The following is a 57,195-nucleotide window of genomic DNA, read 5'->3' as shown; positions in this document are numbered from 1 at the left end:
ACACGTCGAAGTTGGACTTCGGGACTTGGCCCGCACGCCGTGAGCTCCTGACTTCGGTCATCCTCGGTGCATCCAAACCCATCCACGGCGCTGACCTGCGACGATGCTGTCCGAGCAGGCGAGCTGAGGCCACTCAGAAGGTCGGGCGCGGGCCCGGATCTGCACCACCGTCCAAGTGCGTTCCTGACCCGTCCGGTACGGCGCGCTGAGCGTGAATCGCGCGAGGCGCGCAGAGTTAGACGGTGCTGGCGGTCGGCCAGGCCATCACCAGTGGTTCGTTCGGCCGGTTGCCCGCCTGCGCCGCGAGGTGCCGGCCGGTTGTGATGGCCCGGGCGTCCGGAACACCGCGGTGTACCGACGGACGGGTAGTGGTTCGTTCAGCGACGTATCGACCCGCGTGCCAAGACAGTCGCCGACGGATAACTGAGGACCACTACCCGTTGGCCGGTACACCGGGACCTACGCCACCGACCAAACCCGGCTCCGGACATTCGGCCACCCTCGGCTCAAGCGAGCCGGACAACGACTTGGTCAGTGCTGGCGGACCGCCGTCGGGCCAGAACCAGACCATGGCGTGCTGCTCGCCCCACCTTGGCCAAAGTGTCCGGCGGGACGACCTTCACGAGGAGTCGTCCGGAGGTGTTTGAATTGCAGCCTTCGGCTGCTCGACTCAGGGACCAACCCAAATGACCGGAGTCAGGTTGGACTTCGGGGCTTGGCCCGCACGCGGTGAGCTCGCGCAGGACGCCGGCCTCCACGAGCGGGTGTGGAAGTTCTGGCAGCGCGGTGAGGACGTGACCGGGGCCTGTAGGAACCACCGGTACGAAGATCACCGCCGTACAGGGCGAGCTCGACAACGGTCAGGTCGTCGATGGCGTCGGTCTGCCGGATTCAGTCGGCTAGCCGTTCCAGGAGCGGCTAGGCGAAGAGGTCGATGACCTCCCGTCCGCTCGGCAGGGCGAAGGACGCCACGCGTGGCGGCGTCGTGCTGAAGCGGATCGTGGCGAAGTGCGGCACCGCGACTTTCGTGGCACCGGTGCGGGCGTTGACGACGAGGAGGTCCAGCACGCCCGTCTGGCGGTGTTCGGCCGCGATGGTGCAGGTCTCGTCGTCGGTCCACTGGCCGAAGTAGAACTTGGAGTAGGTCTGGTCCGGCAGGGCGATGCGGCGACCGGATGCGGTGTCCGCGAGGTGCAGCTTGGCCCACGCCGGCTCGACGTCCAGCCGCGCGTCGTCCGGCTGGGTCACCAGATACGCCGCCGTGGGGGACGGGAACGCCTGTTGGCCGACGAAGCGGACCGACGGCTTCTCGGTCACGGTCTTCGCGATCGTCAGGTTCACCGCGGGCGGGCGCTGCTCGAGTGGCTGCTGGAACACGATCTGCCCGGCCGCTACCGCGCGGACACCGTTCGCCCCCACGCCCGCGAGCGGCTCGCCCCGGTTCGCCTGGATGTCCCAGCGGTACGGGCCGTGGGCCGTGTCGAAGTACGCTGTGCCGCCGTCGATCGCGATCATCCGGGGGCCGTAGGCGAGGTCGACGAGCGGCCCGATCTTGTTGCCGATCGCGGTCCGTACGAGCTCCCGGCCCGCGGCGACGTCATACACCACTGACTCGTTGGGGAGCTTCGTTGGGTCGGTCCAGCCGACCAGGTTGCCCCGGAAGTCCGCGATGAGCTCCCAACTGGCCGTGCCCAGTTTCCGGGTGCCTGAGCGGTCGGCGACGTAGATGTTGTTGCTGTCGTCGAGGAAGACAAAGCCGGCGTCGGTCTGGACGAAGGCGGCGATCGTGTGGGGAGCCACGGAGAGGAGCTCGTCGCCGTAGTGGATGGTGCTGCCGACGGCGTAGGTGACGCGGCGCTCGGCGAACGAGACCGGCTTGGCCGGTTGGGGCTGGGACTCGCGCGGGCGGACGACGGTTGCGGTGCCGATCACGCCGGCGGCGGCCGCGACCGCGCCGCCGAGGACGCCGAGAGTGCGCCGGCGGGAGATCTGGCGGTTGCCGGCCGCAACGATGGCGTCGAGGTCGAGCGGCGGCGGCTCGGCGCCGGCGGCGCGTTCGGCCAGGGTGTCCTTGAGGAGGTTGTTCATTCGCTCATTCCTGCCTTCAGCACGACGTCGGCCCCCAACCGGGCACGAAGCTTCTTGAGCGCGTCGGAGACCTGGCTCTTCACGGTCCCGACGCTGCAATCGAGGATCTCGGCTGTCTGCGGCTCGGTGAGGTCCTCGTAGTACCGCAGGACGACCGCGGCCCGTTGCCGGGGCGCCAGCTGCTGCAGTTCGTGCCACAGCCAGACCCGCGCGGTCGAATCGTCGGCGGCCGTCGAGTCGGCCGGCCGATCGGGTACGTCGTCGTGCGGCCGTTCGGCGCGCCACGACTTCCGGCGCCACCAGCCGATCGCTGTGGTGGTGATGACCCGGCGCGTGTACGCCTCGGCGTTGTCCGGATCGCGGAGCCGGTGCCATCTGACGTACGTCGTCACCAATGCTTCCTGGACGAGGTCCTCGGCCAGACCGCGGTCCCCGGCCAGCAGGTAGGCGTACCGGAAGAGCGCGCCATGCCTACTGGTCGCGAACTCGGCGAACGCAGTCGAGTCGGCCATATCTCGTCCCCCTCGGATGTCTGTCTACCCTCCCTGATGGGAGGACGGCTGCAAAGGGTTGGGTGTTACGGCCAGAATTTCCGGCGAAACCGCTACTTGGCGCCTCTGGCTTGCTGGCTGGCGAAGTAGGCCACCTTGCGGGCGCGCATGACCTCGCCGAGTGGGCGGTGGTCGACCAGCGCGTTCCATGGGTCGAAGCGGGAGTCCTCGACGGTCTTGGCGAACTCTTCGTCGGGCTCCTGCTGCGGGATGGTCAGCCGGGCCACGGTCAGGTACGGCGTCGACCAGCTCGCGGAGGCGTCTTCGATCGGCGTGGTGGCCTCGTCCTGGAAGAACTGGACCTGGAGCTCGTGGACGAGCGGTGCCACGGCCAGCCGGCGGTAGAGGTCGGCACTCCAGTCTTCCGACGCGGTGCTGTCGACTTGATCGGAAGCAGCCCGGAGCCGGACGCGAACGGCGTACGGGCCGAAGGCAACAGGTGCCGCACTGAAGAAGTCGTGCGTGGCGAACCCGCTGAACGGTTCGCGGATCCCGACCACAACCTCACGGACCTTCGGGATCAGTGAAGGTGCGCTGATGAGCCGTCGGATCGCACCACCCGGCGTACTGCCTGTCGCGAGGACGACGCCGCTGAAGTCCTTGCTGGTCGCGGAACTGAAGTGCTCGTGGTTGATCAGCGCGAAGTCCTGGCTCTTGGCCGCTCCGCCCAGCGCTCCCTGCCCGGTCACGCCCCGCACCTTGATCGAGAACCCGCGGACGTCGGGCGCCTTGTCAGCTGCCACGTTGAAGCCGCCGTTCGAGATCCGCAGCCACGCCTCATACGTTGCCGGTACGGCGAACAGACCCTGCCGTGCGTACTCCGGCAACCCGTCGACGACCCCCAGCTGAGCCCGGAGAGCCGCCAGTTGCCGTCGGTGCAGCGCGCGCCCGACGCCGAACTTGCCTGACTTCCGCTGCTGCATGGCCACGAATCCAGCCGCCTGCTCCTGGTGCCGATCCTCCTCGTCAGCTCCGACGACCTCGTGCCACTCAGTGCTCGGCTCAACCTCTGTCATGCTTCCTACCTTCCATGGTGGTGACCCCATCATGGCGTGCGTGCGTGGAGGCGAAGTTACAGGAGCTGATCGAGCGAGCGCCGGATGTAGTCCATGGTCTTGTCCAGATCGGCAGCAAAGGCCGGGTTCACCTGTGCCATGCCGGCGAACCAGAGTCCGAACGCCACATCGCGGGTGGCGATGAAGTCGTCGAGGTGGGTGAGGTCGGGCAGTTCGCGGACTTCGCCGTACCCCTTGAGGAGCGCTGCGCGGAGGTCGGGATAGTTGTCGCGGTAGCGGTTGTCCCACAGCGGTACGGCGAGGTCGTAGAGCCAGTAGCCGAGACCGCAGTCGTCGAAGTCGATGACGTGAACGGCTTCGGCGGCGAAGAGAGCGTTCTCCAGGTGGAGATCGGCGTGGATCAGGCCGAACGCGTCTGAGGTTGTACCGAGGTCCGCCATGACGGTTCGCATCCGGCGGGCGATCTCGTCGAACTGGGCGCGGACCGGGGCGGGGAGCAGGTCCCAGCAGTCGGCCGCGGAGACACCGCCGTACTCCATGGTGTTGCCGAAGAACGTCTCCCAGTCCCAACGCATGCGGACGAGTTTGGTGGGTGGGGTCCAGGTGGCGGTGTGGTTGTGGAGTTGAGCGAGTACGGCGCCTAGGCGGTGGAAGTGGACGGGGCGCGGGTGGTTCGCCTGCATGCGACCGTCTTGCCAACCGAGAACCGAGCAGACGAGGTCGTCGGCGGTCGTAGTCCAGTCGCCGGTCCGGGTGCGGATCGGTGCGGGGACCTGCAGGTCGGTGTCTGTTTGCAGGGCGGCCAACCAGTCGAACTCCGAACCGACTGCCTGTCGGGAGTCGACGCCTGGGCCGTGGCGGTTCGGCCGGTGCACGCGGAGCAGGTAGCGGCCGTCGGGGGAGTCCACTCGGAAGGTCGTGTTCTCCCCATGCGCGATGAACGTCAGCCGCGGCTCGTCGATCACATACTCCGCCAGCGCACACACCGCCGTACGACGGATGCGCGCCACTTGCGCACGCTTCGACTCGAGCTCAGCCACCCAAGGAGCGTAGCTCCGCGAATTCACCCGCCACGACCGAATTTGCCCCTTGAGGCACTACCAGGTGCTGCGTTCGGCGTACCGCTCGAACCGAACCGGTACGCCGACCTTCGCGCTCAGGCAGTACGGCGGTTAGTCGGGGGCGGGGACTGGGTGGGTGGTGGGGGATTTGGTCCAGGTGATTTGGGTGGTGCAGGCGGTGACCAGGTAGGCGGAGAGGGCTACGGCGGCCATGCCGTAGAGGAGGGTGGTGGCGTTGGTGAGGGCGCCGATGGCGGGTGGGCCGGCTAGCAGGCCGAGGGTGCCCATGGTGGCTACGAGGGTTAGGGCGTTGGGGCCTTGTTTGGCGGCGGCTGCGTAGAGGCAGGGGGTGACAGCGGCCATGCCTAGGCCTACGCAGGCGAAGCCGATGAGGGTGGGGACGAGGCCGCCGATGAGGAGTGCGAGCGCCAGGCCGGTACCGGCGATGGTGGCGCCGGCGAGGACTACCTGGCGGTCGCCCCAGGCGGCTCGGCGGGCGTCGGCGAAGAGGCGGGTGATGAGCATGGTGGCGGAGACGACGGCGATGCCGAGGGGGAGGACTGCGGCCGGGGCGCCGATGATGTCGCGGAGGTAGAGGGCGGACCAGTCGTTCATGGCGCCTTCGACGACGGTGCCGAAGACCATGGCGACCGCGAGCCAGGCGATGGTGCCCGTCGGGATGGTGAGTTTGCCCTTGGCCTGTTTCTCGGTGGCCTGCTTTTCGGTGGTGGGCAGGTCGGTCGGCAGCAGGCCGCCGGAGGCGAAGACGATGAGTGCGACCAGGACGGCTGCGCCGATGACGAAGTGGGTCAGCAGGTTCGTCGTGACAGCAGTGACGCCGGAGGCGAGCAGTGCGGCGACGAAGATGCCTCCGCTGAAGGTGGCGTGCAGCTTCGCCATCGTGTTCCGCTCGTACTTCACCTCCAGCGCCGTGCCCTGCGCGTTCATCGCGACGTTGAGGCACGCGACCAGGACGCCGTCGATCAGCATCACCGCCAGCGCGATCGGCTGATTCGGTACGACGGCCAGGGACAGCAGCACGAGCGTGAGCCCCAGACAGGCAAGCAGTGCGAGCCGCCGCGAACCCAGCCGGGTCATCAGGAACGTGACGATCGGGAACGCGATCGCGGCCCCGATACCCGTGGCGAGCAACAGGAACCCGACCTCGGCGGCCGAGAGGTCGAGGGAGCTTTTGAGCATCGGGATCCGGGCGGCCCAGGTCGAGTACTGGAAACCGAGGAAGCCGAAGAGTGCAGCGATGGACAGCTGTGAGCGGCGGAACTCGTCACGCATGCGGAGAGCCCTTTCTAGAGGACCTTGGTCAGGTAGCGCGCGTTGGCGCCGTAACCAGTGGGGGCGGGGACGGCCGGATCGGGGCGGAAGCCGTTGGACGACCAGAACGGGAACGTGCCGGAGAGCGCTATCAGCGAGATCCGGTGGTAGCTGAGCGATCTCGCGACCGAGGTCAGATGCTCGACGAGGTGTCGCCCCAAGCCGGTACGGCGGAAGGCCGGGGCGACCGAAAGATCGTGCAGATGCAGGTTGGGCGAACCCGTCCAGACCCCGGTCGACGTCCCGAGCTCGGGATAGCCGCCGTACCGGAAGGGCATTGAGAGAACGTACGCACGCACCTCACCCGGCGCTCCGAGAACGAAGCAGGTCCGCGGAGAGAGCGCTCCCCAGGTTTCCAGCGCGTTCTGACCTTCGGAGAGACCGAGCGGTCCGTACGACGTGTGCTCCAGCGCGGCCAGGTGCGGCCAATCGGCATCGCCGATCGGCCGCACGAAGACTGTCTCAAGCATGAATCTCGACAGCATGGATCTCTGCAGCATGGGTTTCTTCCGGCAGCACGGTCACCGGCAGCGGCTCGAACCCGTTGAATTGCTGGGTTGTGTAGCTCGTGGAGTACGCCCCACACGACAGGATCCAGACCGGATCACCAGAGACGATCGCCTCCGGTACCCGGGCCGGCGTCGGCTCCTGACCGAACACGTCGTCGCTGTCGCACGTCGGCCCGGCGACGACCGCAGGGACCCGAAGACCCTCCGGATGCGTCGGGAACACCATCCGGTAGCGCACCTGGTCGACCTCGTACAGCCCGTTGAACTTCCCGCAGCTGAGGTACAACCACTGCTCCCGCTCACCGTCCGGCTGCTCTCGCGAAGTCAGCCGTACGACGTGCGCCCGGATCGCAGCGTGGTCCGCGACGAGATGCCGCCCCGGCTCCATGATGAACTCGACCGTGCTCCCGGCGATCTCCTGCAACCGCTTCATCCCGGTCCGGATGGTGTCGAAGAGCTCGGCCATCGACGGCTCCAGCGACGTACCGGCGCGGTCGAGGTAGCCCAGTGCTGGCAGCCCGCCGCCGAGGTTGATCCGGTTGATCTGGATCCCCACGTCGGCCAGCTCGGTCATCGCGAACGCCAACTGGTCGAAGGCGTCCTGCCAAGCCGCACTCGTCATCTGTTGCGACCCGACATGAACCGACAGCCCCGAAGGAACGAGCCCCTGAGCCCGGGCGATCGACATCACGATCAACGCGTCCCGCACCGAACAGCCGGCCTTGCGGTTGAGGCCCCACAACGCGCCCTCACCAGTGGTTCCCAACCGGCAGAACACCCGCGATCCCGGCGCGCTCGCGGCGATCCCGACGACGTCGGGAACGCTGTCGGTCGCGAAGTCCCGGATCCCGAGCCGGTAGGCCTCGGCGATGTTCCGGTCCGACTTCACCGTGTTCCCGTAATGGATCTCGTCCGGCGCGACGCCGGTCGCCAGTGCCTGCACGATCTCGTTGGGGCTCGCGGCATCGAATCCGGAACCACGCCGCGCCAGCGTCGCCAGGACGTCGTCGACCGGACACGCCTTGATCGCGAACCGGATCGCGAGCTCCGGCAGCTCCGAGGTCAGCAGGCTGTACGCCGCTTCGATCCCGCCCAGATCGAAGATGATCTGATCGTCGGCTGCGAGCTCCAAGGCGGTCCGCAGCCGATCACTCAACATCGTGGTCATGGGCGGAGACCAGCTCCCGCCGACTTGCTTGCCGTGATCAACGACTGCCAGACATCGATCAGTACGGCGAAGTCGTCCATGTCCTGACGCGCTTCGCTGAGCAACTGGTCGCGACGCTCGACGAGCGTCCCGGCGAAAGCGGCGTGCCGCCCGCCCAGCTGCTCGTAGGCAGCGCCGAGCCGATCGAGCCGATCCACGTTCTCGTCGATCGGCAGGTCGATGCTCCGCCGGACGATCTCGGCCACAGCCGCGGCGTCGACATCGCCCTTGTCGTCGCGCAGCGAACTACCGGCCTTGCCCAGGCCCGCATAGACATCCCAGAGATAGAGCATCGACAGGAAGAACTTCGTCAGTGCGAGCTGGTACGACGCGAAACCGGCGTCGGTCTTTCGTTCGCCGGTGTGCAGGTTCACGATGTGCCGGTTGTGCAGTACGCCGGGCAGTCCGGCGTCCTGCACGAGATGCATCAGGAAGTAGTCGCTGCCGATCGTGTCGGTTGCCGGCGGCAACGGCACCTGTTCCTGGATCCGGTGGAAGGCGATGTTCGACATGTCGACACGGAACGGGTCGACGACCGTCAAAGCCGACTGGTCGGCGACGAACGGCGCCGTTCCCGCGCCGGTGAACGACTCGGCCACCAGTGCGCGCTTCTCGGCCTCGGTCGCGTCGCCGGGCGCCCAGAGGCTCACAACGTTGTAATAGATCTCGGGATCGCGCTGCCGGATGTCGTCGATGTCGACGGACATGTCGCCGATGAACGACGCACCTGCCATCACCACGGGCAGGTCGTCGCTGTCGGGACCGAGCTCGATCGTCGACACCCGGTCCCGGGCCGCCGCGGCCGTCGTACCGATGGTGAGTTCGTGATGGATCGGGAAGATCTTCGCGCCGTCCAGCTCCTGGTAGGTGCAGTCGGAGTCCCGCCGGTGCACGGAGTCGCAGCCCAGCGCCGCCGCGATCACGAAGGCGCGGTTGGTACAGGCGCCGTACGAGCGGATGCCGGGGAGCATCAGGTGCAGGATCCGGTCGGGTTCGGCGACGCCCGCATCCTTGATCACCTGCTGGAGAAACACACTCTGCGCGGACTCGTCGAGGTGTACGACCTCGACACCCGGTGCCAGCGGCAGCTCGGCCAGAACCCGGACATGGTCACCGAAGTCGGCCGGCGAGCTCGAGTCCAGGATCAGCAGTGCGATCTCGACCTCGAAGTTCGAGACCGCGTACGCCGCCTCTTCGGCCAGCTCGCGCAGCATCGGAGCGCACGCCCGGTCGGTGGGCAGCGCCAGACAGATCCGCCTCACTTCGTGTCCTCTCCAGTGGAGCCCGCGCTGTGCCAGGAGTCGAGGCCCAGCAGCTTGCGGCCCAGTTCGGTCAGCTCGGCGGTCGGGTACCGCAGCGATTCGTGCTTGATCGGGTCACCGACCAGGGTCTGGTTCCACTCCGGCGTACTGAGCGTGCGCCAGGACTTCACGCGCGAGTCGACAAGCTCCTGATGGGACTCCAGCGCGGGCATCATCGACAGGTACTGCACGGACCGGACCTTGTCCGCGGACCGGTTCGGGGCGACGCCGTGGGCGAGCATCCCGTTCCAGATCAGCAGGTCACCGGCCTCGAGGCGTGGGCGGATCACCGGGAACTCGTTCCGATCGATGGCGGGTCGGATCGGATCGCGGTCCAGCGGCTGCTCGGCACGCCAGCTCTCGAACTGCCGGAACAACTCGGGGCAGCATTGGAAACCGCCGCTGTCGGCGGTCGTGTCGGTCAGAGCGATGAGGCCCTGGACTCGCTGCGGCAGGACGTCGAGGGTGCTGTCGACATCCCAGTGCAGATCGATGTCGAAGCCGGTCTCGGTAGCCGGGATCAGCGCCCGGTCGCGGTTGCCGAAGTTCGGGGGATTGAGGTTGAGCCGGTCGAGCGTCACCCACAGCTCCTCGGCGTCCCAGACGTCGGCGAAGGCGTCGTACACGCGCTGTGCCTGGCGGCTGTCCCAGATCAGCTGATGCTGGTACGCCTCGACAAATCCGTAGATGTAGAGATCGCGGTCGAGGTCGGAACGGAATTCACGCTCCGGATACCACGTGTCCGGCTGGTCTGCTGTCAGGCCCTGGAATTCAAAGGCGAACTCGAGCAGTTCCGCGGCGTGCGGAATCGCCTGTTTCACGATGGTGTAGCCGTAGGTCTGCCAGTGCTCGTAGTCGGCGCCGGAGAGTGCGCGCAGGGGCAGGGATTTCTGGACGTCACGCAGCGGAGTCGCGGCGAGATAGGTGTCCGCGTCAGCGCTCTCGTAAGGCACTTTCGACGCGGCGCGATAACGGTGGGTCTCAGCATTCGACATGGAATTCGTCCCCAGTACGGTCGGTCGGCCAAACCGGTTCAGTTCGGCCGGAGCTGTCCTTCACGGGAATTTCGCAGGAACCTTACCTAAGTATCCGCAGGAACCTTAGCAAAGTAAGTCCTGACCTGGCGAGGGGAGCGCTCTCATGCTGATATCAACTGCCCGTTAAGACCGCCGGGAAGGGCAGTGCGGGCGGCCGGAGCCGCCCACCCCTGGACGCGGCTGCCTCGGGCGGATCGGCCCGCGTCCGGTCGAGGTCCTTCCGCTGTAATCGACGACCGAGCGCCTAGAGTCCTGGCGTGGACCATCAGTTCTTGCTCATCGCCGGAGCCGGGCTCGCGATCATGATTGCGGCCTCGGTGTTCGCCCGCCGTACCGGAGTCGCCGCGCCACTGCTGTTGGTTGCGCTGGGCATCGGAGCCAGCTACCTGCCCAGTACGCCGACGATCCACCTCGAACCGGACATCGTGCTGGCCGGGGTCCTGCCGCTGCTGCTGTATTCCTCGGCGGTGCAGTTGCCGGTGCTCGACATTCGGCGCAACCTGTCGCTGATCGGCTGGCTGTCGGTCGTGATGGTGATCGTCTCGGCGCTCGCGATCGGCGCGGTGGTGCATGCCGTGTTCCCGAACATCTCCTTCGCCCTGGGTGTTGCGCTCGGTGCGGTGGTGAGTCCGACCGACGCGGTCGCGGCGACGGCGATCGGGCACCGGGTCGGCCTGCCGCCGCGCGTGATGATCGTGCTGGAGGGTGAGAGTCTCGTCAACGACGCCTCCGCGCTCGTGGTGCTGCGGACGGCGATCGCCGCGATCGGCGTTGCTGGTGGTGGATTCAGCCTCGGTCACACGGTTCTCGACTTCGGGTGGGCGGTGCTCGGCGGCGGGCTGATCGGTGGGGTGGTCGGCCTACTGACCGTTCTGCTGCGGCAGCGCCTCGACGATCCGGTGCTGAACACAACGATCTCGTTCGCGGTCCCTTTCCTGGCTTACTTCCCGGCCGAGGAGCTGAACGCGTCCGGCGTACTCGCTGTAGTGATCGCTGGGCTCTTGACCGGAGTCCTTGGTAGTAAGCGATTCAGTGCCCGTGATCGGCAGACGCAGGCAACGACCTGGACGACGGTCAGCTTCGTCCTGGAGAGCGCGGTCTTCCTTGCCATGGGCTACCAGTTGCCCGAGTTGGTGGATGCGGCTCGGGAGGAGACCACGGCTGGGGAGATGGCCGCGCTGGTCCTGATCGTGGTCGGACTCCTGGTAGTGCTGCGATTCGTCGGGTTGGCATGGCCGGCGTTGTCCGGCCGGTTCGGGCGTGGGGATCGCAACGAGCAGCAGCGGACGCGGCTGACGCAGTTCGAAGAGAAGCTCGATGCGATGAACCCGGACGGCGAGCGGGAAGAATCGCGGCTCGCCTGGGCCCGGCATCGGCTGGCCCGTGGCCGGGCGGATGTGGAGTTCGAAGAGCGGGAACCGCTGACGTCGCGCGGCATGCTCGTGCTGGCCTGGGCGGGAATGCGTGGGGTCGTGACAGTGGCCGCCGTACAGACGATTCCGGCGGACACCAAGCAGGCGGCGACCGTCGTACTGGCTGCTTTCCTGGTTGCGCTCTTCACCTTGGTGGTCTTCGGATTGACGCTGCCGTGGGTGATCGCGCGGCTGAAGTTCGAGTCCGAGAGCCCGGAGGACAAGCGGGATGCGACGCAGGCGTTGCTGCGGCGGATCGGTGAGTCGGCGATCGATGCGATGGGCCCGCTCGAGGAGCAGACGGTCGGCGGTGAGCCGCTCGATCCGGAGATGGTCGAAGCGATGAAGGAGCGGATCATTCCGCGGCTCGTCTCGGCCAGCCGGCAACTTCCGGCAGCTGCTGCGGCGAAGCCGGACAGCTTCGAGCAGATGGCCGTTGTGCAACGGCGCTACCTCGATGCGATGCGCGATGCGCTGGGGACCGAACGCAGTATCGGCGCCTACAGCTCGGACACCTTCCGCCAGGTCGAGGCGATGATCGACTCGATCGAGCGGCGCTTCAAGCCGGCCTGACCGGTGGGCGGCCCAGCCGCACCACCGGTCTGGGAACTTAGACGATCTCCCAGCTGATGTTGATGATGCCGACGTCGGTGTTGGCCAGGCTGGCGAACGCGGGCCGGCTCAGGTCGATCTTGTTGCTCGGGCAGGACGGGCACTTGTCGCGGATCGGCACGGTGATGACGTTGCCGTTGTAGTTGACCCGGATGGACCGCTGGCAGAGCGGGTCGTTGTTCGGGTTGGCCGTCGTCCACAGTGCGGCCGGTGCGGCGACGAGCCAGTCGGAGTTGGCGTTGATCTGGGTACCGCAGGCGCCGTACCCGGCATCGTTGTACCAGCTGGCCTGTCCGTTGACGGCGAAAGCGGTGCTGGTGCCCAGGCTGAGGGCGCCGACTGCGACTGCGGCACCGAAGAGCTTCGCGACCTTGTTCTTCATGGGTGATTTCCTCTCGGGGGCGTAGAGGGAACGTTGCGGGTTCAGTTGATCGGGAGCCGGTGGGGCGGGGCAAGAGTCATGCCCGAACCCTGTGGTTCGCCCCGCAGGTTTCGTCTTGCTGGGCTTTGGACTGCTGGGCTTTGGACTGCGGGGATCCCGCAATCGAATGGCCGCCGGTGCCGTCATGAGGTTGGGTCAGGGGGTGACCACCTCGTTCTCGCCGGCTGTGCGCCGGTTGATCATCGCGACCCTCGTCAACACACTGGGCAACGGTGTGTACGCCGCGATCGGGGCGATGTACCTGACGCGCGTCGTGGGACTGTCGGTCGCCCAGGTCGGGATCGGCCTGACCATCGCGGGGATTGTCGGGCTCATCGCCAGTACGCCGCTGGGCGTGGTCGCCGATCGGCTCGGACCTCACCGCGCGTACGTCGGATTCCTCCTGCTGCAGGCGATCACGATGAGCGCGCTGACCCAGGTGCACTCGTTCGGCATGTACGTCGCGGTGGCCGGAGTGACCGCGATCGCGGACTCCGGGCAGCGTGGTGCGAAGGGCGCGCTGATCGCCGGATTGGCGGAGGCCGATCAGCGGGTGCGGACCCGCGCGGTCATGCGAGTCACCACGAACATCGGGATGGGCGTCGGCCTGGCGCTCGCCGGGATCGTTCTCGCGCTCGACAAGCCCAGCCTGTACGTCGGTGCGCTGCTCGCCAACGCGGTCACCTACGTCCTGACGGCCGGGGTGATCCAGTTCGGTGTGCCGGTGGTCGCCGGGGTCGCCGCCGCATCCGGGCCATCGGGATTGACCGCGCTGAAAGACCGGCCGTTCCTCGCGTTCGTCGTACTGGACGGGATTCTGAACCTGCATCACTCGATGGCGCAGCTCGCGATCCCGTTGTGGATCGTGACGGCCACCGATGCGCCGCGGTGGATGATCTCGGTGCTGCTCGTGATCAACGCGATCGCGGTTGTGCTGTTGCAGATGCGCACTGCACGCGGGACGGAACAGTTGGCTGGTGCTGCGCGAGCTGGTCGTCGTGCTGGGCTGCTGCTCGCGGCTGCGTGCGCGGTGCTGGCGATCACCGATGTGACATCGGGGCCGGTGACGATTGCGTTGTTGATCGTCGTGGCGATCGTGCATGTGCTGGGGGAGATGCTGCAGTCGGCGGGTGGGTGGGGCATCAGTTTCGAGCTCGCGCCGCCTGGGGCGCAGGGGCAGTACCAGGGCGCGTATGCGATGGGGCACCAACTGGGTGACCTGGTTGCGCCGCTCGTGCTGACCACGATCGCGGTCAGTTGGGGCTGGCCCGGGTGGCTGCTCACGGCGGCGATCTTCGGGATCGCGGGCGCGTTCGTACCGGTCGTCGTACGGCGTCATCCGGCGGCGCGGGCGGCCGCCGTACCGGGGGTCGGCGTCGCGACATGAGACGAGTCGCGGGGTGGTCCTGGTGGGTGAAACACTGACACGCGTGTACACCCTTGACCTGAACCCGGACGAGTTGCTCACCACGACCCGCGCTGTTCGCAAGCGCCTGGACCTGGAGCGGCCCGTCGAGCCCGAACTGATCCGTGAGTGCATCGAGATCGCGACCCAGGCCCCCTCTGGCAGCAACGGCCAGGGCTGGCACTGGCTGGTCGTCACCGACCAGGAGAAGCGCGCCAAGATCGCCGAGTACTACCGCACCTCCCTGCACGCCTACTTCGCGGCGAACGCGGCCGCGCGCGGGCCCGAGACCGACCCGGTACAGAAGCGGGTGTACGACAGTTCGGCGTACCTGGGGGACAACCTCGGCAAGGTGCCCGTGTTCGTGATCGCGTGTATCACCGCGCCGAAGCTGCCGGCGGGCAATCAGGCCGGTCTGTGGGGGTCGATCCTGCCGGCCGCGTGGAACTTCATGCTCGCTGCGCGGGCCCGTGGGCTCGGTACGACGTGGACGACGCTGCACCTGAAGTACGAGCAGGAGGTCGCGGAGCTGCTCGGCGTACCGGCTGATGTCCGGCAGGGCGTGCTGATCCCGGTCGCGCACACGATCGGTACCGACTTCAAGCCGGGCTCCCGCAAGGACCTGGATCCGATCGTCCACTACGACAAGTGGTGACCTCGGAATAGACCCCCTCTCGTTGTGCGTTGACATGTCAACCTAGACTTGTCGATGTGGAACAGGAGCAGCGGTGATGAGCGATCTCGAGTTCGGTCTCGATACGTTCGGGGATGTGCCGGAGGGTCCGACCGGTGAGCTGGTGTCGGATGCGGCGGCGATCCGGCAGGTGGTGCAGGAGGCCGTGCTGGCCGACGAGCTGGGCGTCGACGCGATCGCGCTCGGCGAGCACCACCGGCCGGAGTACTCGATCTCCTCACCGGAGACGGTGCTCGCCGGGATCGCCGGGCAGACTTCGCGGATCAAGCTGGGCTCGGGCGTGACCGTGCTCAGCTCGGACGACCCGGTGCGCGTCTTCCAGCGGTTCTCGACCGTCGACGCGCTGTCGAACGGCCGCGCCGAGGTCATCCTCGGGCGCGGCTCGTTCACCGAGTCCTTCCCGCTCTTCGGGTACGACCTGGCCGACTACGAGGTGCTGTTCGAGGAGAAGCTGCAACTGTTCGCGCGGCTCCTCGAGGAGAAGCCGGTGACCTGGGAAGGTACGGTCCGCGCGTCCCTGGACAACGCTGACGTCTACCCCAAGACCGAGTCCGGCCGGTTGAAGACCTGGGTCGGCGTCGGTGGCTCACCGCAGTCCGTCGTCCGTACGGCGTTCTACGGGTTGCCGTTGATGCTGGCGATCATCGGCGGTTCGCCGGAGCGCTTCGCGTCGTACCTGGATCTGTACAAGCGAGCCTCCGAGCAGTTCGGCACGGTCGCACAGCCGGTCGGCATGCACTCGCCGGGCTTCATCGCGGACACCGACGAGGCGGCGAAGGAGATCTACTACCCGCGCTACAAGGTGATGCGGGACCGGATCGGCGCGCTGCGCGGCTGGCCGCCGGTGAAGCGGTCCGAGTTCGACGCGGAGGTCGCCCACGGTTCCCTGTACGTCGGTTCGCCGGACACCGTCGCGCGCCGGATCGCAGGGGCGATCCAGAAGCTCGGCGTCGGCCGGTTCGACCTGATCTACTCGTCCGGCTCGGTACCCGGTGCTGACCGGCTACGGGCGGTGGAACTCTATGGCAGCAAGGTGATTCCGATGGTGCGCGAGATCCTCGCGGAGCAGTCGTGAGCGACGCGGGTCTGAGTGACGCGGGGCTGAGTGACGCGGGTCTGAGTGACGCGGGTCTGAGTGACGCGGGTCTGAGTGACGCGGGTCTGAGTGACGCAGGGCTGAGTGACGCGGCGCTGAGTGACGCGGGGTCGGGCGGCTCGGCTCCGGGGCGGCCGACTCTTGCGATCCTGGGCGCGGGCAAGGTGGGGACGGTGCTGGCGCGGCGGGCGATCGCGGCCGGGTATCCGGTCCTGATCGCCGGGTCCGGTGCGGTCTCGAAGATCGCGCTGATCGTGGAAGTCGTCACGCCCGGCGCGGTCGCGACGACCGCGGCCGACGCGGCGGCGCGGGCGGACGTGGTGATCCTGGCGCTGCCGCTGGGTAAGTACCGGACGATTCCGGTCGACGCGTTGCGCGGCAAACTCGTGATCGACGCGATGAACTACTGGTGGGAGGTCGACGGCATCCGCGACGACCTCACCGATCCGCGGACCTCGTCGTCCGAGCTCGTCCAGGAGTACCTGCCCGAGTCGCGTGTCGTGAAAGCCTTTAATCACATGGGTTATCACGATCTCGAGGACGGCGCTCTGCCGGCCGGTTCACCCGGCCGGAAGGCGATCGCGGTCGCCGGTCCGCCGCTGGAGGTGGCCGAGGTGGCCGGTCTCGTCGACGACCTCGGCTTCGACCCGGTGATCGCCGGTTCGCTGGCTGACGGCGTACAGCTCGAACCCGGCACCGAAGCCTTCGGCGCCAACGTCACCGCTTTGGAACTCCAGGAGATGCTCGACCGCTTCCCGGAGTCGCCGCGAGGTCTCGCGGTCCGGACGGCCCGCGCCTGACACCCGCCGACCGAGTCGGGCCGGTGGCTGGGGAGATCTCGTTGTCGTTTCCGGGGTGTAGCGCCGGCGCCGGTTGCGTCCGAAGACACGCCGTACCAGGCCCGCGGGTCCTTCGGACGTCAGCTCGGCGGCAGGCCGGTTGACGCCAACCCTGACCCGCTAACTAACCGGCTTTGGGGCGGGCCCACGAGGTGGTGGGTGAGCCCACCGCAGGCGGCTCGCCCACCCATCACCAGTTGGGTCAGCCCACCAAATGGGGCTCTTCTGAACCCAGTTCGTGGGCGGTTGCGGCGTACCGCTCTCTTCTTCGTGTGGTGGGTCAGTTGGCCGGTGTGCTGGCTGGGTGCTGTTTCACCGTTGGCAGTAGGTGAAGTTGCTGGGGTGGGGACAGGAAATGGGGGCTGTGAACAAGGCATAACTTGTTCAAGGCCCCCGCAGGGGGTGCACACCCCCGGGTTGTATCCGGCGCCCCGGGTGCCGGACCTGTGCCACTGTCTAACCTCTCGTGCGGCTATTCGTGCAGGTGATGTTGAGCGTGAAGTGTCCGAGCCGCGCAGAGTTAGACAGTGCTGGCGGTCCGCCTCGGCTACCCCACGCCCCCGCAGCCGAGCCTGACGGCGACTAGGTCTTGGCGGCCGTCAAGCGTGGTCCGCAACCATGACGTCCCGAAGGACGCGCAGCACGTTCTCGCCGAGGATCTTCCGGATGTCGGGTTCGCCGAATCCGCGCCGTACCAGGGCCTCGGTGATCTTCGGCAGGTCCGAGGGACGGGCGATCTCGGCGTGGGCGGTGGTCGCTTCGAAGCCGGGCGGCAGGATCCAGCCGCCGTACACCTGCTGGTAGTAGTCGTCGATGAAGTCGGGACCGAGCCCGACATGGTCGATGCCCGCCACCTCGACGATCCGCTCGATGTGGTCGACGACCCGGTCGGCCGTGGGGTGCTGGGCGTCGATGAAGAACGGGATCGCCGCGGCCACCCCGATGACACCACCGAGCTGCGCGATCCGCCGGATGTGGTCGTCGTGGAGATTGCGGTGGCTGTCGGTGATGCCGAGGCAGGCCGAGTGGGTCGCGAGGAACGGCCTGGTGGCGAGTTCGAGCACGTCGTCGACGCCACCGAGGCCGAGGTGGCTGATGTCGAAGACGATGCCCAGCTCCTCCATCTCGCGCAGTGCCTCGATGCCTTCCGGGGTGAGGCGGCTCCGCGAGGTCGTGTCGAGGCCACTGCCGTCGGCGAGGAACGTGCGGCCGAAGTGGGCCATGGACACGACCCGGACGCCCACCCGGTGCAGCGTGCGGACGAGCGCGACATCCTGGCCGATCCCGTGCGCTCCCTCGAGCGCGATGACGAGCGCGATCTTTCCGGCGGCGACGGCCGCGTCGATCTCGGCGCCGGTCACGCAGACCGCCACGTCGTCGCTGTGTTCGGCGGCGAGGCGATGGATGCGCTCGACGAGCAACAGGGTGCGCCGCAGACCGCCCTCGGACTGGAAGGCCGGTTCGAGGCAGATCGGCAGGATCTGTACGTCGACGCCTCCGGTCCGCAGCTCGGGGAGCCAGAAGTCCTTGAAGTGGCCGGGCTGGTTGCGCTGGTCGAAGTGGTCGACCAGCAGGATGAGGTCGTTGTGGCAGTCCACGACCACGGCGTCCTGGTGCAGAGACATGACGCGAGTCTAGTAATCCGGCCCTGAGGCGACCGCTAGTAGCGGTCGATCGGGAACTCGGCCGAGGCGCGGCCGAACGTGGTGTCCAGCAGTACGTCGTCTTCCGCGACCGTGGGTCGCGTGCGGTCTGTCTCCAACAGACGTAGCAGTGCCAACAACCGGCGCGTCACTTCGCACATACCGGATCACCCCCTTCCAGCCTCCCTATCGTTGGGAAGGGCCCGAACGTTTCGCGCAATTTTGTTGCGGTCGGCAACCGGGACTCCGGCGCAGGGTTCGGGGCCGGGTACCGGGCCCGGGTGAGACCTGTCGACGCGGCCGGTCGGTGAGGAGCAGTCATGGTGACGATTCAGCGGGTGATGACGGTCGAACGGCCTGCGGAGGCCGTGTTCGGGTATCTCGCGGACTTCGAGAACACCGTCGAGTGGGACCCCGGCACGGTACGTACGACGCGTCTGGAGGGCGGCGGAGGCGTGGGGACGACGTACCGCAATGTCTCGCGGTTCGGGGGCCGGGAGACGTCGCTGGTCTACACCGTCGACGAGGTGACCGCACCGGAGCGGTTGCGATTCCGTGGGGAGAACAAGACGGTCACTGCGCGCGACACCATCACGCTGCGGCCGGTGACAGCGGGTGAGACCGAGCTCACATATGTGGCCGAGTTCGAGTTCCACGGTGTGGCACGGCTGGTGGTGCCGTTCATGGGACGGCAGTTCGCGAAGCTCGGCGACGACGCGGCGGCCCGGCTGCGCGACGTACTGGGAAATCTCTGACCTGATCCGACCCGTCCGGACGACGGGCGGCTCCGAAGGCCCTGGACAGGAACTGTCTGCGCCGAGGGAGCTTTGTGTCCAGGAGAGACGACCGCCCTGCCGTTGCTGTGATCGGTTCTGGGGTTGCCGGACTGACGGCTGCATATCTACTACGACGGACCTGCCGGGTAACGGTCTTCGAGGCCGACGACCGTGCGGGCGGTCATGCGCACACCCATGCGCTGGCCGACAGCATGGGGCAGGAGCATCGGGTCGACTCCGGGTTCATCGTGCACAACGAGCGGACCTATCCGCAGTTGCTCCGGCTCTTCGACGAGCTCGGGGTCGAGACGCGGCCCACCGAGATGTCGATGAGCATCCGCTGCGACGGCTGTGGCCTCGAGTACGCCGGGGGCCGGGGCGCGGCGTCGATCTTCAGCCAGCCGCGACGGATCTTGGACGTGCGGTTCCTGCGGATGCTGGGAGAGGTACGGCGGTTCCACTCCGAAGCGCTCTCAGTCTTGCGTTCCGGTGATACCGGGATCACGTGGGGTGAGTTCCTAGCGGCGCAACGGTTCTCGGCGTACTTCGTCCGGCACTTCGCGATCCCGCTGGTGTCGTGTGTCTGGTCGAGCGGGTCGGCCGAGGCTGAGCGGTACCCGGCGCGGTACCTGTTCCAGTTCCTGGATCACCACGGGATGCTCGCCATCAGCGGTTCGCCGCAGTGGCGCACGGTCGTCGGCGGTTCGCGCACGTACGTCGATCGTGTCGTCGAGCGGATCGGCGACGTACGGCTGTCGGCCCCGGTGCGGGCGGTGCTGCGGCACGACGACGGGGTCGAGGTGGTGACGCCAGATAGCGCTCTCTCGTTCGACCGCGTGGTGCTCGCGACGCACGCGGATACCGCGCACGACCTGCTCGTCGATGCGACACCGGACGAGAAGTCATTGCTCGATGCCTTCGACTATTCGGTGAACCCGACCTGGCTGCACACCGACGCCTCGGTGCTGCCGGACAGCGCGCGGGCACGGTCGTCGTGGAACTACCGCTTGCGCGACTGTCACGCGGACGAATCGCAGGTGCTGGTGAGTTACTGGATGAACCGTTTGCAGGGACTCGATGCTGCCGACCAGTACCTGGTGACGCTCAACCCCGACGGCTGGGTCGACCCGGCGGCGACGGTCGCGCGGATGACGTACGCCCATCCGATCTTCACGCCCGAATCGGTTGCCGCGGCGCAGGCCTTGCGGTCGGCCGGCGGGCCGCGGCTCGCCTTCGCCGGTGCTCACCTCGGGTGGGGTTTCCACGAAGACGGTTGTCGCTCGGGAGTCGAGGCGGCAGAGAAGTTCGGCGGCACGTGGTGAGCGCTCTCTCACGTTCTGAGATTGCATTGCCCGCGATTGTTCCCGGGTGGGTGGCGCACACGAGGCGGTTGCCGCGACGGCAGCGCTTCCGCTATCGCACGTACCAGTGGCTGGTCGATATCGATGAGCTGCCGACGATGCGTCCGTTCGCGTCGTTCCGGCCGGCTGACCATCTGAACGGGGGAGAGCGCTCCCTGCGCGAGAACCTCACGGCGTTCGTCACCGCGCAGGACGAGGTGCTGGAACCCGACGACCAGGTGCTGATGCTCGCCAACGCGCGCTGCTTCGGCTACGTCTTCGATCCGCTCAGCGTGTACTGGTGTTTCGCGTCGGACGGCTCGCTGCGATGGGTCGTTCTCGAGGTCCACAACACGTACGGCGAACGCCATCCCTACCTGGCCCATCCGACCGCGGACGGCCGGTTCACGGTCGAGAAAGCGTTCTACGTGTCGCCGTTCTTCACAGTCGAGGGCATGTACGAGGTGGTACTCGACCTGACACCCGACCGGGTCGCGGTCGCGATCAACCTGCGCCAGAACAGCACGCGCGCATTCAGTGCCACGTTTACCGGCAACCCGCGCCCGGCCAGCCGCCGTACCGTCCTCGCCGTCGCCGCGCGCACCCCCTTCGTCACGCATCAGATCTCATTGCTGATCCGTCTGCACGGCATCGCCCTTTGGCTGCGCCGTCTCCCTGTCGTCCACCGTCCGCCGCACCTCCCACCTCAAGGAGCCTGATGTCCACCTCACAGGCCGCCGACCGCGTCACTACGACCGTCGACTCCACCCGCTGGCCTCGAGTCGCTCGCACTCCACACCACCCTGTTCGCGCGGCCTTGGCCCGCCAGGTCTTCAACCACGCAACCAGGCAACTCGCTATCTCCGTTCAGCTTCCGGGTGGCCTCCCGGTGCGCGCGGGGAAGCCGGTCTTCGAGGTGGTCTCGGACCGGTTCTTCGATCGCCTCGGCAAGGATCTGAAGCTCGGCTTCGGTGAGTCGTACATGGCGGGGGAGTGGCGGGCCGGCGAGGGCACCGACCTGGCCGACCTGCTGACGGTGTTCGCGCGCCAGCTCACCGAGCTGGTACCGCGCGGGCTGCAGCGGTTGCGGCGAGTGGTGGATCAGCCGATCGCTCGACTCAATGATCGGGCCGGAGCGCGCTCCAACATCGCGCACCACTACGACCTGTCGAACGAGCTGTTCGCGACCTTCCTCGATCCGACGATGACCTACTCGGCGGCTCTCTTCGACTCGGCCGACGATCACCACCGAGCGCCGTCCGACCATGAGCTGCTCGCGATGGTGCAGCGTCGCAAGATCGACAACATCCTCGACCTGGCGGGCGTCACGGCAGGCACGCGAATGCTGGAGATCGGCACGGGCTGGGGGCAGCTCGCGATCCAGGCCGCACAGCGTGGTGCCGAGGTGCACTCGATCACGCTCTCTGCCGAGCAGCGCGACCTTGCCCGCAAGCGGATCTCCGAGGCTGGTGTCCACGCAGACGTTGAACTGTGCGACTACCGCGACGTGCAGGGCCAGTACGACGCGATCGTCAGCGTGGAGATGATCGAGGCGGTCGGTGAGGAGTACTGGCCGACCTACTTCGCGACCGTCAACCGGTTGCTTGCGCCGGGTGGCCGCTTCGGTCTGCAGTCGATCATCATGTCGCACGAGCGGTTGCTGGCCACTCGCAACAGCCAGGGCTGGATCCACGAGTACATCTTTCCGGGCGGTCTGATTCCGTCCGGCGAGGCGATCCGTACGGTTGCCGCCTCGGCCGGCCTCGAGATCGCCAGTCAGCGCGACTTCGGACCGGACTACGCGCGCACGTTGCGTCTCTGGAGAGAGCGCTTCACCGCGAACACCCCGACCGTCGCGGAGCTCGGTTTCGATGCGGTGTTCCGGCGGATGTGGGAGTTCTACCTGGCCTACTCCGAGGCAGGGTTCCGCTCGGGGTACCTGAACGTCGCACAATTCGCACTGACCAGGAGATGACCATGGAGCTGACCGGACGCCGAGTCTGGATCGTCGGTGCATCATCCGGGATCGGGGCTGCCCTGGCCGGGGTGCTCGATGCTCGCGGCGCGCACGTGGCCGTGTCGGCCCGCCGGGAGAGCGCTCTACGTGATCTCGCCGGCGATCGGATGGCCGTCGTACCGGTCGATGTCACCGACGCTGCTGCGGTACGCCGGGCTGCCCACCGGGTGGTCGAGGAACTCGGCGGGCTGGACATCGTCGTACTGAGTGCCGGCTATTGGAAGCAGTTGACCGAGTTCGATGCCGAGTCGTTCCAGCGGCATCTGGATGTGAACCTGTCCGGGATGGCGAACTGCCTGGAGGCGGTCATCCCGCGGATGCAGGCAGCCGGCGCCGGGATCATCGTGGGGATCTCGTCGGTCGCGGGATTGCGGGGACTGCCTGGAGCTGAGGCGTACGGCGCGACCAAGGCTGCGCAGATCAATCTGCTCGAGGCGCTGCGGGTCGGCCTGCAGCCCAAGGGCATCGACGTGGTGACGGTCTGCCCGGGGTTCGTCGACACCGAGATGACCGAGACGAACCAGTTCCCGATGCCGTTCATGGTGACCGCGCCGGTCGCCGCCAGAATGATTGCCGACGGCATCGAAAAGCAGAAGGCGCGGATCGTGTTTCCCTGGCAGATGGAGGTGTTCGCGCAGCTGGCACCGCTCGTGCCCGATCGGTTGTGGGCACGGTTGTTCCGGCCGAAGAAGTAGTTCCGTCCTGCGGCGCCGGAGCCTGCCCTGTCTCCGGCACCGCAGGAGGTTCAAGAGGTCAGGGGCGTCCGGGCAACCGGTAGTTGTCGCCGAGGACCTGACCGCGGTCGGGCTTGTAGAGGTCGAAGCCGCGCGAGTTGCATTGCAGACCACCGTTGATGCAGTGGCTCACCAGGGCCGCCAGCGTCGGCACGTCCCACGCGTTGAAGAAGTCGTAGTGCCAGGAGTACCCACGTCCACTGGCCAGCCGGATGGCGGACTCGTCACCGTCGGCAGGGAACGCGATCTTGAACTCCAGCATCGGCACCGGGTTGGGGTGCGAGGCCGGGCAGACGCCGTTGACCGGGTAGGCCATGTGGCTCTTGTGGTCGGCGGAGTCCAGGTCGCGGCCGTTCCAGCAGCTCGGTGCCTGGTACCGGATGTTCAGCTGGGTACCCGCCGGGCAACTGGCCGGGAAGTCCCAGTTGTGCGAGCTGTCACCGCACTCCCAGCCTTCGACCGCACCTGGTGACGTGCGGAACGCGTCCAGGGTCGCGGTCGGGCTGCCGACGACGTACCGGAGTCCCGGCGGGAACGGCCGGACCTTCGTGTAGTCGAGGATCCCGGACTTGTAGTAGATGGTCTGGGCCCAGGTCTGGATGATCGGGTCGTTGCCGCGGAACATCGTCGGCCACCAGTACGCCGACAGGTCGTCGGGATTCAGGCAGGTGGTCGCGTACGGCCCGGCCGCGTTCAGGCTGTTCAGTGTGGTGGCGGCATTGGTGGTGGTGTTGCCCACGAAGCTGTGCTCGTGGGACGCGCCCGGCATGTTCGGGAACACGATCGGGTCGTCGGTCGCGCGGTGGTGGACGGTGCAGTTGACCTGGAACTCGTGGTGCGTGACCAGGTCGTCGGCTTGGGCCGGCGAACCGGCGAGGGCGGTCAGGACGGCCGCGACGACACCTAGTGCGGTGCCGCCGGCGGCGACCCTTGTCTTCCAGGTCAGTGCAGATTTCCTTCGAGAGAACACGGAGCTCCTCCGTTTCGGGGGATTCCGCGGGGCGGCGATCGGGTCAGGGACGGCAGGGTGATCGGGGTGGCCCGCGGTCGGACGGATCGCGGGAGAGCGCTCTCTGGAACACCATGATCCTGCCCTCCAATACTGTCAACCCTCCGTAGTTCCGGAACCACGCTGAGCGTGAATCCGGCGTTCCGAGGCATTGACAAGCCGTCCGGGGGCGGGCAACCATCGGTCCGCGAGAGAGCGCTCTCTCACCCTCTCTCCCGTCCAGGAGCTCTCCCGCACAAGGAGTCCGCCCGATGAACCTTTTGCCCGCTCTCCGTGCCCGCCGACGCCGCCGTACGACCGCCGCCCTGATCGCGGTGGCCTTGGTGGCGCTCGGCAACCTGGTGGTGTCGACCGTCCCGGCGCAGGCCGCGACCCTGTTGTCCCAAGGCAAGTCAGCGACCGCGTCGACCTCCGAAGGAGCCGGTACGCCGCCGTCCGCCGCCGTCGACGGGGACGCGAACACCCGATGGTCGAGCACGTGGGCCGACAACCAGTGGCTGCAGGTCGATCTCGGCGCGACCGCGACAGTCGAGCAGGTCGTCCTCCAGTGGGAGGCGGCGTACGCGACCGGCTACCGCATCGAGGTCTCGGCCGACGGCCAGCAATGGAACCCGATCTACAGCACGACCACCGGCCACGGCGGCACCGAGACGCTGAACATGAGCGGCAGCGGTCGCTACGTCCGGATCTTCGCCACGACCCGCGCCAACGGGTACGGCGTTTCCCTGTTCGAGTTCAAGGTCTTCGGTACGCCGGGCGACAGCGGGCCGCCGCAAGGATCCGGAACCGTCCGGATCGCAGGCACCCAGGGGAACTGGCAGTTGTTGGTGAACAACACCCCGTGGGTCGTGAAGGGCCTGACCTGGGGACCGCCGACGAGCGAGGCCGCCCAGCGGCTGCCGGAGCTGAAGGCGATCGGCGTCAACACGGTCCGCACCTGGGGCACCGACGGAACTTCGAAGGCCTTGTTCGACGCGGCTGCCGCGAACGGCATGCGCGTCGTCGCCGGCTACTGGCTCCAGCCCGGCGGCGGTCCCGGCAGTGGCGGTTGCGTGAACTACGTGACGGACGCCAACTACAAGACCACGATGCTCGGTGAGATCCGCCGCTGGACGACGGAGTACAAGGACAACGCGGGCGTTCTGATCTGGAACGTCGGCAACGAATCTGTACTCGGCCTGCAGAACTGCTACTCGGGCACCGAGCTCGAGAACCAGCGGATCGCGTACGCGACGTTCGTCAACGATGCGGCCAAGGCGATCCACGCGATCGACCCGAACCACCCGGTCACCTCGACCGATGCCTGGACGGGCGCTTGGCCGTACTACAAGCAGTACTCGCCGGACCTCGACCTGATGGCGGTCAACTCCTACGGCCACGTCTGCCAGGTCAAGCAGGACTGGATCAACGGTGGCTACAACAAGCCGTACATCCTCACCGAGGGTGGACCTGCCGGTGAGTGGGAGGTGCCGAACGACGCGAACGGCGTACCGAACCAGCCGACCGACCTGCAGAAGCGCGACGGATACACGCAGGCCTGGAACTGCATCATCGGCCACACCGGTGTTGCGCTGGGGGCGACGCTGTTCCACTACGGCAGCGAGAACGACTTCGGTGCGGTCTGGTTCAACATCACGCCTGGCAACGAGAAAAGCCTTGCCTGGTACGCGATTCGGCAGGCGTTCGGCGGTCCGGGTGGTGGCAACACGTCTCCGGTGATCACGAACATGACGCTGAGCCGGACCACCGACGTACCGGCCGGCGGCACGATCTCGGTCAACGTCGCGGTCACTGATCCCAACGGGGATGCGCTCTCTCACGAGTTCAAGGTGGGCGGGAAGTACATCGACGGGAGCGGGGCTCTGGTCACGACACCGTCGAGCGGGAACGGTCCGTTCACGGTCACGGTGCCGCAGCGGCTCGGCGTCTGGAAGCTGTACGACTACGTCCGGGACGGCAAGGGGAACGTCAGTATCGAGACGCGATCCTTCCGGGTGGTGGCTCCGCCGGTCGACGGCACGAACATCGCCCGCGGCAAGCCGGCGACAGCATCGTCGTACCAGCAGACCGGGAACGGAGCGCCGTACCCGCCGTCGAACGTGACGGACGGGAACAACGCGACGCGCTGGGCGAGCGACTGGTCGGATCCGCAGTGGGTGCAGGTCGATCTCGGTTCGGTGCAGTCGTTCGACCGGATCCAGCTGATCTGGGAGGGAGCGTTTGCCCGCGAGTACCGGGTTGAGGTCTCCGATGACGGGAGCGCCTGGAGAGCGCTCTACAACACCTCTGCCGGCAACGGCGACGTCGATGACATCACCACCGGCGGGACCGGGCGCTACGTCCGGCTGACCGGTACCGCGCGCGGCTCGGCGTACGGGTATTCGCTCTACGAGTTCGGGATCTACAAACGCTGATATCCCCACAGACCGGTACGGCGGCCTACCACCTGGGGCCGCCGTACCCTGTGGATAACTTTTGAGGGGGAAGCGCGTGTCCCGGATACCATCCGATGCCATGACCCGACGGACCGTGACCTTGGAAGACGTGGCCAAGGCTGCAGACGTTTCGCGCGCCACCGTGTCCCGGGTGGTGAACCGCAAAGCCACAGTGGACGAGGAGATCCGTCGGCGCGTGCTCGACGCGATCGCCGCCACCGGCTACGTCCCGAACGCCGCGGCCCGGACGCTCGTCAACCGGCGGACCGGGATCGTGGCGCTGGTCATGTCCGGCTCCGACGGTTCGGCCGCCGAGGCTTTCGGGGACCCGTTCTTCGGGCGGATCACCGGTGGCGTCGTGACCTACCTGCGTGAGCGGGCGATGCATCCGACCCTGCTGCTGGCCGATTCCGATGAAGCCCGGCAGGAGGCACTCGACTTCGTCCGGCGCGGAAACGCCGAGGGAGCCATCCTGGTCTCGACCCATCCGGGTGACCCGCTGCCGCGGCTGTTCGTCGACGCCGGTGTCCCGGCCGTGCTCTTTGCCCGTCCTTCCGACCCGGTGCCGATCAGCTTCGTCGACCTGGATCACGAGGCCGGCGCCGCCCTGGCGGCCGCCCACCTGGCCGAGCGAGGCTGCCGGCAGGTTGCCACGATCGCCGGTCCCGCCGACCTGCCCGCCGCGAACAGCCGGCTCGCCGGTTTCCAGCGCGCGATGGAGCGGCACGGTGTCCCGTACGTACAAGTTGCCCATGGCAACTTCACCGCCGACAGCGGTGAGCAGGCGATGATCGAGCTGCTGACCGCGATGCCCGGCGTGGATGGAGTCTTCGCCGCCAATGATCTGATGGCGGTCGGTGCGCTGCGGGCGTTGCGCGACCGTGGTCGCGACGTACCGGGTGAGGTCGCATTGATCGGCTTCGACGACAGCGAGCCGAGCCGGATGTCGCGCCCGCGGCTGACCACGATCTCGCAGCCGGTCGAGGAGATGGCCGCCACCATGACCGCGATGCTGCTCGACCGGATCGCGACCCCGGACGTGCCGCCCGCGTCGGTCGTCTTCCAGCCCGAGCTGATCCGTCGCGAGTCTGCCTAGCTCTAGCCCGTCCAGCCGCGCCCGGCGCCCACCGGAAGTTCCGGAACCAGGCTGGGGGAACGTTCCCTTGACAGCGAACCGGGGCGCGGCCACTCTCTGAGAGAGCGCTCTCTCGGACCTTTCCGCCCTTCTGATTGGTGTCGCCATGGATGTGTCGTCGCGCCTGCGTGCGCGTTCTCTGCTCGTTCTTCAGAGCCTTACTGCCCTCGCCCTGGTGGCGGCCGGTCTCGGCGCTGGTGACGCCGCGGCCGGGTCCCGGCAACAAGATCGGCTGGCCGCCTGCGGTACGGCGAACGCCGCCCTGAACCGCCCCGCGACCGCGTCATCGGTCGAGAACGCCGGCGTACCGGCGTCGGCCGCGGTCGACGGGAACCCGGGAACGCGCTGGGGGAGCGCTTTCTCGGATCCGCAGTGGTTGCAGATCGACCTCGGATCGAAGCTCAGCATCTGCCAGGTCGCGCTGACCTGGGAGACGGCGTACGGAAAAGCGTTCCGGATCGAGGTCTCCGACAACGCCACTGCCTGGTCCCAGATCTACTCGACCACGACCGGGACCGGAAGTGCGCAGACGCTCGATGTCACCGGGAGCGGGCGCTACCTGCGGATCACCGGCACACAGCGCGCCACTGGCTACGGGTACTCACTTTGGGAGGTGGCAGTGCGCACGAGCGACGGCACCGGTCCGGTGATCCCACCGACCGATCCGCGCAATCCCGACTTCGGGCCGAACGTCTTCGTCTACGGACCGGGCAGCTCGCAGCCGGACATGCAGAACAAGCTGAACCAGATCGCCACCGAGATGCACACCAACCAGTTCGGCACCCAGCGGTACGCCGTCGTGTGGAAGCCGGGCACCTACACGGCCGACGTGAACCTCGGTTTCTACACGCAGGTCGCGGGGCTCGGGCTGTCGCCGGACGATGTGAACCTCAACGGCCATGTCAGGGTCGAGGCCGACTGGCTTCAGCAGGGTGACAACCCGAACAACAAGGGCAATGCCACGCAGAACTTCTGGCGGTCCGCCGAGAACCTCTCGGTCACCACGCCGGCCGGTCAGATCGAGCGCTGGGCGGTGTCCCAGGCAGCGCCGTACCGGCGGATGCATCTGAAGGGTGCGCCGGAGGTCCAGCTGTGGAACGGCGGTGACGGCTGGGCGAGCGGCGGACTGTTCGCGGACAGCAAGATCGACGGTCGCGTCGTCTCGGGCTCGCAGCAGCAGTGGTTCTCGCGGAACTCCGAGTTCGGCAGTTGGGCCGGTTCGGTCTGGAACATGGTCTTCGTCGGGACGAACGGCGCCCCGCCGCAGCACTTCCCGGACCCGGCGCACACGGTGGTCGGCCAGACCCCGAAGGTCCGGGAGAAGCCGTTCCTCTACTTCGATGCTGCTGGCAACTACAACGTGTTCGTCCCGGCGGTGCGCACCAACTCGGCCGGCACCAGCTGGTCGCAGGGACCGGCCGCCGGATCGTCGATCAGCCTGGCCGACTTCTCCATCGTCAAGCCGGGCGACTCCGCCGACACGATCAACGCGGCCCTTGCTGCAGGCAAGCATCTGCTGATCACCCCCGGCGTGTACCACCTCAACGACACGATCCGGGTCACCCGGCCCAACACCGTCGTACTGGGGCTCGGTCTGGCCACGCTGATCCCCGACACGGGCAAGGCGGCGATCAGCGTCGCCGACGTGGACGGCGTCAAGCTCGCTGGGATGCTCATCGACGCAGGCTCGGTGAACTCGCCGTCCCTGGTCGAGATCGGTGCGGCCGGCTCGACCGCGAGCCACGCGGCGAACCCGACCTCCCTGCACGATGTGTTCTTCCGCGTCGGCGGTGCGCACCTCGGCAAGGCGAGTGTCAGCTTGCAGGTGAACAGCAGCGACGTGATCGGCGACCACCTCTGGCTGTGGCGCGGTGATCACGGCGACGGCGTCGGCTGGAACGTCAACACCGCCGCGAACGGACTCGTTGTCAACGGCAACAACGTCACCATGTACGGCCTGTTCGTCGAGCACTACCAGCAGTACGAGACGCTGTGGAACGGCAACGGCGGTCGCACGTACTTCTACCAGAACGAGATGCCGTACGACGTTCCCGACCAGGCGTCGTGGTCGAGTGGCGGCGGTACTCAGGGCTGGGCGGCGTACAAGGTCGCGAACAGCGTGACAACCCACGAGGCGTGGGGAGTGGGCAGCTACTGCTTCTTCAGCCCGAACAACTCCATCGTGGCGTCGCGCTCGTTCGAGGTCCCGGACACACCGGGAGTGCGCTTCCACGACCTGGTCTCGGTGTCACTCGGCGGCGTCGGCACGATCTCCAACGTCATCAACAACACCGGCGGTACCGCGAACACCGCCAACCAGCAGCGCTACCTACCTAGCTACCCCTGAGGTGACACAGGCGAGTACGGCGTTGTCCCGGCGCCGTACTCGCCTGTCACAGTCTCGGGTACCACCTGCGCAAGGGTGTTGACCTGAAGGCCGGAGATCCGTCGCCACTCATCGTTCGCATGGCGTCAGCGTGCGTGCATGCCACCACAGTGGTCGATTGCGTTGCAGGTTCCTGCAATCTGGTGCCGATCCGGGGTGTCGGCCTCGGCGTAGCGGACGCCGGCGGCGAAGCGGGTCTTCACCTCGAGCACGTCCATCAGCTTGGCCACCTCGTAGCGCACAGTGCGGACGCTCAACGTCAGCCGCTCAGCGATGTCCTCGTCGGTGCAGCCGTCGCCCAGCAGTGCGGCGATGACGTGCTGGCGAGGCGTCAGACCGGCGGTGTAGTGCTGGCGGAGCTCGGCGGCCCGGACCGCGCCGCGCCGGACCGCCTGCAGGTACTGCTTGGCTGCGTTGACGGCCTCGGTGCCGTGAATCATCATCAGGCTCCGCCGGTCGTCCAGGACCGGGCCCTCGACGATCACGCGCTCACCGTCCAGCAGTTTGAGCTGGATCGGCCCGAAGGCCACGTGGTAGGGCATGTCGTCGGCAGCGACGATGAAGTCGGTGACGGTCGGCGAGCCCTCGCTGATGTCGAAGAAGCTCGTCATCCGCACGCCCGACTCGACCAGCTCCCGGTTGCAGCGGTCGCTGGGAGCGAACGACTCGACGGTCTGGTGCCGGGTCCAGGTCACCGCGGTGAGCTCTCCGGCCCGCCCGCAGTGTTCCTCGAGCCAGTCACGCAGCGCGAAGCGGTCCGAGACGACGAACACCTCGGCGTCACAGGGACGCCGGGCGAGCAGATCGTCGCAGAACCGGGCCCGGACGACCTGGAGCCGCAGCGACGCGTCCAGGACCTCCTGCCTGCTGAACGTCGTGGCGCCCCGCCGGTGCATCGTGTTGTGCATGCTGATCTGGCGCATCTCTACCACCCCGTGAATGCTGAACGGCCCCCCAGCCGCCCGTCATGTTCTCACGTAACCGGGCCGTCATGGCGGGAATGGCGTGTCCGCAGCAATCGTCTGGCTACTGTGGCAGTTGTCTACTGTGCAGTGAACGCCCACGACGCGAGAGGGTGCAGATGCTGGGACTGCCGACGGGGATCCGGGTCTGTCTGTTCGATCTGGACGGAGTGCTCACCGATACCGCGGCCGTGCACGCCGCTGCCTGGAAAGAGATGTTCGACCAGTTCCTCAAGAGCTACTCGGAACGTCATGGTGTCGAATACCGGCCGTTCGACGCACGGGCCGAGTACGACGACTATGTCGACGGCAAACCGCGGATGGACGGCGTCCGCGACTTCCTGACCTCGCGGGGCATCACCCTGCCGGAGGGAACGCCCGACGACCCACCGACCGTCGAGACGGTCAATGGGCTCGGCAACCGCAAGAACGAGGCAGTGCAGCAGCGCATCCGTACCGAGGGCGTGCACGTGTTCGAGGGGTCCCGGCGGTACCTGCAGGCGGCTGAACAGGCCGGACTGCGGCGTGCGGTCGTCTCGTCGAGTGCGAATACCCGGGAGGTGCTCGACGTCACCGGCCTCGCCCAGTACGTCGAGGAGATCGTGGACGGCGTGACGATCCGGACCGATGGTCTGAAGGGCAAGCCGGCGCCGGACACGTTCCTGGCCGCGGCCAAGCGGTTCGGGGTCGACCCGTCCCAGGCGGCGGTGTTCGAGGACGCACTGGCCGGTGTCGCGGCCGGGCATGCCGGCGGCTTCGGGCGAGTGGTGGGCGTGGACCGTGTCGGCCAGGCTGCTGAGCTCGCCGCCCACGGCGCGGATGTCGTCGTACAGGATCTGGCCGAGCTGCTGGACGGGGGAGACCGATGATCGACCGCGGACAGCACCCAGTCGAGCCATGGCGATTGCGGGAGACCCGGCTCGGGCTGGACGACCTTGCGCAGTCGGAGTCGCTGTTCGCGCTCTCCAACGGGCACATCGGTCTGCGAGGCAATCTGGACGAGGGAGAGCCGTATGCGATCCCCGGTACCTATCTGAACTCGTTCTACGAGGCACGCCCACTTCCGTACGCCGAAGCGGGCTATGGCTACCCGGAGTCCGGCCAGACGCTGGTCGACGTGACCAACGGCAAGCTGATCCGGCTGCTGGTCGACGACTCGCCGTTCGACGTTCGCTATGGATTCCTGACCAGGCACGAGCGGTCACTGGACTTCCGGACCGGTCTGCTGGAGCGCGACGTCGACTGGACGTCACCGGCAGGCAAACGCATCCGGGTGCGCAGCCGGCGGCTGGTGTCGCTGACGCAGCGTGCGGTCGCAGCGATCGAGTACACCGTGGAGGCGGTCGACCAGCCGGCTCGGTTCGTGATCCAGTCCGAGCTGGTGGCCAACGAGGCGCAGCCGACGCTGTCCGACGACCCCCGCGTGGCAGCGGTGCTGGACAACCCGCTCAAGCCGGTCAGCCACGACGGTGGCGAGAACGGCGTCGTACTGATTCACCGGACCACGCACAGCCGGCAGTTGATGGGTGCGGCGATGACGCACGAGGTGGAGGCACCCACCCGGTTCGAGATGCACCAGGACGTCCGGGAGGACTGGGCGCGGACCACTGTGATCTGTCAGCTCCAGCCGGGCGAGACGCTGCGCGTGGTGAAATACCTGTCCTACGGCTGGTCGAGTCTGCGATCAGAAACCGCGATCCGGGACCAGGTGGCTGCTGGACTGTCCAGTGCGCGCTTCTCGGGCTGGGACGGTCTGGTGAAGCAGCAGGCCGAGTTCCTGGACGACTTCTGGGACGGCGCCGACGTCGAGGTCCAGGGCGACCCGGAGCTGCAGCAGGCCGTGCGTTTCGCGCTGTTCCACGTCCTGCAAGCAGGTGCTCGGGCAGAGCGGCGGGCGATCCCTTCCAAGGGACTGACCGGTGCTGGGTACGACGGCCATACCTTCTGGGACACCGAAGGCTTTGTGCTGCCGGTGCTGACCTACACGATGCCGGATGCGGCCGCAGATGCCCTGCGCTGGCGTCACACGACACTGAGTATGGCCAAGGAGCGCGCCGACGTACTGGGTCTGCGCGGCTCGGCATTCCCCTGGCGAACCATCCGTGGTCAGGAATGCTCTGGCTACTGGCCAGCCGGTACGGCGGCCTTCCACATCAACGCTGACATTGCCGAAGCCGTGATGCGGTACCACCGGGCCACTGGCGACGACCAGTTCATCGAAGAGGTCGGTCTGGAGCTCCTGGTCGAGACTGCCCGGCTCTGGGCCTCACTGGGGCACCACGACACCCATGGGCGATGGCATCTGCCCGGTGTGACCGGACCGGACGAGTACAGCGCGGTCGCCGACGACAACGTCTTCACCAACCTGATGGCCGCGCGGAACCTGACGGCGGCGGCTGAGCTGTCCGCACGGTTCCCAGGGGTGGCTCGCACGCTCGGCGTTGACAGCGAGGAAGAGGCGACCTGGCGCGACGCCGCAGCGGCTGTCTACATCCCGTACGACGAGGCGCTCGGTGTGCACCCGCAGTCCGAGGGCTTCACGGGTTATGCCGTCTGGGACTTCGAGGGTTACAAGGCGAAGTACCCGCTGCTACTGCACGCGCCGTACTTCCAGCTCTACCGGATGCAGGTGGTCAAGCAGGCCGACCTGATCCTGGCGACGTACTGGTGCGGTGACGCCTTCACGGCTGAGGAGAAGGCGCGCAACTTCGAGTACTACGAACGGATCACCGTGCGGGACTCGTCGCTGTCGGCGTGTGTGCAGGCGGTGATGGCGGCCGAGGTCGGTCAGCTGGACCTGGCCTACGACTATGCCTACGAGGCCGCGCTGATCGACATGAGGAACCTGCACAACAACACCGGCGACGGACTGCACATGGCGTCCCTGGCCGGCGCCTGGACCGCGCTGGTCGCCGGGTTCGGTGGGCTGCGGGACACCGGTGGCGTCCTGGCCTTCGATCCAGCGCTGCCACAGGGCCTGACGAAGCTGTGCTTCTCGATCCGGTGGCGTGGCGTGCGGCTGACGGTGGACATCGACGCAGGGTCGGTCACCTACACGGTGCGCGACGGCGTGGACGCCAGCATCACCTTCCAGCACGCGGGAGAGGAGCTCACGGTCACGGCCGGTACGCCGGTCACCCGGCGTCTGACCAAGCGGGTGCCGATCCTCGGCCGGCCGACCCAGCCGGTCGGCCGCGAGCCTCGCCCGGCCTTCGCGGGCGAGGATCGGTGAGCCTTTAGAGATCGGGGTGGTGGGGCGGGGAAGGTGTTCAGGCTAGTTCTTGGCGGCGAGCTTCTCGGCGGTGCCGACCAGCATCACCGAGGCGATCACCGCGACGATGAAGCCGAGGACGTTGAGCTCGAAGATGCCACCGGTGCCGAGCAGGTTCGCGATCGTGCCGCCGATGACGGAACCCGCCAGGCCGAGCAGCAAGGTGGCGAACAGGCCGAGGCGCTGCTTGCCGGGGGTGAAGAGCCGCGCCAGCGCCCCGATGATGAGTCCCGCGACGATGAAGCCGATCATGTGCTTTTCCTCCGAGTGTGTACTGGTCTAAGACCAGTGTGGCGGCTCGGAAGTCGCCGCACAGGTGGAGATCACCCTGATCGCCCCCGGAGACCACCCTGGGATCAGGTAATGGCTTGAGCGTCGAACAGCAGGGTGTTCTCCTGCAGATGCGGCACCCGCTCCAGTCGGCTCAGCGCCTGCGCCATCGCCCGCTCCGCAGCGGCTTTGCTCGGCATCAGCGTCTCGAAGGCCAGCTGGCACGGACTGCCGGTCCTGAGCAGCTCGGCGTAGAACTCGATGTCCTGCAGGTCCACTCGCTCCTTGAGTAGCAGCCGGGTGGCCTTCCCGCAGCGCAGCAGACCTGTGTAGAACGTCTTCGGTGCCGGCGTCTTCACCGCGACGGCCTGATCGGCCAGCGCCTTCAGGACGAAGTACTCCGCACTGGCGGTCTGCTCCCGCAGATAGCGCAGACCGGCCACCTCGCCGACGCTGTCGGTCAGGCCGCAGACCGCCCAGCCCGGCGGCACGATGAGTGCCTGGGAGGCGGGAACGTGGCCCGGCAGCGCATTCAGGGGCGACAGGATGCCGCTGTTCGCGACTGCGTTCAGAGCAGTCTTGCTGGCGGTGTCGGACGGGCTGGCGAACGGTGCGGGCAGCGCCCGCGTGCTCCACTTCGCATCCGGTACGACGATCACCGCGAGGTTCCCGGTGTTCTTGAGCAGCAGCGTGGTCCGGGAGCTGTCCGTCGCCGCCTCCAGCCGGATACCGTCCACCGCGGTGGCGGCCGGAAGCCGCAGAGTCGACTTCGTACAGTCGGCCGCCGCCCTCGGGGAAGCCGTCGGCTTCTTGCTGGTCTTCGGCACCGGTGCGGTCGGTACGTCGCTGCCGACGTACTCCGAACCGACTGCGCTGGAGCACCCGGCGACGCCGAGTGCCATGAGCGTCACTGCAAGCACTGTGGGCACGACTGCCCGACTACGTCCCGCCTCCACGTTGTCTCCCCCTGAATCGTGCAACCGGACTCACTAGGTCCCCACCTGCCCGGTTCACACCCCAGTGTCGCACTGTGCTCCAGCCCGAGACAACGCCGCTCACCGGTCCGAGGGCAATGCCTGCAAAAACCAGAGAGAGACCGAGGGCCTGACGGGTGGACAGGGACTCGCCCGAGGCGATCAAACCGAGCAGTACGCCGGTGACTGGGTTCAGTAGTCCGATCAGACCGACAGCGGCCGCGCTGAGGTGGCGGAGGCCGGTGAACCAGGCAGTGAAGGCCAGTGCGGTCGCCACTAGGCCGACGTACGCGAAACCGGCGACTGCCGGCAGATCGAGGGCAGGTGGGCCGCCTTCGAAGATCAGCGCGAACGGGATGAGAACCAGCCCGCCGGCGATCAGCTGCCAGGAGGTGGTGGCAAGGGGACCGTCGGCGCGACCCCACTTCTTGGCCAGCACATAGCCGCAGGACGACATGGTCAGCGCGGCCACCGAAGCTGCCACTCCGCGCAGGTTCACGGACGACGCACCGCCGCCCAGTAGTAGACAGACACCGCCGAAGCCGCCTGCAGCGCCGACCAGCACACTTGCAGTTGGCCGCTCGGACAGTAGCGCCCATGCGAACAGCGCCATGGTCATTGGTGCTGCAGACATGATTGTGGCCGCCAGACTAACCGGGAGCAGCTGTGCGGCCAGATAGATCAGCGCGAAGAACGCGCCCATGTTGCACACGCCCAGCAGCAATGAGCGCCACCACCACACGCCGTGCGGGAGCCGACGAGCTATGGCAAGCAGGAGCAGTCCTGCGGGCAGTGCGCGGAACACAGCGCCGTACAAGGGATATCCGGCCGGGAGGTACTCGTGAGTGACGAAGTAGTTCGTCCCCCACGCCACCGGTGCGATCGCGGTCACGAGTGCCCACCGGTAGGTATTTTCCATGGAAGACACTATATCTTCCCGGGAAGATATAGTCGCTGTCGTGACTGACCAGGACCATGTCGCCCGGATCCAGGCGGAGTGGCGGATCGAGCGGCCGGACGTCGACACCAGCCCACAGGCGGTGATCGGCCGGCTGCACCGGATCGGTGCGCACCTGACCGGTGAGCTGACGCTGCTCTACTCGCGGTTCGGCCTCACCGAGGGCGAGTTCGACGTGCTGGCGGCGCTGCGCCGCGCCGGAGCGCCGTACGAGCGAGCGCCAGGAGAGATCGCCGTACACACGATGGTGACGACCGGCGCGGTCAGCAAACGCGTGGACCGGCTGGAATCGGCCGGACTGGTCGTGCGGCACCGCAGTGCCGCCGACGGGCGCGGGCGAGTGGTCCGGCTGACCGCTGCGGGCCGCCGATTGATCGACCGTGCGTTCGCTGCGCACATGGACAACGAAAAGCGCCTGCTCGGCGTTTTACGGCCCGATGAGGCCGCTCGGCTGGAGGAGATCCTGGCCACGTGGCTGGCCCGGATCGAGGGCACGGCACAATAGGCGTGCCGGCGGTCTCCTGAAATCTTGACCGTGGCATGACATTGCGTCACGGCATTCCGGTCCGGTAAGGGCCTCGGCACCCGGTAACCTCCTGGGTGGCGCACACGCAGCAAACCAGGAAGGTCAGCACCACACATGGGTTCCACTGTTACTCCCGGGCGCAGGTCGATGCGCGCTCGTGTGCTCGCGATGCTTCCGGGCCCGGCACGCAGGTTCCTCGGGCGGGGGAAGCGTGCCGTGACCGAAGGTGGCAAGACACTGGCCGCGAACGTCGACCGCAAGCGCCGGGAGGCAGCCCTGCCGTCGATTCCCGAGCCACCGAAGTCGGAGGTCCGGTTGTTCGTCGGCCCGGCCAACTTCGCCGGCCAGGGCACCACCTGGGCCCGGGCGGCCGAGGCGCACCTGCCGGGGGTCAAGGCGACCAACATGCAGTACGCCGGTGGTGCGTACCGGTTCCCGGCCGACATCGAGGTGGAGCGCGAGCTGCTCGACGACCGCGTCTGGCAGGACCGTCAGGTCGAGTACCTGACCGGAGGCAACTACACCCACGTGCTGATCGAGGCCGGTCGCCCGGTCTTCGGGACCCGCTTCGCCCGCAACGCCGTCGGCGACGTGAAGACGCTCAAGGAGGCCGGAGTCAACGTCGGCCTGGTCGCCCACGGTTCTGACGTCCGCCTGCCGAGCAGGCACGCCGAGACGCACCAGTGGTCGCCGTTCCTGGAGCGGGACGACTTCTTCGTCCGGCTGGAGGCTCAGGCCAAGCGTGAGGGCCTGCTGTTCAACACCTTCGACGGTCCGACCTTCGTGTCCACTCCGGATCTGCTGGTCGACGTACCGGGTGCGCAGTGGCTGCCGGTCGTCATCGAGCCGGACCGCTGGGCCAACGACGAGCCGGTGCTCGAGCGGGAGCGTCCGATCGTCCTGCACGCACCGACCAACCCGCGCTTCAAGGGCACCGAGTACGTCGAGGCGGCCATGCAGCCGCTGCACGACAAGGGCCTGATCGAGTACCGCCGGCTGACCGACATCCCGAGCGAGGAGATGCCGGCCGCGATGGCCGGTGCCGACATCGTGCTCGAGCAGTTCGTGCTCGGCCCGTACAGCGTGACCGCGTGCGAGGCGATGGCCGCCGGCCGCGTGGTCGTGGTGAACGTCGACGAGGACGTCCGCAAGCACGTCAGCTCGGTGACCGGCCGCGACCTGCCGATCGTGCACGCCGACCCGACCACCATCGGCGAGGTCGTCGAACAGATCGTGGCCGACCGGGAGGCCGCCCGTGCGGTCGCCGCCCGCGGCCCGGAGTACGTGCGTGCGGTGCACGACGGAACCATGTCCAGCGCAGTCCTCGGGACCTGGCTCACGCCGGGCGCGAGCTGACCACAGAAAGCCATCATGACTGACCTGCAGGAGTTCGCCGGCGTGGACATCGCTGTGATCGTGCCGTGCTACAACGAGGCCGTCGCCGTCACCAAGGTGGTGACCGAGCTGCGCGCCGCGCTGCCGACCGCCAGCATCTATGTGTACGACAACAACTCGACCGACGACACCGCGGAGCTGGCCCGCGCGGCCGGTGCGATCGTCCGGCACGAGTCCCGCAAGGGCAAGGGCAACGTGGTCCGCCGCGCCTTCTCCGACGTCGACGCCGATGTCTACGTGCTGATCGACGGCGACGACACGTACGACGCCGCGCGCGCCGGCGATCTGGTCCGGGTGCTGCTGCAGGGGCCGTACGACCACGTCGTCGGCGTCCGCAAGCACACGAACGAGGAGGCGTACCGGCCGGGCCACACCCTGGGCAACCGGGTGCTCACCGGCACGGTCGGCGCGCTGTTCGGCCGCCAGATCACCGACATGCTCAGCGGCTACCGGGTCTTCTCCCGGCGGTACGTGAAGTCGTTCCCGGCGCTGGCGCAGGAGTTCGAGATCGAGACCGAGCTGACCATCCACTCGCTGCACCTGCGGGTCCCGGTGGCCGAGCTCGCGATCGGCTACAAGGAGCGTCCGACCGGTGGTGAGAGCAAGCTGCGCACCTACCGCGACGGCATGCGCATCCTGCGCTGGATCCTCAGCGTCACCCGGCTCGAGCGGCCGACGCTGTTCCACGGCATCCTGGCCTCGGTCTTCGGCGTCGTCTCGCTGATCCTCGGCGTACCGGTCATCGTCGAGTACGTCGACACCGGTCTGGTGCCGCGGTTCCCGACCGCGATCCTGGCCTCGACGATGGGGATCGTCGCGATCCTGGTGCTGGCCGTCGGCTACGTGCTCGACGCCATCACCCGCGGCCGGCAGGAGGCGGCCCGGCTGGCCTACCTCCGGCTGCCGGCTCCGCAGACGATCGAGGCCGCTGCCGGCGAGCTCCCTGTGCCCGTGGTGCCGGAGGCCGCGGAGTCACCCCAGGTCGTCTGAGCTCTCCAACTCTTCGCCCTCCGTCGCGCTCGCGGCGGGGGGCGTTGTGCGTAGTGCATCGAGCTGCTTCCGTAGTGCGTCGCGTTCGGCTGTTACAGCTTCGAGCGCGAGTTCCTGAGTACGGCGTACCAGTCCTTCGACAACGTGCTCGTCGACCAGCCGCAACAGCGCCCGTCCCTCCAGCGGCCCCGGTGAGCGCGAGCGGTCGAGATAGGCGTGGATCTCGCCAACCTCGTCGTCGACGCGTCGGCAGATGACAGCCACGCCCCACTCGGTGTCGGCGAGCGGATGCGCTTCGGTGGCCTGCAGCCCGGCTGCCACCAGCGCCTGGATCACCGGACCAAGCGGCAGCTCATGCGGCTGCCACGGCAGCAGCAACAGCACGACCTCACCCGGTACGGCGTCCGCCAGCACCGCAGACAGGTCACCAGCCGCGGCGGGGGAGCCGGGCACAGTCACTGCGGTCATCATGTCGTCAGCCGGCGGAGTGGGCACTACGTCCGCCGCCTTCATCAGCGGCGGCCACTCGTGCTCGGAGCCGGTGCGGTCGATGACCGTCCCGCCTTCCGGCAGCCAGGAGCGGACGAGTTCGTTGAGCTGCATTCAGAACACCCTTTGCAGGACGAGGAAACCGGTCGGGGCGCCACGGAAGCCGTAGGGGACGAAGCGGTCCAACTGGAACCCGGCTGGCTCCAGCAGGCTCTGGTACCGGTGCAGTGCGCGCGTCCGCTGGTAGAACGACCAGGTGCGGTCCACGTCGGACTTGTGGTCCACGACGAGCAGCAGACCGCCCAGTCGGACCAGTGAAGCCAGGTTGAGCACGGAGGCCTCCCACAGCGCGTCATCCATGATGTGGAAGAGCACATCGATGCTGTAGACCACGTCGTACAGGTACGGCGGTTGCCAGTCGGCCAGCGCGGACAGGTGGAAGGTGCTGTGGCCGGTCGCGTCGGCACGGCACAGCTCGATCGCGTGCTCGCTGACGTCGATCCCGTCGATCGCATGCCCGAACCGCGCCATCGAGTGCGCGAACCAGCCCTTGCCGCAGCCGGCGTCGAGGATGCGCAGTGGAGCCGCGTACTCGGTGCGGTCGCCGATGATGTCGAGCAGCCGGCCGAGCCGCACCGCGTAGAAGATCTCGTTGCTGAACTCGTCGTACCCGGCGTCGCCGCCCGAGCGCAGTGCGCCGAGCCGCCGGTGCCGACGATCCCAGTGCTCGATCGTCTCGTTCGCTCCGAGTTGATCCACGAATTTCACCCTACCCACGGACCCCCAGAACAACCTGACCCTCTGTTACGCTCCTGCTACTGGCCGCCTGCCCCGAGCCATGAGTACGACGATCATGGGGGAGCCTTTGCGAACGTGGCGAGCCCGGCGCTGGCGCGGTGGTGAGATGCGGGCCGTGCCGGCTGCCGCTCTGGCGGCAGCAGCGACCTTTGTCGCGTCGGGGATCATCCGCGGCACCTACCCGTTCGGGGCGCTGCCGCGGAACACCAATGACCTCGGGCAGCAGTTCGTCCCGATGCACGCCTATCTGCGCGACCTGCTCACCGGACAGGCGCCGGGCGACTTCATGCTGAACTGGTCGAGCGGGTACGGCGTCCCGTTCATCGGCGACTTCATGGGCTACCTCGGGACCAGCCTGTCCTGGATGGTGCTGTTGTTCCCGCGGGACCGCATCGACCTGGCCATGTACGTGATCGCGACAGCCGCGATCGGAGCCGCTGCCGCCGCCATGACGGCGTACCTGCGCTTGCTGCGACCAGCCGGGCCGGTGTGGCTGGCTGCGCTCGCTGGAGTGTCGTACGCGACCTGTGGCTGGGCGATTGATGATGCGGCGTACATGACCGAGTGGCTGAACGGTCTGATCGCCTTTCCGGTGATCTGCCTGCTGTGTGAGTGGATCTGGCGCAAGCGCTCTCTGACCGGGCTGGTGGTCACACCGTTCGTCGTCGCGCTGCTGTGGATGTCGCACTTCTACACGGTCTACATGGCGACGCTGGGCGCGGCCATCGTCGTACTGGCGCGGGTGCTGTCCGACACCGAAGGTGGGAGCTTCGGCCGCCGGGTCGAAGGTGGGTTCCGCTGCCTGGTGGGTGTCGCGGTGGGGATCGCACTGGCGGCTCCGCTGCTGCTGCCGACGTACTGGCTGGTGCAGACGGCCACACCGAGTCCTGATGAGGTCTTCACTCCGCTGGGTTGGCGAGAGTTCCTCTCGCGGCTACTGCCAGGCTCTGAAGGCGTCGGTACGTCGCCTGGGCTGGCTGTCGGCACGGTCATGCTCCTGCTCGCGCTGAGCTTCCCGTTCAACCGTGCGGTGTCGCGGTGGGAGCGGTTCGTCTGGACGCTGTTCGTAGTGCTGACAGTCGTGACGCTGCAGTTGCCGTACCCACACGAGGTGTGGCACGGGTTCGACGCTCCGAACGGCAGTCCGTACCGGCAGGCGTTCGTGGTGGCCGGGATGCTGGTCGTGGTCGGCTGGATGTCCGTGGCGTCCGGTGTCCGCAACTTCCTCTCAGTGGTTGTGCCGCTGGTGCTGGTCGGTGCGCTGTTCACCAACGTGTCCGACCTGCCGACCATCACGCCGACCACGCGGGACGTCGTACCGGTGGTTGCTGGTGTTGCTGTACTGGCGTTTCTGCTGACGCGGTGGCGTCCAGGGACACTGCTCTGGGTACGGCGGATCGCGGTCGGCCTCCTGATCGGTGCGGTGCTGGTGGAGACCACGTTGTCGTCAGTGGCGATCGACGAGGCCCGGTCGAAGTTCATGCACGACTACGAGCCATGGGGTGCGAAGCAGGAGTCGATCCGCGCACTGGTGGAGTCGGCTGACGACTGGCCGCAGCAGCGCGTGTCTGCGAGTCAGTACACGACGGTCAACGATCCAATGCTGATCGGTGGTCAGGGTGCGGAGTACTACACCAGCACGATCCAGCGGTCCTTGTCCGATTCACTGGTCAGCCTGGGCTTCGGGTACAGCTCGTACGGCCGGGCTCCGATCGATCCGAAGAACCCAGTGATCGACTCGGTCTTCGCAGTAGGCGCCCGGGTGCAGGAAGGACGGCGAGGGACGTTCGCACTGACCAAGCGGCCGGTGAGTCCGCTGGTGACGCTACGGCCGGCGAAGCCGTGGGTGTCGACGGATCCGGGAGCGTTCGGCGTACAGGAGACCGCACTGGGTGCTGACGTCTACACGGTCCCGAAGGTGGGCGTCTGGGCGTCCAAAGGCGCTACGGCCGCTCAGCGGGACTGGGGGATCGGCATGCGCCCACTGCGAAATTCCGACGACCCTGTTGAGCTCAAACTGACCGCCTCCTGCAAACCGGGCTCCGGCGTCTACCTGCGCGGACCGGAGTTCGTCGGCGACGTGATGATCAGCGGTGACGGCTGGAGGCAGGTGCTGAAGCCGGAGGCGAAACGCCCTGGTACCTACACCGGCGCTCCGATGCTGTGGGTCGGCAGGGCGCGCCCGAACGGCGTTGCCGACGTGCGGATCCGGGTGTCGGCGCCAACCCGGCTGCCGATCGGTGCGATCGGCTGTCTGGACCCAGACCGGCTGAAGGCAGCGGTCACCGACCTGCAGAACAGTAAGCCGGCCGAGGTCGAGGTGGGCGGCCATGACGTCGTAGCGCGATTCAAAGCAGGCCAGGCCCGCACTATGGTCCTGGGCGTCGTCAGTACGCCGGGCTGGAGCTGCTCCGTCGACGGCAAGGCCGCCAAGCCACCAGAGTCGCTCTCCGGACTGATCGCCGTACCGGTAGGGCCGAAGGCGCGCAAGGTGTCGTGCAGCTACGTACCGCGCGGTCTGGAGGCCGGACTGGTCCTGGCGGTCGGCGCACTGGCCGTCCTGTGCGCACTGGCCGGAATCCTGATGGTCAGCGAACGGCGTCGACCAGGTTTCTGAGCCACTTGCAGGCGGATTGCAAGGTGCTGGGCGGACTGTGGTCGCATGACTGCAGTCCGTGTGGCGCAGCGGTTCGGGTGCCGAGTGCTCGGCCCGCTGGAACTCGAGGTGGACGGCACACCTGTGCCGCTCAAGGGCGTGCATGTACGGCGTCTCGTGGCTGGGCTCCTGGCCACCGGTAACTGTCCCGTACTGGACGAGGAGCTGGCCTGTCTGGAGCTCGGCAGGCGTTGAGCGCCGCTATGGTGGCCCTGTGCTGGAGTGCCGGGTTCTGGGGCCCGTCCGAGTGCTGGTCGACGGGGCGGTGGTCGAGGTCGGGGGAGCGCTGCCCCGGCGCTTGCTCGCGGCCCTTGCCTTGGCGGACGGCAAACCGGTCTCTGACGACCGGTTGGCGCAGGCCATGTGGGACGACCAGCCTCCGGCCAAGGCGGCTACCGCTATGCAGGCCTACGTGTCCAGACTGCGTTCCGCGTTTGGAACGGCGTACCGCGATCGGCTGGGTCGCACGCCGGCCGGCTACTTCCTGCACGCGGACGAGCTCGACGTACGGCGTTGTGCGGAGTTGATCGAGGCGGCGCGAGGCCAACTGGCCGGGGACCGCCCGGAGCAGGCACGGATCCGGCTGACCGAGGCGCTGGACCTGTGGCGGGGTGAACCGTACGCCGAGCTGCCTGATGAACTCGTCGCGGCAGAGCGAGGACGACTGACGGAGCTTCGTGAGGTGGCGCTGGAGGATCTGGCGGCAGCCCGGTTGGGTACCGGTGATGCGGCCGAGGCAGTAGTGCAGCTGGAGCGGCTCGTCCGCGAGCACCCGCTACGCGAGCGTCGCTGGGCCTTGCTGGTGCTCGGCCTCTACCGGTGTGACCGGCAGGGTGATGCGCTCGCGACACTACGGAACGTCCGTGAGCTACTGGCCGACCAGCTCGGAGTCGACCCCGGACCTGAGCTGCAGGAGCTGGAACGGCAGGTGCTTGCTCACGACCCACGGCTGCGGCTGGCCGCGCCGATGCGGGTTGTGCGGCCGCTACCGATCAGGCGGCCGCTGACAACGTTCCTCGGCCGGTCCGCGGAGCTGGCTGTCCTGGCGTCGCGGCTGGATCGGCATCGGCTGGTGAACCTTGTCGGCCCGGCCGGTGTGGGGAAGACACGGCTGATGGTCGAGTACCTAGCCACTTTGGGCCCGGCTGCTGAGCCATGGGTTGCACGGTTGGCCGACGTACCGGATGGGTCTGGTGTTGCTGCTGCGGTGGCGGATGCGGTCGGTGTGGTCGTCAGCGGTGATCCGGTGACGGCCATCGTGGAGGGGATCGGGCCGGCGTCGGCATTGCTGGTGCTGGACAACTGCGAGCACGTGGTCGCTGCCGCGGCTGAACTGGTCGACCGGTTGACTCAGAGCTGTCCAGCGCTGCGAATCCTCGCCACGAGCCGAGAGCCGCTCGGAGTCGACGGTGAGATCACTGTGGCTGTTCAGCCCTTGCCGTGGACACCCGCGGTGGAGCTGTTGGTGGACCGCGTGCGGGCCATGCGACCTGGTTGGGAGCCGAGTCCTGGTGAGCTGGTGGCGGCTCGGCGGATCGCTACTGCGCTGGATGGTCTCCCGCTCGCCATCGAGCTGGCGGCCGCGCGCGCCCGGGTCCTTGGACTGGGAGAGATCGCCGACCGGCTCGACGACCGGTTCGCCCTGCTCGGACCGGTACCGCGTGGGTCACTCGCGTGGCACGCGACGCTGGAGGCTGCGATCGGCTGGAGTGTCGACCTGCTCGATCCGGCCGACCGTGAGCTGCTGCTGAAGCTCTGGGCGTTCGAAGGCGGCTTCACGCTGGAGGTGGCCGAGACGATCTGGCCTGGTCGTCGGCCAGCCGTGCTGGAGTCCCTGTCCGCACTCGTGACCCGCTCGGTCGTCGTGGCCGACACCAGTACCGAGCCGACCCGATACCGGCTGCTGGAGAGCATCCGAGCCTACTGCCGTGTCATCGACCCGGATCCGGCTGAAACACGTGCTGCGCAGGCGCGGTGGGTGCGGCTGCTCGCATCGCGCTGCTCGGACTCCATGCGCGGCTCACAGGCGGGCGCCTTCGTGCGGATGATGAGTGCGGAACTGCCGAACCTGCGGGCCGGCTTCGCCCACGACCTCGCCCATGACCCCGAGCAGGCGCTGCTGACTGCACTCTCGCTGGGCGTCTACCTCTACCGAGGCGTGCACCACGGTGAGGCGATCCGGATGCTGCGGACCGCACTCGAGGCGGCATCGGACGCGTCTGCGTTCGACCGGGTGCGGGCGCTGAACGTGCTGACCGCACTGACGTACTTCTCCGGCGACCAAGCCGGTACGGCACACCTTGTCGAGGTCGTGCATGAGCTGATCCCGCAGATCGCGGCCGACGTCCCAGCACGCGACTATGTCGAGGCGCTGTTCTTCCTGGCGATCGGAGCCGCGCTGACGGCACCGCCGGAGGTCGCTGAGCAGGTGACCGGGCAGATGATCGAGTACTGCGAGCGCGTCGGCGTACTCGAGATGGTTCCGGCGGCGATGTCGGTCCGGACGGTCTCGCTGCTGCGGCGGACGACGGACCGTGGGGAGATGCTTCAGTACGTCGACGCACTGCGAGAGCACAGCAGGGGATGGAACAAGGGCTGGGCCAGCCAGGTCATCGGCGAGCTCTACCTGCGGCACCCTGAGCTGAGCCCGGATTCGGCCGAGCAGGCACTGGCGGCCCTGCGAACCGCGCTGGCCCGGTTCCTGTGGCTCGAGGACTACCCGTACGCGCTGAACACCTTGCGGATCGGCGCACTCGCCCTGCTGCGCGTCGGACGACCGGTAGAGCAGGCCACGCAACTGTTGTCCGCGGTCCAAGTGCATGCGGATCGGTTAGGGCTGCAGACGCCCGGTCTCTACCTCGTGGGCGAGCGCTGGGTGGAGGAGGAGCTGGCTGCCGCCGGACCGTTGGTCCGGGACGAGACCGTCTCGTGGAACGCGATGGTCGCGATGCTCACCGACGCCTGAGCACTTGGCCGGTTCGGTTGCTGCAAGTGGACTGCAAGGCGCTACAGCCACAGTGAGTGCCATGGACTTCGTCACTGGGACCGGCGGTCGCCGGCTGGACTATGTACGGCGCGGGCGGGGTGCGCCGCTGCTGCTGATTCAGGGGATGGCAGCACATCACGAGATGTGGGGAGACGAACTGCTCTCCGCACTGGAGGACAGGTTCGACATCGTCGCGTACGACCATCGGGGGATCGGACGGGGCGATCGGGCCGAGGAGCCGTTCACGGTCGCGGAGCTGGCCGATGACGCGGCAGCGGTGATCGCATCGCTGGGGTGGTCCGACGCGCACGTCTTCGGGATCTCGCTGGGTGGAATGGTCACCCAGGAGCTGGCTCTGCGGCACCCGGCCGTCGTCCGGTCGATCGCCTTGGGCAGCACCTGGGCGGGCGGACTCGGCGGCGTGATCTCGGAGACGTCGCGCCGGATGGTCGAGGCGATCGCCACCCGCGATGTCGAGCACGGGCTCCGCACCGGCTTCGAGGCCAACCTGTCCGCCCGGTACGCCGCTGAGGTACCCGGGGCAAGCGAGATCTATCGCCGGAGAGCGCTCTCGGTGAAGGTCCCGGTGCCGGTCGTGCTGATGCAATGGGCGGCTGCCCAGGCCCACGACACCACGGCACGGCTCGGAGCGGTCGCCGTACCGGCTCTGATCCTGCACGGTACGGCGGACGCCGGGATCCCGGCAGAGAACGCTCTCCGGCTCTCCGAGTTGTTGCCCGCGGCACGGCTGGAGCTGTTCCAAGGTGCCGGTCACCTGTTCTGGTGGGAGGACCCGGAGCGCACCGCGGCGCTGCTGATCGACCAATCCACCGGTTGAGTGGCGGCGAACCTATTCCGGTCCAGCCGGCGTCCTTCGGCGTGGGGGTGGTGTTGCGCCGAACGATGGGTGGGTAACCTGCCCTGGTCGTTGGCTGATCGGATAGGAGATGATGCCCACCGTGAGCGAACCAGGAAGCCGGCCCACGCACGACCGGCTGTCGCCGTCGGAGGCTGATCCGGCCGTCGCTGGGCTGACGGTCGGGCTCGGTGGCCGGTCCGGCCGGTTCGCCCGGCTCAGCTCGTCCTGGTGGACGCCACTGCGGATAGCGCTCGCCGTGTGCACGATCACCTTCGGTCTCGGCGTACTGCAGAAGGCGCCGTGTATGGACGCCGGCTGGGACCGGCAGAGCTGGCGGCCGTTCAAGGCGCTGTGCTACTCCGATGTCGGTTTCCTCTACCAGGAGCGCGGATTTGCCGAGGGCAACCGCCCGTTCCTGGACACCGGCGACTACCCGGTGCTCGAGTACCCGGTGCTCACCGGTGCGTTCATGGAGGTGGCGGCGCAGCTGACCTGGCTGGTCACCGGTGACCCGAAGAAGGACCTCACCGACGCGCAGAAACGCAGTACCGCCGGTGTCTTCTTCGTCGTGAACATCATCCTGCTGTTCCTGTGTGCGTTGCTCACGGTCGGTCTGACGGTGGCCACGGCACGTGGTGTGTCCCGCCGCCCTGGCGCGGCCCGTGGGCAGCCGATGGACGCCCTGTACGTCGCTGCCGCACCGGTGCTCGCGGTGACGTCGACGATCAACTGGGACCTGTTCGCGGTCGCACTCACCGCCGGCGCGATGTTTGCCTGGTCGCGCGGTAAACCGATCTGGTTCGGCGTACTGATCGGGCTGGGCACGGCAGCGAAGTTCTATCCGTTCCTGCTGCTCGGACCGCTGCTGATCGTCTGCCTGCGTGGTCGCAAGATGTGGCCGTTCGTCCAGGCAGTGGTGGGCGCGGTGGTCGCCTGGGCGCTGGTGAACGCACCGATCTACCTGCTCGCGAAGAACGAGTGGCTGTCGTTCTGGACGTTCAACGACGAGCGGGAGAGCGACTACGGCTCGATCTGGTACGTGCTCAAGCTGGCCAAGCACGAGGTCACCGACGTCAACCAGCTGAACATCGTGATCTTCGCGGGGCTCTGCCTCTCGATCGCGATCCTCGGGCTGATGGCGCCGCGACCACCACGCTTCGCCCAACTCGCGTTCCTGGTGGTCGCGGCGTTCCTGCTGATCAACAAGGTCTACTCACCGCAGTACGTGCTCTGGCTGCTGCCACTGGTCGCCCTGGCCCGCCCGCGGTTGCGTGACTGGCTCATCTGGCAGGCCTGCGAAATGTTCTACTGGATGCTCGTCTGGATGCATCTGGCCCAATTCCTGCAACCCGGCAACCCGGACGTTCCCGACCGCATCTACTGGCTGTCCGTCCTGCTGCGGATGGGCGGGACGCTCTGGCTGATGCTGGTGGTCGCCCGCGACATCCTGCTGCCCGAGAAGGACCCGGTCCGCCAAGGTGACGTCGTCGACGACCCGAGCGACGGCGTGCTGTCCAAGGCGCCCCGTCAGTTGGCACCGGCCTGATCCTGGAGCTGCCCGCCCTCGACATCGATGGCGGGCAGCACCCGGTCGAGCCGGCGGGGGAGCCACCAGGCCGAGCGGCCGAGCAGCGCCATCACGGCGGGGACGATGGTCAGCCGGACCACGAACGCATCGATGGCGACCGCGACGGCGAGACCGAAGCCGAGCTCGCGGAACATCATCTCGCCGGAGAGCAGAAATCCGGAGAACACGGCGATCATGATCACGGCCGCGGCGGTGACGACCCGCGCCGACTGGCTGAAGCCCTGGACCACCGCACCGAGCGGCGTCGCGCCGAGCCCACGGGCCTCGCGCATTCGGGTGACGAGGAAGATCTGGTAGTCCATCGCCAGGCCGAAGACGACCCCGATCAGGAAGATCGGCAGCATGCTGAGGATCGGCCCGGTCTGACCCTCGACGCCGAAGAGACCGGCCAGCCAACCCCACTGGAAGATCGCGACCAGGGTGCCGAAGGTCGCGGCGATAGTGAGCAGGAAGCCCAGCGTTGCCTTCAGCGGAATCACCACCGACCGGAAGACCAGCATCAGCAAGAGGAACGCGAGCCCGACGACCAGCAGCAGGTACGGCGTGAGCGCGGACCCGAGCTTGGCCGACACATCGAGCGTGACTGCCGTTGCCCCGGTCACGGAGACGCCAACCGTCTGGGGGAGGTCGCGGATCGAGCGGACCAACTCGCGGGTCTCCGGGGCGCTCGGTCCGGCAGCCGGAATGACCGTCATCAGGGCGGTATCGCCCGCCGGGTTCAGGACCGGCGTACCGACTGCCTTCACCTGGGGCAGGCCTCGGATGGCCGACGCGGTGCCGTCAGCAGCGGCCTTGGCATCCGCCGCATCGACGACCACGAGGAGTGGGCCGTTGAAGCCTGGTCCGAAACCGGCAGTCAGTAGGTCGTAGGCCGCGCGCTGGCTCGTGCCGGGCTTGGCGGTGCTGTCGTTCGTGAGCCCCAACTGGAGGTCCAGGGCCGGAATCGCCAACGCGCCCAGGCCGATGCAGGCAGCCAGCAGCACCGCGATCGGTCGTCGGGTGACGAAGTCCACCCATCGGCGCCCAATCGTTCTCGCGGCCGGAGCGGCCGGAGCGGCCGGAGCGGCCGGAGCGGCCGGAGCGGCCGGAGCGGACGCCGGGCGGATCCGCGGACCCGCGATCGCGAGCATGGCGGGGAGGAAGGTCAGCGCGATCGCTACGGCCACCACGACGGTGAAGGCGGCCGCGAGACCCATCTGGGTGAGGAAGGGGATGCCGACCATCGACAGGGCGGCGAGTGCGATCACCACGGTCAGGCCGGCGAAGACCACCGCCGATCCCGCCGTACCGGTCGCGCGGCCGACGGCCTCCTCCGGCTCCAGGCCGTCGTACAGCTCCTGCCGGTAGCGGGAGACGATGAACAACGCGTAGTCGATCGAGACCGCCAGGCCGAGCATCAACGCGAGCACCGAGGTTGTCGAGGCCACGTCGAAGAAGCCGGACGCCGTGCCGATCGCGGTCACGCCGATGCCGACGCCGATGATGGCCGACAGCAACGGCAGGCCCGCGGCGACGACCGAGCCGAAGGTCAGGACGAGGACCACCGCGGCGACCGCGAACCCGATGACCTCGGTCAGGTGTGGGGCCTCGGTCTCCGTCATCGCGTCGCCGCCGTACTCGACTGTCAGGCCGCCCGCGCGGGCTGGTTCGATCGCAGTCTTGATGGCGCCCCGGACCTGCGGGGTGACCTCCTTGGCGGGGACTTTGAAGCCGACTTGGCTGTAGGCGATCGTTCCGTCGGCCGAGATTCCGTGGGCCGCGAACGGGTTGGACGCCGTACTGACTTGTGGTGCCGTTGAGAGGCGTTGGACGGTCGCCGACACCAAGGAACGGCTGGCCGGGTCACTGAGCTTGCCGCCATCCCTTGCCTGGAAGACGATCCGGGCGGTCGCGCTGTTCGCGGCCAGCTGTGAAAACCGCTCGTGCAGCAGGTCACCGGCCCGTTGTGATTCGGTGCCGGGGATCGAGAAGGCGGCCGGGGTCAGGGAGGAGAGCGTGGCCGTGCCGACGATGCCTGCTGCGAGCAGCCCGAGCCAGACGAGGACGACCAGACGGGGGCGGCGGAAGGCGAACCGGCCGAGCCGGTAGAGAGAGGTAGCCATGCGGTCGATGCTTCAGCCGCGCACGGGTGCTCCGCGTCGTCCAGCGGCAGGCTGTTGTGGCTGCTGCAGCGACGGTACGTCGTACTGCGGCTGTAGTACTTGTCAGCGGGCGCGCACCAGGCCGGTCTGGTAGGCGATCACCACGAGCTGCGCTCGGTCGCGAGCCTCCAGCTTGGTCATCGCCCGGTTCACGTGCGTCTTGACCGTCAGGGGCGACAGGACGAGCCGGTCGGCGATCTCGTCGTTGGACAGCCCTAGAGCGACCAGACCGACGATCTCGCGCTCTCTCGTCGTGAGCACGTCCAGCCGGGAGCCAGTGGCCTCGCCGACCGTCGGCTCTGCCAGGAAGCGGTTCATGAGGCCACGGACTGCCTTGGGCGACAGGAGGGCGTCTCCTTGAGCTACCAGCCGGATTCCATTGATCAACTCGGCCGGTTCGACGCTCTTGCCGAGGAAGCCGCTCGCGCCCGCACGAATCGCCTCGAAAACGTACTCGTCCACCTCGAACGTGGTCAGGATCAGCACCTTCACCCCGGACAGCGACTCGTCTGCCGCGATCTCCCGGGTAGCGGCCAGCCCGTCGAGCTCCGGCATCCGGATGTCCATCAGCACTACGTCGGCGCGCTCGCTTCGGGCCAGTGCGACCGCCTCTCGGCCATTGGCCGCCTCAGCCACCACCTCGAGCCCGGGCGCTGCGTTCACCAACACTCGGAACCCGCTCCGGATCAGTGTCTGGTCGTCGGCCAGCAGCACCCGAATCGTCACTGACAGCTCCGTTCTCCAAGGGGATGACCGCATGCACCCGGAAACCGCCGTCGGCTCCCGGACCTGTCGACAGCTCACCTCCCACCGCAGACACCCGCTCCCGCATACCCAGCAGACCATGTCCGGCACCGCTGCTCCGGTACGGCGTGCTGCAGCGACCGCCGTCGTCGGTGACCTCGATCAGCAGCGACCCGGCGCGCTGCTCGCACCGGACGTGCACCACGGCACCAGGTGCGTGCTTCACGACGTTCGTCAACGACTCCTGCAGGATCCGGTACGCCGTCAGTCCGATCAGCTCGGGGAGGTCGGTGATGGCCAACCGCCGTACGACGTCGAGTCCTGCTGTGGTGAAGGAGGCGATCAACGACTCCAGATCGTCGGGGCCGGGAGCCGGTGCGGTCGGCATCGACGTACCGGGTGTTCGCAGCACGCCCAGCAGCACGGTCAGCTCCTGCAGCACCGTGCGGCCGTTCTGCCGGACCAGGGCGAGTGCATCGTCCGCCTCGTCCGGCTGCTCACGCAGTAGCTGGGAGGCGACGCCGGCCTGGACGTTCATCAGGGCGATGTGGTGAGCGATCACGTCGTGCAGTTCGTGGGCGATGCGCAAACGCTCCTCCATGAGGCGCCGCTCGGCCTCCTCCTGGCGGAACTGCTCAGCTCTTTGGAGGCGCTGCTCCGATTCGGCCAGGTAGGCCTCGCGGTAGCGGACCGCCTCTCCGAGTACTGCGGCGAACAGGATCAGGATCGCGCTGAAGACGTTGGTGAACAGGTCACCTTCGGTGAAGGCGATCGACACTGCGATGGTGCCGATGGCTGCGGCACTGGTGACGATCGTGCGAGTGCGGGCCTCCTTGCGTGTCACCACGGTGTAGACGGCGACGGCCATGGTGAGCGCGATCGGGCTCTTGATCTGTTCGACGACGGTGAACGCGACTACGGCCAGAGTGGTCAGAGCCAGCACTGTGAAAGGCGCTGCGCGGCGGTAGAGCAGCGTGGCGCAGGCGAACACGCAGGCGGCGATGCCGGCCGTCAGGTCGAGCTGGTTGCTGTCACTGGCTTTGCCGACGAGGTGCAGGACGCTGAGCACCAGAATGGCCAGGGCGAGGAGGCAGTCGCCCGCGAAGGGGCGCTGCCTGATGTATGCACCCATAGGTCGACAGTACGGCGTCAGCTGGCGACGCCGCATCGTCTGCACGCGGTATGGAGTGCCTGCTACGAGCGCAGTAGGTCGAGCTTGGCCGCGTCGCTGCGTGGTCAGGTGAGGTGCTTGGTGAGGAAGCTGACGATGGTGCCCATGACCTGTTGTGAGGACCACTGACTGGCGGCGTTGGCGTCGCCGGTCAGGAAGGCCAGGTCGCCGTGGTTGGCGTCCTGGACGACGTAGCGGGTGGAGTCGACTCCGTCGGCCCGCAGTGAGTTGTGCAGGGCGAGGGTTTGGCTCGGCGACACGAGCTGATCGGCGCTGCCGTGCAGGAAGACGAACGAAGGGTCCGAGGCGTCGGCATAGGTGGCCGGGTTCGCCTTCGCAGTCACGGCGGGCTCGGCGGTGACGGACAGCTTGGTGCCGGGGCCGAAGATGACCTGGGCGAGCGAGTTGCCCGGGGTGTAGTTGGACTTCTGGGCCGCGGTGTCGAAGTCGGCGGCGACCTTCGCGATGTCGGCGGGGCCGAACTCGTCGACGACCGCCTGTACCTCGCTGCTCTGCCCAGGGTTGCCGGTGCCCTCGAACTGGGCGAGGCCGTTCGTGACGCCGGTCATCGCGGCGAGGTACCCGCCGGCGGACTGCCCCCAGACCGCGACCTTGGCCGGGTCGATGCCGTACTCGGCGGCATGCGCACGCAGGAAGCGGATGGCCGACTTCACATCGCCGACGATCTCCTGGTACGTCGCTCCGTTCCGGACCGTGCGGTATTCGATGCTCGCGACTGCGAAGCCCTGCTCGGCCACGTAGGTGCGCTGATCGAGGTTGCCGGATTTGTTCGCGCTGGAGAACCCGCCGCCGGTCAGGTAGATGACCAGCGGCCTCGCGCCGCCTGTCTGTGGTACCTGGAGATCGAGTTTGAGCGGTACTTGCTTCCCGCCTGAGACGGGCGAGTCGTAGACGATGTCGTTGGTGGTCTTCAGCGCTGTCTTGCCGCACTGGATCGCGGGGCCGCTGCCATCGATGACGGTGCTCGTGCTGGTGTCGCTCGGCGTGATGGTCTTGGCGAGCGGGAGGTTGGCTGCCGCACCCGCGGGTGGGTTCGCGCCAGCACCTCCTACCGTCGGTTGCGGACAGGACGCCGTACTGCTGTTTGATGTGTCGTCGCTCGAGGAGCAGGCGGTCAGGCTGCCTCCCGTCAGCGCCACAGTGGCGAGCATCGTGATGATCTTGCGTGGTCTCATGGCCGAACCTCCGAGATAAGTTGATACGATCTATCCGGTTACTACCGTAGCACTAACCGGATATGTTGTATCCGCTTGTCTGGATGAGGTGACGTGGAGACCGAAGGCGCTGCGCCACGGTTGCGCAAGGATGCCGAACTGAACCGCCGCCGGGTGGTCGCCGCCGCCCGCGAGGTGTTCCGGGACCGGGGGATCGGGGCGACGCTGAACGACGTGGCGCATCACGCCGGCGTCGGGGTCGGTACCGTCTACCGGCGTTTTCCGGACAAGGAGGCGCTGGTCGACGCGCTGTTCGACGACATGGTCGACACCGTCGAGGCGGCGACCCGGGCGGCACTGTCCGAGCCGGATGCCTGGCTCGGACTGGTGGCCGCGCTGGAGAAGACCTGCGAGGTCCAAGCCATGGATCGCGGACTACGTGAGGTCATGCTCGGTACCGGCCGGGGTCCGGAGCGGCAGGCGCAGATGCGCGAGCGAGTGGCGCCGCTGATCCATGAGTTGGTGACGCGGGCCAAGGATGCGGGAGTGTTGCGGCAGGACATCGCTCCGCCCGATTTCCCGACCATTCAACTGATGCTCGGCGCGGTCACGGACCACCTCGATCGGCCCGATCTCTGGCGCCGTTACCTGGCCCTCCTGCTCGACGGGATGCGGGCTCGCCCCGACCTCACGCCGCTGCCGGATGCCGCGCTGCCGCCGGGCGACTTCGATGACAGGCTCATCGCCGCCAGCAGGCGCCAGCCTGATCAGTAGGTGATCGTCAGAGGTTGAGCTTGGCTACGTCCAGGTTGCCGCCGCTGATCACGACGCCCGTCGCCCCGTTGAGCTGGATGCTGCCTTCGAGCAGGGCAGCGAACGGGGCGGCGGCTGCCGGCTCCAGGGCGAGCTTGGTGCGCGACATGACGAGCCGGGTCGCTGCGAGCAGCGTGTCTTCACCGACCCGTACGACGTCGTCGACGTACTGCTGGATGATCGGGAAGTTGCGGGTACCGCAGATCGGCGCGGCCAGGCCGTCCGCGATCGAGCGCGCGGTCGGTAGCCGTTGCGGTTGGCCGGCCGCGAGGCTGCGGCTCACCACGTCGGCCTGCTCCGGCTCGATGCCGATGACGCGGATGGTGGGTTTGAGCAGCTTGACCGCGAGGGCGACGCCGGAGATCAGGCCGCCGCCACCGACCGGTACGAGCACGGTGTCGAGGTCTGGGCGATCTTCGAGCAGCTCCAGTCCGAGACTGCCGTGACCGGTGATCACCTGCTCGTCGTCGAACGGGTGGACGCCGGTGAGATCGCGCTCTCTCCGGATCTCGTCGTACGCGGCAAGGAGGTCGCCGTCCACCAACTCGATCCTGGCCCCATACCCGCGCGCTGCCTCAACCTTCGCCGGTACGGCGGTTGTCGCCATCACCACGGTGGCCGGGATCCCCGCGTCCCGCGCAGCCCAAGCCACCGCGCCGGCCGCGTTGCCTGCCGACACTGTCACCACGCCGCGTGCTCGCTCCTCGGGTGTCAGCTGCAGGAGCTTGGTGAGGAGTCCGCGGACCTTGAAGCTGCCGGTCTTCTGGAACAGTTCGGCCTTCAGTGCGAGCTCCGCGCCGAACTGGGCGTCCAGGGCCGATGAACTGAGCATCGGGGTGCGGTGGATGCGGCCGTGCAGCTGGTCAGCGGCGGTGCGGATCTCGTCGAGCGTCGGCATGGCTCGACCCTATGCCGCGGCCGGAGCCCGGTGGAAAGTGAAGTAAGTCGATCGACAAACGACCGTATTCTGAGACGCGCCCCGGAGAGCGCTCCCTGGGATCTACCGTCGTTGTCATGAGGCCGATTCTGACCGTGATCGTCGATCCCAACGACCGTTGGATGGATCGCGCTGCCTGTCGTGGGCAGGCCGGCGCGTACGACGAGACAGCGACCCGTTTCGAGCAGCGCAAGGCGCGCGAGCTGTGCCTGACCTCATGCCCGGTGCTGAACGAGTGCTACGACTGGGCGCGCCGGACCAAGTACACGGGGACCGCGGCCGGGATCACGTTCCTGGATGGCCGCCGCCGCGGCCATCCGGAGTCTGCTGCCAGCTGAGGTTCAGAGCTGCGCGGCGATGGCGCTGACCAGATGGTCGGCGGCCGGCGGGTGCTCGGGGATGAAGAGGTAGGGCTCGATGAGTTCGAGCTCCATCAGCAGGAAGCGGCCGTTGACGACGACGCCGTCGACCCGGGCGTAGGTCGGTCCAGACCGGGGCGGTGGGGCGGGGAAAGTATTGAATACAGTTCTCGCTGCGGAGAGCGCGATCTTGGCGCTCTCCAGGATGGCGGGCGTCGGCTCCTCGAGCGTCGACTCGCCGCCGAACATCTGCTGCACCCGGTAGTCACCAGCTGCCGGGCGCTTCACCACCGCGTGGCTGTACTCGCCGCCGAAGAACAGCAGCGACCACTCGCCGTCGGTCTGGATCTCGGGCAGGAACGGCTGGACGAGGTACACGTCCTCGGGCAGTTCGGTCATCGCTGCGTCGAGCTCGGCCGATCCGGCCAGCCCGCGGATGGTGTTGTACGCCGCCCCGCTCACGGTCGGCTTGATGACGATCTGCTGACCTTCGAGCCCGGCGACGACCTCGCGCAGGCACGCGCCCGCCGCGACCTGAGACGGCACGATCGCGACGCCCTGCTCGCGGAGCTCGAGGAGGTAGCGCTTGTCGCTGTTCCAGCGCACCTGGTCGGTCTCGTTCAGGACCAGTACGCCGGCCTTGTCGAGCTGCCCGAGCCACTCGGTGAACTCGAGGTGCCGCGTGTAGTAGTCCCAGACCGAGCGCAGCAGCACCGCGTCGAACGCGGACCAGTCGATCGAGGGGTCCGTCCAGACTGCGGGGACGGCTTCGAGGCCGGCGGCGGGGAACGCGTCCAGGAGCGGGCGCTCTTCCGGCAGCAGCTCGGGCCAGTCGGCCGAGGTCGCGATCGCGATGCGTTTGGTCACGCTGCTCAGTGTTGGTTGGCGGTCCGGTTCACGTCAAACTGCTTTGCGGCAACCGAACGGTGACGCAGCGTAGTAGTGATGACAACGATGACAGTGGCGACCAGGTAGATCAGCCCTTGGCGGCTGTCGTGCCCGACGGTGGCATAGGCCAGGTACGACGCCAGCGGTACGGCGATCCACTCGGGCCGCCGGGAGAGCGCTGCCAGCGCG

At 67.6% G+C, this 57,195-nt stretch carries 51 protein-coding genes (1 of these 51 cut by a window edge); 25 read left to right on the top strand and 26 right to left on the bottom strand.

Features of this window, described 5'->3' with window-relative positions; translation table 11 throughout:
• Nucleotides 1-918: 918 nt before the first annotated feature.
• The 9 genes from ACFVWG_RS22960 to ACFVWG_RS22920 all read right to left on the bottom strand — a co-directional run bounded on the left by ACFVWG_RS22960 (nt 919) and on the right by ACFVWG_RS22920 (nt 10,060).
• Nucleotides 919-2,088 carry a hypothetical protein gene (locus tag ACFVWG_RS22960; RefSeq protein WP_391545402.1) on the bottom strand — a complete coding sequence of 390 codons (1,170 nt, stop codon included), beginning with the start codon at nt 2,086-2,088 and terminating at the stop codon, nt 919-921.
• Nucleotides 2,085-2,600 carry a SigE family RNA polymerase sigma factor gene (locus ACFVWG_RS22955; protein ID WP_391545401.1) on the bottom strand — a complete coding sequence of 172 codons (516 nt, stop codon included), beginning with the start codon at nt 2,598-2,600 and terminating at the stop codon, nt 2,085-2,087. The genes ACFVWG_RS22960 and ACFVWG_RS22955 overlap by 4 nt, the downstream gene beginning before the upstream one ends.
• A 92-nt stretch (nt 2,601-2,692) precedes the next feature.
• A complete protein-coding gene (locus ACFVWG_RS22950) occupies nt 2,693-3,655 on the bottom strand; it encodes a hypothetical protein (RefSeq protein WP_391545400.1) in 963 nt (320 codons plus the stop codon).
• A 56-nt stretch (nt 3,656-3,711) separates the two neighbouring features.
• A complete protein-coding gene (locus ACFVWG_RS22945; RefSeq protein WP_391545399.1) occupies nt 3,712-4,695 on the bottom strand; it encodes a phosphotransferase enzyme family protein in 984 nt (327 codons plus the stop codon).
• Nucleotides 4,696-4,827: 132 nt separating this feature from the next.
• Nucleotides 4,828-6,114 (bottom strand): MFS transporter, encoded by a 1,287-nt coding sequence (locus tag ACFVWG_RS22940; protein ID WP_391545407.1) that lies wholly within the window; start codon nt 6,112-6,114, stop codon nt 4,828-4,830.
• The gene (locus tag ACFVWG_RS22935) at nt 6,024-6,518 is read right to left on the bottom strand and encodes a GNAT family N-acetyltransferase (RefSeq protein WP_391545398.1); all 495 of its coding nucleotides are present in this window, start codon (nt 6,516-6,518) and stop codon (nt 6,024-6,026) included. Before ACFVWG_RS22935 ends, ACFVWG_RS22940 begins: the two co-directional genes overlap by 91 nt.
• Entirely contained in the window at nt 6,511-7,725 is a 1,215-nt protein-coding gene (locus ACFVWG_RS22930; RefSeq protein WP_391545397.1) for a hypothetical protein, read from the bottom strand. The genes ACFVWG_RS22935 and ACFVWG_RS22930 overlap by 8 nt, the downstream gene beginning before the upstream one ends.
• Entirely contained in the window at nt 7,722-9,026 is a 1,305-nt protein-coding gene (locus ACFVWG_RS22925) for a DUF6271 family protein (protein WP_391545396.1), read from the bottom strand. Before ACFVWG_RS22925 ends, ACFVWG_RS22930 begins: the two co-directional genes overlap by 4 nt.
• Nucleotides 9,023-10,060 carry a phytanoyl-CoA dioxygenase family protein gene (locus ACFVWG_RS22920; protein WP_391545395.1) on the bottom strand — a complete coding sequence of 346 codons (1,038 nt, stop codon included), beginning with the start codon at nt 10,058-10,060 and terminating at the stop codon, nt 9,023-9,025. The genes ACFVWG_RS22925 and ACFVWG_RS22920 overlap by 4 nt, the downstream gene beginning before the upstream one ends.
• Before the next feature lie 299 nt (nt 10,061-10,359).
• Here ACFVWG_RS22920 and ACFVWG_RS22915 point away from each other — a divergent pair, with 299 nt between their 5' ends.
• On the top strand, nt 10,360-12,087 hold the full coding sequence (locus ACFVWG_RS22915) for a cation:proton antiporter (RefSeq protein ID WP_391545394.1): 1,728 nt from the start codon (nt 10,360-10,362) through the stop codon (nt 12,085-12,087).
• A 37-nt stretch (nt 12,088-12,124) separates the two neighbouring features.
• Here ACFVWG_RS22915 and ACFVWG_RS22910 read toward each other — a convergent pair whose 3' ends face one another.
• Nucleotides 12,125-12,508, bottom strand: a complete 384-nt coding sequence (locus ACFVWG_RS22910) for a cysteine/serine endopeptidase inhibitor (protein WP_391545393.1) — start codon at nt 12,506-12,508, stop codon at nt 12,125-12,127.
• 202 nt (nt 12,509-12,710) lie between these two features.
• On the opposite strand from ACFVWG_RS22910, the gene ACFVWG_RS22905 reads away from it, so the two are divergent.
• From ACFVWG_RS22905 to ACFVWG_RS22890, 4 genes are all read left to right on the top strand, one after another.
• Entirely contained in the window at nt 12,711-13,934 is a 1,224-nt protein-coding gene (locus ACFVWG_RS22905; protein ID WP_391545392.1) for an MFS transporter, read from the top strand.
• Nucleotides 13,935-13,977: 43 nt separating this feature from the next.
• Nucleotides 13,978-14,607, top strand: a complete 630-nt coding sequence (locus ACFVWG_RS22900) for a nitroreductase family protein (RefSeq protein WP_391545391.1) — start codon at nt 13,978-13,980, stop codon at nt 14,605-14,607.
• A gap of 76 nt (nt 14,608-14,683) precedes the next feature.
• Nucleotides 14,684-15,721 carry an LLM class flavin-dependent oxidoreductase gene (locus ACFVWG_RS22895; RefSeq protein ID WP_391545390.1) on the top strand — a complete coding sequence of 346 codons (1,038 nt, stop codon included), beginning with the start codon at nt 14,684-14,686 and terminating at the stop codon, nt 15,719-15,721.
• The gene (locus tag ACFVWG_RS22890; RefSeq protein WP_391545389.1) at nt 15,718-16,542 is read left to right on the top strand and encodes an NAD(P)-binding domain-containing protein; all 825 of its coding nucleotides are present in this window, start codon (nt 15,718-15,720) and stop codon (nt 16,540-16,542) included. Before ACFVWG_RS22895 ends, ACFVWG_RS22890 begins: the two co-directional genes overlap by 4 nt.
• Nucleotides 16,543-17,180: 638 nt before the next feature.
• Here the strand turns inward: ACFVWG_RS22890 and ACFVWG_RS22885 are convergent.
• On the bottom strand, nt 17,181-18,206 hold the full coding sequence (locus ACFVWG_RS22885; RefSeq protein WP_391545388.1) for a dipeptidase: 1,026 nt from the start codon (nt 18,204-18,206) through the stop codon (nt 17,181-17,183).
• A 35-nt stretch (nt 18,207-18,241) separates the two neighbouring features.
• On the bottom strand, nt 18,242-18,385 hold the full coding sequence (locus ACFVWG_RS22880; RefSeq protein ID WP_391545387.1) for a hypothetical protein: 144 nt from the start codon (nt 18,383-18,385) through the stop codon (nt 18,242-18,244).
• Nucleotides 18,386-18,544: 159 nt separating this feature from the next.
• Between ACFVWG_RS22880 and ACFVWG_RS22875 the strand changes: the two genes are divergently transcribed.
• The 5 genes from ACFVWG_RS22875 to ACFVWG_RS22855 all read left to right on the top strand — a co-directional run bounded on the left by ACFVWG_RS22875 (nt 18,545) and on the right by ACFVWG_RS22855 (nt 23,052).
• Nucleotides 18,545-18,979: an SRPBCC family protein gene (locus ACFVWG_RS22875; protein WP_391545386.1), complete on the top strand. Its 435-nt coding sequence runs from the start codon at nt 18,545-18,547 to the stop codon at nt 18,977-18,979.
• A gap of 74 nt (nt 18,980-19,053) precedes the next feature.
• The gene (locus tag ACFVWG_RS22870) at nt 19,054-20,322 is read left to right on the top strand and encodes an NAD(P)/FAD-dependent oxidoreductase (protein WP_391545385.1); all 1,269 of its coding nucleotides are present in this window, start codon (nt 19,054-19,056) and stop codon (nt 20,320-20,322) included.
• Entirely contained in the window at nt 20,316-21,059 is a 744-nt protein-coding gene (locus tag ACFVWG_RS22865) for a DUF1365 domain-containing protein (protein ID WP_391545384.1), read from the top strand. Before ACFVWG_RS22870 ends, ACFVWG_RS22865 begins: the two co-directional genes overlap by 7 nt.
• Nucleotides 21,059-22,315 carry a class I SAM-dependent methyltransferase gene (locus ACFVWG_RS22860; protein WP_391545383.1) on the top strand — a complete coding sequence of 419 codons (1,257 nt, stop codon included), beginning with the start codon at nt 21,059-21,061 and terminating at the stop codon, nt 22,313-22,315. Before ACFVWG_RS22865 ends, ACFVWG_RS22860 begins: the two co-directional genes overlap by 1 nt.
• Nucleotides 22,316-22,317: 2 nt before the next feature.
• Nucleotides 22,318-23,052, top strand: a complete 735-nt coding sequence (locus ACFVWG_RS22855) for an SDR family NAD(P)-dependent oxidoreductase (protein ID WP_391545382.1) — start codon at nt 22,318-22,320, stop codon at nt 23,050-23,052.
• A 58-nt stretch (nt 23,053-23,110) separates the two neighbouring features.
• Here ACFVWG_RS22855 and ACFVWG_RS22850 read toward each other — a convergent pair whose 3' ends face one another.
• Nucleotides 23,111-24,061, bottom strand: coding sequence for a DUF1996 domain-containing protein (locus ACFVWG_RS22850; RefSeq protein WP_391545381.1), 951 nt, complete (start codon nt 24,059-24,061; stop codon nt 23,111-23,113).
• Nucleotides 24,062-24,351: 290 nt separating this feature from the next.
• Between ACFVWG_RS22850 and ACFVWG_RS22845 the strand changes: the two genes are divergently transcribed.
• From ACFVWG_RS22845 to ACFVWG_RS22835, 3 genes are all read left to right on the top strand, one after another.
• A complete protein-coding gene (locus ACFVWG_RS22845) occupies nt 24,352-26,514 on the top strand; it encodes a discoidin domain-containing protein (RefSeq protein WP_391545380.1) in 2,163 nt (720 codons plus the stop codon).
• 100 nt (nt 26,515-26,614) lie between these two features.
• Nucleotides 26,615-27,631 (top strand): LacI family DNA-binding transcriptional regulator, encoded by a 1,017-nt coding sequence (locus ACFVWG_RS22840; RefSeq protein ID WP_391545379.1) that lies wholly within the window; start codon nt 26,615-26,617, stop codon nt 27,629-27,631.
• A 145-nt stretch (nt 27,632-27,776) separates the two neighbouring features.
• Entirely contained in the window at nt 27,777-30,017 is a 2,241-nt protein-coding gene (locus ACFVWG_RS22835; protein WP_391545378.1) for a discoidin domain-containing protein, read from the top strand.
• Between the two features lie 125 nt (nt 30,018-30,142).
• Here the strand turns inward: ACFVWG_RS22835 and ACFVWG_RS22830 are convergent, their stop codons facing one another.
• The gene (locus tag ACFVWG_RS22830) at nt 30,143-30,979 is read right to left on the bottom strand and encodes a LuxR C-terminal-related transcriptional regulator (protein WP_391545377.1); all 837 of its coding nucleotides are present in this window, start codon (nt 30,977-30,979) and stop codon (nt 30,143-30,145) included.
• Between the two features lie 158 nt (nt 30,980-31,137).
• Between ACFVWG_RS22830 and ACFVWG_RS22825 the strand changes: the two genes are divergently transcribed.
• Nucleotides 31,138-31,887 (top strand): beta-phosphoglucomutase family hydrolase, encoded by a 750-nt coding sequence (locus ACFVWG_RS22825; protein WP_391545376.1) that lies wholly within the window; start codon nt 31,138-31,140, stop codon nt 31,885-31,887.
• A complete protein-coding gene (locus ACFVWG_RS22820) occupies nt 31,884-34,250 on the top strand; it encodes a glycoside hydrolase family 65 protein (RefSeq protein ID WP_391545375.1) in 2,367 nt (788 codons plus the stop codon). The genes ACFVWG_RS22825 and ACFVWG_RS22820 overlap by 4 nt, the downstream gene beginning before the upstream one ends.
• A 42-nt stretch (nt 34,251-34,292) precedes the next feature.
• Here ACFVWG_RS22820 and ACFVWG_RS22815 read toward each other — a convergent pair whose 3' ends face one another.
• The 3 genes from ACFVWG_RS22815 to ACFVWG_RS22805 form a co-directional block, all read right to left on the bottom strand.
• Nucleotides 34,293-34,541 (bottom strand): GlsB/YeaQ/YmgE family stress response membrane protein, encoded by a 249-nt coding sequence (locus ACFVWG_RS22815; RefSeq protein WP_391545374.1) that lies wholly within the window; start codon nt 34,539-34,541, stop codon nt 34,293-34,295.
• Between the two features lie 104 nt (nt 34,542-34,645).
• Nucleotides 34,646-35,470 (bottom strand): hypothetical protein, encoded by an 825-nt coding sequence (locus tag ACFVWG_RS22810; RefSeq protein ID WP_391545373.1) that lies wholly within the window; start codon nt 35,468-35,470, stop codon nt 34,646-34,648.
• A 28-nt stretch (nt 35,471-35,498) separates the two neighbouring features.
• The gene (locus tag ACFVWG_RS22805; protein ID WP_391545372.1) at nt 35,499-36,452 is read right to left on the bottom strand and encodes an EamA family transporter; all 954 of its coding nucleotides are present in this window, start codon (nt 36,450-36,452) and stop codon (nt 35,499-35,501) included.
• Nucleotides 36,453-36,492: 40 nt separating this feature from the next.
• Between ACFVWG_RS22805 and ACFVWG_RS22800 the strand changes: the two genes are divergently transcribed.
• The 3 genes from ACFVWG_RS22800 to ACFVWG_RS22790 all read left to right on the top strand — a co-directional run bounded on the left by ACFVWG_RS22800 (nt 36,493) and on the right by ACFVWG_RS22790 (nt 39,402).
• Nucleotides 36,493-36,996, top strand: coding sequence for a MarR family winged helix-turn-helix transcriptional regulator (locus tag ACFVWG_RS22800; RefSeq protein ID WP_391545371.1), 504 nt, complete (start codon nt 36,493-36,495; stop codon nt 36,994-36,996).
• Between the two features lie 237 nt (nt 36,997-37,233).
• Nucleotides 37,234-38,373, top strand: coding sequence for a hypothetical protein (locus ACFVWG_RS22795; protein WP_391545370.1), 1,140 nt, complete (start codon nt 37,234-37,236; stop codon nt 38,371-38,373).
• Between the two features lie 15 nt (nt 38,374-38,388).
• A complete protein-coding gene (locus tag ACFVWG_RS22790) occupies nt 38,389-39,402 on the top strand; it encodes a glycosyltransferase (protein WP_391545369.1) in 1,014 nt (337 codons plus the stop codon).
• On the opposite strand, the gene ACFVWG_RS22785 is transcribed toward ACFVWG_RS22790, so the two are convergent.
• Both ACFVWG_RS22785 and ACFVWG_RS22780 read right to left on the bottom strand, forming a co-directional pair.
• Nucleotides 39,385-40,005, bottom strand: coding sequence for a hypothetical protein (locus tag ACFVWG_RS22785; protein ID WP_391545368.1), 621 nt, complete (start codon nt 40,003-40,005; stop codon nt 39,385-39,387). The two genes, ACFVWG_RS22790 and ACFVWG_RS22785, sit on opposite strands and share 18 nt — an antisense overlap.
• A complete protein-coding gene (locus tag ACFVWG_RS22780) occupies nt 40,006-40,650 on the bottom strand; it encodes a class I SAM-dependent methyltransferase (protein ID WP_391545367.1) in 645 nt (214 codons plus the stop codon).
• 145 nt (nt 40,651-40,795) lie between these two features.
• On the opposite strand from ACFVWG_RS22780, the gene ACFVWG_RS22775 reads away from it, so the two are divergent.
• The 5 genes from ACFVWG_RS22775 to ACFVWG_RS22755 all read left to right on the top strand — a co-directional run bounded on the left by ACFVWG_RS22775 (nt 40,796) and on the right by ACFVWG_RS22755 (nt 48,736).
• A complete protein-coding gene (locus ACFVWG_RS22775; RefSeq protein ID WP_391545366.1) occupies nt 40,796-43,306 on the top strand; it encodes a YfhO family protein in 2,511 nt (836 codons plus the stop codon).
• A gap of 45 nt (nt 43,307-43,351) precedes the next feature.
• Nucleotides 43,352-43,540, top strand: coding sequence for a hypothetical protein (locus ACFVWG_RS22770; RefSeq protein WP_391545365.1), 189 nt, complete (start codon nt 43,352-43,354; stop codon nt 43,538-43,540).
• A gap of 19 nt (nt 43,541-43,559) precedes the next feature.
• Entirely contained in the window at nt 43,560-46,310 is a 2,751-nt protein-coding gene (locus tag ACFVWG_RS22765; RefSeq protein ID WP_391545364.1) for an ATP-binding protein, read from the top strand.
• A gap of 61 nt (nt 46,311-46,371) precedes the next feature.
• Complete coding sequence (locus ACFVWG_RS22760; RefSeq protein ID WP_391545363.1) at nt 46,372-47,169, top strand: alpha/beta fold hydrolase; 798 nt, start codon at nt 46,372-46,374, stop codon at nt 47,167-47,169.
• Between the two features lie 121 nt (nt 47,170-47,290).
• On the top strand, nt 47,291-48,736 hold the full coding sequence (locus ACFVWG_RS22755) for a glycosyltransferase family 87 protein (protein ID WP_391545362.1): 1,446 nt from the start codon (nt 47,291-47,293) through the stop codon (nt 48,734-48,736).
• Here ACFVWG_RS22755 and ACFVWG_RS22750 read toward each other — a convergent pair.
• The 4 genes from ACFVWG_RS22750 to ACFVWG_RS22735 form a co-directional block, all read right to left on the bottom strand.
• Nucleotides 48,718-50,880: an MMPL family transporter gene (locus tag ACFVWG_RS22750; RefSeq protein WP_391545361.1), complete on the bottom strand. Its 2,163-nt coding sequence runs from the start codon at nt 50,878-50,880 to the stop codon at nt 48,718-48,720. The two genes, ACFVWG_RS22755 and ACFVWG_RS22750, sit on opposite strands and share 19 nt — an antisense overlap.
• 102 nt (nt 50,881-50,982) lie before the next feature.
• Nucleotides 50,983-51,645 carry a response regulator gene (locus ACFVWG_RS22745; protein ID WP_391545360.1) on the bottom strand — a complete coding sequence of 221 codons (663 nt, stop codon included), beginning with the start codon at nt 51,643-51,645 and terminating at the stop codon, nt 50,983-50,985.
• Nucleotides 51,548-52,795: a sensor histidine kinase gene (locus ACFVWG_RS22740; RefSeq protein ID WP_391545359.1), complete on the bottom strand. Its 1,248-nt coding sequence runs from the start codon at nt 52,793-52,795 to the stop codon at nt 51,548-51,550. Before ACFVWG_RS22740 ends, ACFVWG_RS22745 begins: the two co-directional genes overlap by 98 nt.
• 104 nt (nt 52,796-52,899) lie before the next feature.
• Nucleotides 52,900-54,030 carry a prolyl oligopeptidase family serine peptidase gene (locus tag ACFVWG_RS22735; protein ID WP_391545358.1) on the bottom strand — a complete coding sequence of 377 codons (1,131 nt, stop codon included), beginning with the start codon at nt 54,028-54,030 and terminating at the stop codon, nt 52,900-52,902.
• Between the two features lie 93 nt (nt 54,031-54,123).
• Here ACFVWG_RS22735 and ACFVWG_RS22730 point away from each other — a divergent pair, with 93 nt between their 5' ends.
• Complete coding sequence (locus tag ACFVWG_RS22730; protein ID WP_391545357.1) at nt 54,124-54,783, top strand: TetR family transcriptional regulator; 660 nt, start codon at nt 54,124-54,126, stop codon at nt 54,781-54,783.
• Nucleotides 54,784-54,790: 7 nt separating this feature from the next.
• On the opposite strand, the gene ACFVWG_RS22725 is transcribed toward ACFVWG_RS22730, so the two are convergent.
• Nucleotides 54,791-55,720 carry a threonine/serine dehydratase gene (locus tag ACFVWG_RS22725; protein ID WP_391545356.1) on the bottom strand — a complete coding sequence of 310 codons (930 nt, stop codon included), beginning with the start codon at nt 55,718-55,720 and terminating at the stop codon, nt 54,791-54,793.
• A 116-nt stretch (nt 55,721-55,836) separates the two neighbouring features.
• Here ACFVWG_RS22725 and ACFVWG_RS22720 point away from each other — a divergent pair, with 116 nt between their 5' ends.
• A complete protein-coding gene (locus tag ACFVWG_RS22720; protein WP_391545355.1) occupies nt 55,837-56,097 on the top strand; it encodes a WhiB family transcriptional regulator in 261 nt (86 codons plus the stop codon).
• Between the two features lie 3 nt (nt 56,098-56,100).
• On the opposite strand, the gene ACFVWG_RS22715 is transcribed toward ACFVWG_RS22720, so the two are convergent.
• Complete coding sequence (locus tag ACFVWG_RS22715) at nt 56,101-56,985, bottom strand: RimK family alpha-L-glutamate ligase (protein ID WP_391545354.1); 885 nt, start codon at nt 56,983-56,985, stop codon at nt 56,101-56,103.
• 5 nt (nt 56,986-56,990) lie between these two features.
• Nucleotides 56,991-57,195, bottom strand: the final stretch of a protein-coding gene (locus tag ACFVWG_RS22710; RefSeq protein ID WP_391545353.1) for a glycosyltransferase 87 family protein. 1,163 nt of this gene lie beyond the right edge of the window; only the last 205 of its 1,368 coding nucleotides appear in the window; its start codon lies off the right edge, out of view; the stop codon is at nt 56,991-56,993.

The sequence above is a fragment of the Kribbella sp. NPDC058245 genome, from assembly GCF_042882005.1.
Lineage (GTDB): Bacteria > Actinomycetota > Actinomycetes > Propionibacteriales > Kribbellaceae > Kribbella.
Note: the sequence above shows the minus strand (reverse complement) of the source record. Positions and strands in the feature narration are given on the sequence as shown.

Bases quoted from the DNA above. Each gene is read 5' to 3' on its own strand.
- ACFVWG_RS22960 (WP_391545402.1), bottom strand. From the start codon at position 2,088: ATGAACAACCTCCTCAAGGACACCCTGGCCGAACGCGCCGCCGGCGCC.
- ACFVWG_RS22955 (WP_391545401.1), bottom strand. From the start codon at position 2,600: ATGGCCGACTCGACTGCGTTCGCCGAGTTCGCGACCAGTAGGCATGGC.
- ACFVWG_RS22950 (WP_391545400.1), bottom strand. From the start codon at position 3,655: ATGACAGAGGTTGAGCCGAGCACTGAGTGGCACGAGGTCGTCGGAGCT.
- ACFVWG_RS22935 (WP_391545398.1), bottom strand. From the start codon at position 6,518: ATGCTTGAGACAGTCTTCGTGCGGCCGATCGGCGATGCCGATTGGCCG.
- ACFVWG_RS22930 (WP_391545397.1), bottom strand. From the start codon at position 7,725: ATGACCACGATGTTGAGTGATCGGCTGCGGACCGCCTTGGAGCTCGCA.
- ACFVWG_RS22920 (WP_391545395.1), bottom strand. From the start codon at position 10,060: ATGTCGAATGCTGAGACCCACCGTTATCGCGCCGCGTCGAAAGTGCCT.
- ACFVWG_RS22910 (WP_391545393.1), bottom strand. From the start codon at position 12,508: ATGAAGAACAAGGTCGCGAAGCTCTTCGGTGCCGCAGTCGCAGTCGGC.
- ACFVWG_RS22895 (WP_391545390.1), top strand. From the start codon at position 14,684: ATGAGCGATCTCGAGTTCGGTCTCGATACGTTCGGGGATGTGCCGGAG.
- ACFVWG_RS22885 (WP_391545388.1), bottom strand. From the start codon at position 18,206: ATGTCTCTGCACCAGGACGCCGTGGTCGTGGACTGCCACAACGACCTC.
- ACFVWG_RS22880 (WP_391545387.1), bottom strand. From the start codon at position 18,385: ATGTGCGAAGTGACGCGCCGGTTGTTGGCACTGCTACGTCTGTTGGAG.
- ACFVWG_RS22875 (WP_391545386.1), top strand. From the start codon at position 18,545: ATGGTGACGATTCAGCGGGTGATGACGGTCGAACGGCCTGCGGAGGCC.
- ACFVWG_RS22860 (WP_391545383.1), top strand. From the start codon at position 21,059: ATGTCCACCTCACAGGCCGCCGACCGCGTCACTACGACCGTCGACTCC.
- ACFVWG_RS22855 (WP_391545382.1), top strand. From the start codon at position 22,318: ATGGAGCTGACCGGACGCCGAGTCTGGATCGTCGGTGCATCATCCGGG.
- ACFVWG_RS22845 (WP_391545380.1), top strand. From the start codon at position 24,352: ATGAACCTTTTGCCCGCTCTCCGTGCCCGCCGACGCCGCCGTACGACC.
- ACFVWG_RS22840 (WP_391545379.1), top strand. From the start codon at position 26,615: ATGACCCGACGGACCGTGACCTTGGAAGACGTGGCCAAGGCTGCAGAC.
- ACFVWG_RS22835 (WP_391545378.1), top strand. From the start codon at position 27,777: ATGGATGTGTCGTCGCGCCTGCGTGCGCGTTCTCTGCTCGTTCTTCAG.
- ACFVWG_RS22830 (WP_391545377.1), bottom strand. From the start codon at position 30,979: ATGCGCCAGATCAGCATGCACAACACGATGCACCGGCGGGGCGCCACG.
- ACFVWG_RS22825 (WP_391545376.1), top strand. From the start codon at position 31,138: ATGCTGGGACTGCCGACGGGGATCCGGGTCTGTCTGTTCGATCTGGAC.
- ACFVWG_RS22820 (WP_391545375.1), top strand. From the start codon at position 31,884: ATGATCGACCGCGGACAGCACCCAGTCGAGCCATGGCGATTGCGGGAG.
- ACFVWG_RS22815 (WP_391545374.1), bottom strand. From the start codon at position 34,541: ATGATCGGCTTCATCGTCGCGGGACTCATCATCGGGGCGCTGGCGCGG.
- ACFVWG_RS22805 (WP_391545372.1), bottom strand. From the start codon at position 36,452: ATGGAAAATACCTACCGGTGGGCACTCGTGACCGCGATCGCACCGGTG.
- ACFVWG_RS22790 (WP_391545369.1), top strand. From the start codon at position 38,389: ATGACTGACCTGCAGGAGTTCGCCGGCGTGGACATCGCTGTGATCGTG.
- ACFVWG_RS22785 (WP_391545368.1), bottom strand. From the start codon at position 40,005: ATGCAGCTCAACGAACTCGTCCGCTCCTGGCTGCCGGAAGGCGGGACG.
- ACFVWG_RS22775 (WP_391545366.1), top strand. From the start codon at position 40,796: ATGCGGGCCGTGCCGGCTGCCGCTCTGGCGGCAGCAGCGACCTTTGTC.
- ACFVWG_RS22770 (WP_391545365.1), top strand. From the start codon at position 43,352: ATGACTGCAGTCCGTGTGGCGCAGCGGTTCGGGTGCCGAGTGCTCGGC.
- ACFVWG_RS22760 (WP_391545363.1), top strand. From the start codon at position 46,372: ATGGACTTCGTCACTGGGACCGGCGGTCGCCGGCTGGACTATGTACGG.
- ACFVWG_RS22750 (WP_391545361.1), bottom strand. From the start codon at position 50,880: ATGGCTACCTCTCTCTACCGGCTCGGCCGGTTCGCCTTCCGCCGCCCC.
- ACFVWG_RS22740 (WP_391545359.1), bottom strand. From the start codon at position 52,795: ATGGGTGCATACATCAGGCAGCGCCCCTTCGCGGGCGACTGCCTCCTC.
- ACFVWG_RS22735 (WP_391545358.1), bottom strand. From the start codon at position 54,030: ATGAGACCACGCAAGATCATCACGATGCTCGCCACTGTGGCGCTGACG.
- ACFVWG_RS22725 (WP_391545356.1), bottom strand. From the start codon at position 55,720: ATGCCGACGCTCGACGAGATCCGCACCGCCGCTGACCAGCTGCACGGC.
- ACFVWG_RS22720 (WP_391545355.1), top strand. From the start codon at position 55,837: ATGAGGCCGATTCTGACCGTGATCGTCGATCCCAACGACCGTTGGATG.